The 57,671-nt window shown below is 68.7% G+C and carries 50 protein-coding genes (2 of these 50 running past the window's edge); 22 read left to right on the forward strand and 28 right to left on the reverse strand.

What is annotated here, in order from left to right:
• Together ABQ271_RS11110 and ABQ271_RS11115 are read left to right on the forward strand one after the other, a co-directional pair.
• Positions 1-1,352, forward strand: partial view of a CDP-glycerol glycerophosphotransferase family protein gene (locus ABQ271_RS11110; protein ID WP_349308820.1) — the 3' portion only. 1,033 nt of this gene lie to the left of the window's left edge; the window shows 1,352 of its 2,385 coding nt (coding positions 1,034-2,385); its start codon lies beyond the left edge, outside the window; its stop codon occupies positions 1,350-1,352.
• 54 nt (positions 1,353-1,406) lie between these two features.
• The gene (locus ABQ271_RS11115; RefSeq protein WP_349308821.1) at positions 1,407-2,801 is read left to right on the forward strand and encodes a bifunctional cytidylyltransferase/SDR family oxidoreductase; all 1,395 of its coding nucleotides are present in this window, start codon (positions 1,407-1,409) and stop codon (positions 2,799-2,801) included.
• 15 nt (positions 2,802-2,816) lie between these two features.
• Here ABQ271_RS11115 and ABQ271_RS11120 read toward each other — a convergent pair whose 3' ends face one another.
• Genes ABQ271_RS11120 through ABQ271_RS11135 form a run of 4 tightly spaced genes read right to left on the reverse strand, consistent with a single transcriptional unit; the run spans position 2,817 to position 8,436 of the window.
• Complete coding sequence (locus ABQ271_RS11120) at positions 2,817-3,530, reverse strand: IspD/TarI family cytidylyltransferase (protein ID WP_349308822.1); 714 nt, start codon at positions 3,528-3,530, stop codon at positions 2,817-2,819.
• Entirely contained in the window at positions 3,527-5,335 is a 1,809-nt protein-coding gene (locus tag ABQ271_RS11125; RefSeq protein WP_349308823.1) for a CDP-glycerol glycerophosphotransferase family protein, read from the reverse strand. Before ABQ271_RS11125 ends, ABQ271_RS11120 begins: the two co-directional genes overlap by 4 nt.
• Complete coding sequence (locus tag ABQ271_RS11130) at positions 5,332-6,453, reverse strand: NAD-dependent epimerase/dehydratase family protein (protein WP_349308824.1); 1,122 nt, start codon at positions 6,451-6,453, stop codon at positions 5,332-5,334. Before ABQ271_RS11130 ends, ABQ271_RS11125 begins: the two co-directional genes overlap by 4 nt.
• Positions 6,454-6,504: 51 nt before the next feature.
• The gene (locus ABQ271_RS11135) at positions 6,505-8,436 is read right to left on the reverse strand and encodes a glycosyltransferase family 2 protein (RefSeq protein WP_349308825.1); all 1,932 of its coding nucleotides are present in this window, start codon (positions 8,434-8,436) and stop codon (positions 6,505-6,507) included.
• Positions 8,437-8,517: 81 nt separating this feature from the next.
• Here ABQ271_RS11135 and rfbA point away from each other — a divergent pair, with 81 nt between their 5' ends.
• The 3 genes from rfbA to ABQ271_RS11150 are packed head-to-tail and all read left to right on the forward strand — an operon-like array spanning position 8,518 to position 11,787.
• Positions 8,518-9,387 carry a glucose-1-phosphate thymidylyltransferase RfbA gene (gene rfbA, locus ABQ271_RS11140; protein ID WP_349308826.1) on the forward strand — a complete coding sequence of 290 codons (870 nt, stop codon included), beginning with the start codon at positions 8,518-8,520 and terminating at the stop codon, positions 9,385-9,387.
• 1 nt (position 9,388) lies between these two features.
• Positions 9,389-10,387, forward strand: a complete 999-nt coding sequence (rfbB, locus tag ABQ271_RS11145; RefSeq protein WP_349308827.1) for a dTDP-glucose 4,6-dehydratase — start codon at positions 9,389-9,391, stop codon at positions 10,385-10,387.
• Positions 10,384-11,787 carry a bifunctional dTDP-4-dehydrorhamnose 3,5-epimerase family protein/NAD(P)-dependent oxidoreductase gene (locus ABQ271_RS11150; protein WP_349308828.1) on the forward strand — a complete coding sequence of 468 codons (1,404 nt, stop codon included), beginning with the start codon at positions 10,384-10,386 and terminating at the stop codon, positions 11,785-11,787. Before rfbB ends, ABQ271_RS11150 begins: the two co-directional genes overlap by 4 nt.
• 21 nt (positions 11,788-11,808) lie before the next feature.
• On the opposite strand, the gene ABQ271_RS11155 is transcribed toward ABQ271_RS11150, so the two are convergent.
• The 9 genes from ABQ271_RS11155 to ABQ271_RS11195 form a co-directional block, all read right to left on the reverse strand.
• A complete protein-coding gene (locus ABQ271_RS11155; RefSeq protein ID WP_349308829.1) occupies positions 11,809-12,558 on the reverse strand; it encodes an ABC transporter ATP-binding protein in 750 nt (249 codons plus the stop codon).
• Positions 12,558-13,448 carry an ABC transporter permease gene (locus ABQ271_RS11160; RefSeq protein ID WP_349308830.1) on the reverse strand — a complete coding sequence of 297 codons (891 nt, stop codon included), beginning with the start codon at positions 13,446-13,448 and terminating at the stop codon, positions 12,558-12,560. Before ABQ271_RS11160 ends, ABQ271_RS11155 begins: the two co-directional genes overlap by 1 nt.
• A gap of 106 nt (positions 13,449-13,554) precedes the next feature.
• Entirely contained in the window at positions 13,555-16,260 is a 2,706-nt protein-coding gene (locus ABQ271_RS11165) for an SH3 domain-containing protein (protein WP_349308831.1), read from the reverse strand.
• Between the two features lie 92 nt (positions 16,261-16,352).
• Complete coding sequence (locus ABQ271_RS11170) at positions 16,353-17,462, reverse strand: glycosyltransferase (protein ID WP_349308832.1); 1,110 nt, start codon at positions 17,460-17,462, stop codon at positions 16,353-16,355.
• Between the two features lie 19 nt (positions 17,463-17,481).
• Positions 17,482-18,936 carry an LCP family protein gene (locus ABQ271_RS11175; RefSeq protein ID WP_349308833.1) on the reverse strand — a complete coding sequence of 485 codons (1,455 nt, stop codon included), beginning with the start codon at positions 18,934-18,936 and terminating at the stop codon, positions 17,482-17,484.
• A 25-nt stretch (positions 18,937-18,961) separates the two neighbouring features.
• A complete protein-coding gene (gene purE / locus ABQ271_RS11180; protein WP_349310895.1) occupies positions 18,962-19,429 on the reverse strand; it encodes a 5-(carboxyamino)imidazole ribonucleotide mutase in 468 nt (155 codons plus the stop codon).
• A 96-nt stretch (positions 19,430-19,525) separates the two neighbouring features.
• Positions 19,526-20,653 (reverse strand): 5-(carboxyamino)imidazole ribonucleotide synthase, encoded by a 1,128-nt coding sequence (locus ABQ271_RS11185; protein ID WP_349308834.1) that lies wholly within the window; start codon positions 20,651-20,653, stop codon positions 19,526-19,528.
• Between the two features lie 57 nt (positions 20,654-20,710).
• Positions 20,711-21,265 (reverse strand): PH domain-containing protein, encoded by a 555-nt coding sequence (locus tag ABQ271_RS11190; protein ID WP_349308835.1) that lies wholly within the window; start codon positions 21,263-21,265, stop codon positions 20,711-20,713.
• 52 nt (positions 21,266-21,317) lie between these two features.
• Positions 21,318-22,100, reverse strand: coding sequence for a biotin--[acetyl-CoA-carboxylase] ligase (locus ABQ271_RS11195; protein WP_349308836.1), 783 nt, complete (start codon positions 22,098-22,100; stop codon positions 21,318-21,320).
• A gap of 130 nt (positions 22,101-22,230) precedes the next feature.
• On the opposite strand from ABQ271_RS11195, the gene ABQ271_RS11200 reads away from it, so the two are divergent.
• Both ABQ271_RS11200 and ABQ271_RS11205 read left to right on the forward strand, forming a co-directional pair.
• Positions 22,231-23,829: an acyl-CoA carboxylase subunit beta gene (locus ABQ271_RS11200; protein WP_349308837.1), complete on the forward strand. Its 1,599-nt coding sequence runs from the start codon at positions 22,231-22,233 to the stop codon at positions 23,827-23,829.
• A gap of 2 nt (positions 23,830-23,831) precedes the next feature.
• Entirely contained in the window at positions 23,832-24,056 is a 225-nt protein-coding gene (locus ABQ271_RS11205) for an acyl-CoA carboxylase subunit epsilon (protein ID WP_349310896.1), read from the forward strand.
• 229 nt (positions 24,057-24,285) lie between these two features.
• On the opposite strand, the gene ABQ271_RS11210 is transcribed toward ABQ271_RS11205, so the two are convergent.
• The 4 genes from ABQ271_RS11210 to ABQ271_RS11225 are packed head-to-tail and all read right to left on the reverse strand — an operon-like array spanning position 24,286 to position 28,516.
• Positions 24,286-25,362, reverse strand: coding sequence for a hypothetical protein (locus ABQ271_RS11210; RefSeq protein ID WP_349308838.1), 1,077 nt, complete (start codon positions 25,360-25,362; stop codon positions 24,286-24,288).
• Positions 25,359-26,573, reverse strand: coding sequence for an ATP-binding protein (locus tag ABQ271_RS11215; protein WP_349308839.1), 1,215 nt, complete (start codon positions 26,571-26,573; stop codon positions 25,359-25,361). Before ABQ271_RS11215 ends, ABQ271_RS11210 begins: the two co-directional genes overlap by 4 nt.
• The gene (locus ABQ271_RS11220; protein WP_349308840.1) at positions 26,563-27,219 is read right to left on the reverse strand and encodes a response regulator transcription factor; all 657 of its coding nucleotides are present in this window, start codon (positions 27,217-27,219) and stop codon (positions 26,563-26,565) included. The genes ABQ271_RS11215 and ABQ271_RS11220 overlap by 11 nt, the downstream gene beginning before the upstream one ends.
• 16 nt (positions 27,220-27,235) lie before the next feature.
• Positions 27,236-28,516: a TRAM domain-containing protein gene (locus tag ABQ271_RS11225; protein WP_349308841.1), complete on the reverse strand. Its 1,281-nt coding sequence runs from the start codon at positions 28,514-28,516 to the stop codon at positions 27,236-27,238.
• 70 nt (positions 28,517-28,586) lie between these two features.
• Here ABQ271_RS11225 and ABQ271_RS11230 point away from each other — a divergent pair, with 70 nt between their 5' ends.
• Positions 28,587-29,243 carry a Maf family protein gene (locus ABQ271_RS11230; protein WP_349308842.1) on the forward strand — a complete coding sequence of 219 codons (657 nt, stop codon included), beginning with the start codon at positions 28,587-28,589 and terminating at the stop codon, positions 29,241-29,243.
• Positions 29,244-29,324: 81 nt separating this feature from the next.
• The gene (locus tag ABQ271_RS11235; RefSeq protein WP_349308843.1) at positions 29,325-31,106 is read left to right on the forward strand and encodes a biotin carboxylase N-terminal domain-containing protein; all 1,782 of its coding nucleotides are present in this window, start codon (positions 29,325-29,327) and stop codon (positions 31,104-31,106) included.
• 34 nt (positions 31,107-31,140) lie between these two features.
• Here the strand turns inward: ABQ271_RS11235 and ABQ271_RS11240 are convergent, their stop codons facing one another.
• Positions 31,141-32,592: an NAD(P)H-quinone dehydrogenase gene (locus ABQ271_RS11240; protein WP_349308844.1), complete on the reverse strand. Its 1,452-nt coding sequence runs from the start codon at positions 32,590-32,592 to the stop codon at positions 31,141-31,143.
• Positions 32,593-32,685: 93 nt separating this feature from the next.
• Between ABQ271_RS11240 and ABQ271_RS11245 the strand changes: the two genes are divergently transcribed.
• From ABQ271_RS11245 to ABQ271_RS11255, 3 genes are read left to right on the forward strand one after another with little or no spacing between them, the layout of a single operon-like run.
• Positions 32,686-33,516 carry a purine-nucleoside phosphorylase gene (locus ABQ271_RS11245; RefSeq protein WP_349308845.1) on the forward strand — a complete coding sequence of 277 codons (831 nt, stop codon included), beginning with the start codon at positions 32,686-32,688 and terminating at the stop codon, positions 33,514-33,516.
• Positions 33,513-35,177, forward strand: a complete 1,665-nt coding sequence (locus tag ABQ271_RS11250; RefSeq protein WP_349308846.1) for a phospho-sugar mutase — start codon at positions 33,513-33,515, stop codon at positions 35,175-35,177. Before ABQ271_RS11245 ends, ABQ271_RS11250 begins: the two co-directional genes overlap by 4 nt.
• Complete coding sequence (locus ABQ271_RS11255) at positions 35,177-35,752, forward strand: GNAT family protein (protein WP_349308847.1); 576 nt, start codon at positions 35,177-35,179, stop codon at positions 35,750-35,752. Before ABQ271_RS11250 ends, ABQ271_RS11255 begins: the two co-directional genes overlap by 1 nt.
• On the opposite strand, the gene ABQ271_RS11260 is transcribed toward ABQ271_RS11255, so the two are convergent.
• Positions 35,753-37,672 (reverse strand): PTS sugar transporter subunit IIA, encoded by a 1,920-nt coding sequence (locus ABQ271_RS11260; protein WP_349308848.1) that lies wholly within the window; start codon positions 37,670-37,672, stop codon positions 35,753-35,755.
• A 113-nt stretch (positions 37,673-37,785) separates the two neighbouring features.
• On the opposite strand from ABQ271_RS11260, the gene ABQ271_RS11265 reads away from it, so the two are divergent.
• From ABQ271_RS11265 to ABQ271_RS11295, 7 genes are all read left to right on the forward strand, one after another.
• The gene (locus ABQ271_RS11265) at positions 37,786-38,115 is read left to right on the forward strand and encodes a PTS sugar transporter (RefSeq protein WP_349308849.1); all 330 of its coding nucleotides are present in this window, start codon (positions 37,786-37,788) and stop codon (positions 38,113-38,115) included.
• On the forward strand, positions 38,112-38,387 hold the full coding sequence (locus ABQ271_RS11270) for an HPr family phosphocarrier protein (protein WP_091356012.1): 276 nt from the start codon (positions 38,112-38,114) through the stop codon (positions 38,385-38,387). The genes ABQ271_RS11265 and ABQ271_RS11270 overlap by 4 nt, the downstream gene beginning before the upstream one ends.
• Before the next feature lie 7 nt (positions 38,388-38,394).
• Positions 38,395-40,065, forward strand: a complete 1,671-nt coding sequence (gene ptsP, locus ABQ271_RS11275; RefSeq protein ID WP_349308850.1) for a phosphoenolpyruvate--protein phosphotransferase — start codon at positions 38,395-38,397, stop codon at positions 40,063-40,065.
• 2 nt (positions 40,066-40,067) lie between these two features.
• Positions 40,068-41,639 (forward strand): PTS mannitol transporter subunit IICB, encoded by a 1,572-nt coding sequence (locus ABQ271_RS11280; RefSeq protein ID WP_349308851.1) that lies wholly within the window; start codon positions 40,068-40,070, stop codon positions 41,637-41,639.
• Positions 41,640-41,719: 80 nt separating this feature from the next.
• Entirely contained in the window at positions 41,720-42,160 is a 441-nt protein-coding gene (locus ABQ271_RS11285; RefSeq protein WP_349308852.1) for a PTS sugar transporter subunit IIA, read from the forward strand.
• Complete coding sequence (locus ABQ271_RS11290; RefSeq protein WP_349308853.1) at positions 42,157-43,320, forward strand: mannitol-1-phosphate 5-dehydrogenase; 1,164 nt, start codon at positions 42,157-42,159, stop codon at positions 43,318-43,320. Before ABQ271_RS11285 ends, ABQ271_RS11290 begins: the two co-directional genes overlap by 4 nt.
• Positions 43,317-44,075: an alpha/beta hydrolase gene (locus ABQ271_RS11295; RefSeq protein ID WP_349308854.1), complete on the forward strand. Its 759-nt coding sequence runs from the start codon at positions 43,317-43,319 to the stop codon at positions 44,073-44,075. The genes ABQ271_RS11290 and ABQ271_RS11295 overlap by 4 nt, the downstream gene beginning before the upstream one ends.
• Positions 44,076-44,144: 69 nt before the next feature.
• On the opposite strand, the gene ABQ271_RS11300 is transcribed toward ABQ271_RS11295, so the two are convergent.
• The 9 genes from ABQ271_RS11300 to ABQ271_RS11340 form a co-directional block, all read right to left on the reverse strand.
• On the reverse strand, positions 44,145-45,053 hold the full coding sequence (locus tag ABQ271_RS11300) for a DUF559 domain-containing protein (protein WP_349308855.1): 909 nt from the start codon (positions 45,051-45,053) through the stop codon (positions 44,145-44,147).
• Between the two features lie 157 nt (positions 45,054-45,210).
• Positions 45,211-46,326, reverse strand: coding sequence for an adenosine deaminase (locus ABQ271_RS11305; RefSeq protein ID WP_349308856.1), 1,116 nt, complete (start codon positions 46,324-46,326; stop codon positions 45,211-45,213).
• Positions 46,327-46,349: 23 nt separating this feature from the next.
• Complete coding sequence (locus tag ABQ271_RS11310; RefSeq protein ID WP_349308857.1) at positions 46,350-47,642, reverse strand: thymidine phosphorylase; 1,293 nt, start codon at positions 47,640-47,642, stop codon at positions 46,350-46,352.
• Positions 47,639-48,037: a cytidine deaminase gene (locus ABQ271_RS11315; RefSeq protein WP_018188778.1), complete on the reverse strand. Its 399-nt coding sequence runs from the start codon at positions 48,035-48,037 to the stop codon at positions 47,639-47,641. Before ABQ271_RS11315 ends, ABQ271_RS11310 begins: the two co-directional genes overlap by 4 nt.
• 49 nt (positions 48,038-48,086) lie before the next feature.
• Positions 48,087-49,373, reverse strand: coding sequence for an ABC transporter permease (locus ABQ271_RS11320; protein WP_349308858.1), 1,287 nt, complete (start codon positions 49,371-49,373; stop codon positions 48,087-48,089).
• Complete coding sequence (locus ABQ271_RS11325) at positions 49,370-50,680, reverse strand: ABC transporter permease (RefSeq protein ID WP_349308859.1); 1,311 nt, start codon at positions 50,678-50,680, stop codon at positions 49,370-49,372. The genes ABQ271_RS11320 and ABQ271_RS11325 overlap by 4 nt, the downstream gene beginning before the upstream one ends.
• Positions 50,677-52,191: an ABC transporter ATP-binding protein gene (locus ABQ271_RS11330; protein ID WP_349308860.1), complete on the reverse strand. Its 1,515-nt coding sequence runs from the start codon at positions 52,189-52,191 to the stop codon at positions 50,677-50,679. The genes ABQ271_RS11325 and ABQ271_RS11330 overlap by 4 nt, the downstream gene beginning before the upstream one ends.
• A gap of 113 nt (positions 52,192-52,304) precedes the next feature.
• Entirely contained in the window at positions 52,305-53,432 is a 1,128-nt protein-coding gene (locus tag ABQ271_RS11335) for a BMP family ABC transporter substrate-binding protein (RefSeq protein ID WP_349308861.1), read from the reverse strand.
• A gap of 163 nt (positions 53,433-53,595) precedes the next feature.
• On the reverse strand, positions 53,596-54,708 hold the full coding sequence (locus ABQ271_RS11340; protein ID WP_349308862.1) for a mannose-1-phosphate guanylyltransferase: 1,113 nt from the start codon (positions 54,706-54,708) through the stop codon (positions 53,596-53,598).
• 220 nt (positions 54,709-54,928) lie between these two features.
• On the opposite strand from ABQ271_RS11340, the gene sdhC reads away from it, so the two are divergent.
• The 3 genes in view from sdhC to sdhA are tightly spaced (at most 47 nt apart) and all read left to right on the forward strand, a layout consistent with a single transcriptional unit that may run on beyond the window.
• Complete coding sequence (gene sdhC / locus ABQ271_RS11345; RefSeq protein WP_349308863.1) at positions 54,929-55,363, forward strand: succinate dehydrogenase, cytochrome b556 subunit; 435 nt, start codon at positions 54,929-54,931, stop codon at positions 55,361-55,363.
• Positions 55,363-55,827 carry a succinate dehydrogenase, hydrophobic membrane anchor protein gene (gene sdhD / locus ABQ271_RS11350; RefSeq protein ID WP_349308864.1) on the forward strand — a complete coding sequence of 155 codons (465 nt, stop codon included), beginning with the start codon at positions 55,363-55,365 and terminating at the stop codon, positions 55,825-55,827. The genes sdhC and sdhD overlap by 1 nt, the downstream gene beginning before the upstream one ends.
• Before the next feature lie 47 nt (positions 55,828-55,874).
• Positions 55,875-57,671, forward strand: the 5' portion of a protein-coding gene (gene sdhA, locus ABQ271_RS11355) for a succinate dehydrogenase flavoprotein subunit (protein WP_036312819.1). The gene runs 30 nt beyond the window's last position; only the first 1,797 of its 1,827 coding nucleotides appear in the window; its start codon is at positions 55,875-55,877; the stop codon falls past the right edge of the window.

Genomic DNA, 57,671 nt, shown 5'->3' on the forward strand with positions numbered 1-57,671 from the left:
TGGCGGCCGCCATCCGCGACGCCCGCGCAGGCCAGGATCTCGCCGCATTCCGCGAGCGCTTCATGTCCGCCTGCGACGGCCGGTCGACGGAACGGATCGTGCGGGAGATGATCCTCACTCCGCGCGACGTCCACGAGCGGCCGCGCCTGCTCGATGACCCGCCCGTCCAGCCCACCCGCATCGATGGACCGGTCGGTCGCCATCTGGTGGCGGCCCGGGTCCTCCGGGCAGCGCTGCGCGCCTGCTACGCGCCTCTGAAGCTGCTGCCCACGCGCCGCAAAGTCGTGATGATCAGCCGGGAGCACCCGGTCGAGACCGACGACTTCGTCGACCTGCGGACATCGATCATCGCGATGGACCCTTCCGTCACGGTCGTCTCGCTCGTCCGGATGGTTCCACCGGGCCTCGTCCGGAAGATCGGCTACGCCGCGCACCTGCTGGTGCAGCTGTACCACGTGGCCACCGCGCGGGTGCTCATCGTCGACACGTACTCGATGGTCGCGAGCATGCTCCGCCACAAGGACGATCTCGTCGTCATCCAGATCTGGCACGCTCTCGGCGCCTTCAAGAAGTTCGGGCTGAGCATCCTCGGCACCGGTGAAGGCCGCGACGAGCGGCTCGCCGAGGCGATGCGGATGCACGAGGGGTACGACCTCGTGCTCGCCAGCGGCGAAGCATGCCGGGCGCCGTACGCCGAGGCCTTCGGGACCGACGCGAGCCGGATCGTCGTCGCGCCGCTCCCCCGCGTCGACCGCCTCCGCGACGACGCCCGGAACCGCGAGACGCGCGAACGCATCTACCGCCGGCACCCGCACCTGCGGGGACGGAAGGTCGCCGTATTCGCCCCCACGTTCCGGATCGAAGACACCGCGATGGCCGCTCCCGACGACGTCGTCACTGCACTGTCGGAGATCGGCGTGCACGTCGTCGTGAAGCTGCACCCGCTGATGACGCTCCGCGACGGCGGAGTCGACACCGCCGAGGGCTTCTCGACGCAGGAGATGCTGACCGTCGCAGACGTCTTCATCACGGACTACTCCTCGACCCTCTTCGAGGCGGCCGTGCGAGGGGTGCCGACGTACTTCCTCGCCCCCGATCTCGACGAGTACCTCGCAACCCGCGACTTCTACCTCGACTACCGTCGCGACCTTCCCGGCCCCGTCTGCACGACCGTCGCGGAATTGGTGTCAGCCATCGACTCCGGTGCGGCGAACGCAGCGGATGCCGCGGCATTCGCACGTCGATGGGTCGCCGAGACGGATGCCGCCACGGGACGCTCCTGCACGGACCGGATCGCGCGCCTGGTACTCGACCGAGTCGACGGACACAGCCACGCAGAGGCCCTCGCATAGGATGGTGCGGGCGTGCCAGAGCACGCGCGCACCGACTCACGAGGAGCTCTCGCCGTGACCACAGCCCGCACTGTCGCCGTCGTCCTGGCCGGTGGCATCGGAGTCCGGGTGGGCCTCGGCATCCCCAAGCAGCTCATCAAGATCGCCGGAAAGGCGATCGTGGAGCACACGCTCGAGGCGCTCGAGGGCAGCTCGCACATCGACGAGATCGTCATCATGATGAACGAGGCGGCGATCGGCGAGCTCGATCACCTGCTCGAGAGCGACCGGTTCGCGAAGCTGACGCGCATCCTCCCCGGCGGCGAGACGCGCAACGACACGACCCAGCTGGCCATCGCGGCGCTCGAGGGCGACGACACGAAGGTCCTGTTCCACGATGCCGTCCGCCCGTTCATCGACGACCGCATCATCGAGGACTGCGTCCGCGCGCTCGACACGTATGAGGCCGTCGACACCGCCATCCCCTCGGCCGACACGATCATCCAGGTGGATGCCGACCGCCTGATCACCGGCATCCCCGACCGTTCCCTACTGCGTCGCGGCCAGACCCCGCAGGCGTTCCGACTCGGCACGATCCGCAAGGCCTACGAGATCGCGGCGACCGACCCGTCGTTCCGCGCCACCGATGACTGCGGCGTCGTCTTCGCCTACCTTCCCGAGGTCCCCATCTACGTCGTGGACGGCACGGCGGAGAACATGAAGGTCACCGAGCCGATCGACGTGCACATCGCCGACAAGCTCTTCCAGCTGCAGTCGGCGAGCCTCTCGCTCGAGAGCCTGACGACCGTTCCCGACCTCTCCGAGAAGACCGTCGTCGTCTTCGGCGGAAGTTACGGGATCGGCGAGAGCATCGTCGCGCAGGCGAAGGATGCCGGGGCCACGGTTCACGAGTTCAGCCGGTCCTCCACCGGTACCGACATCCGCTCCGGCAAAGCCGTGCGGGCGGCTCTCGCGGATGCCTACGCGCAGAGCGGTCGGATCGACGTCGTGATCGTCACGGCCGGGGTTCTGCGGATCGCACCGCTCGTCGAGAGCCGCAAGCGCGACCTCAAGGACACGATCCAGGTCAACCTCGTCGCGCCGGCGATCGTGGCGCGCGAAGCCCATCCGTACCTCGTGGAGACGGGCGGGCAGGTCGTCCTGTTCACGTCGAGCTCGTACACCCGCGGCCGGGCGGGCTACAGCGCCTACTCGGCGACGAAAGCGGGGGTCGTGAACCTCACTCAGGCCCTCGCGGAGGAGTGGGAGCTGTCACGGGTGCGGATCAACTGCATCAACCCGCAGCGCACCCGCACACCGATGCGGACGCAGGCCTTCGGCGAGGAGCCGCTGGACAGTCTGCTCGACCCCGCCGACGTGGCACGAGTGACGTTGAACGTGGCGGCATCCGACCTGACGGGTCAGATCGTCACGGTGAACGTCGCCGCGATGCGGAACGCGGCGAGCTGAGGCCCACGCGGCCCGTCAACCGCCGATCTGGTTGCGCTCGAGGACATCGAAGAACGCGCGGCAGACGTAGTAGTCCTCCGCCGTGGTGATCTTGATGTTCGATCGCGGCCCGTCGACCCGGTACAGGGTGTGTCCGTAGCGTCGCAGCAGGCTGCACGTGTCGATCGAGTCGTTCTCGCCATCGGCGACGGCCTGGTCGTAGACGCCCAGAACCGTGTCGAGCCGGCCGCTCTGCGGCGCCTGCGCGACGAAGAGATGGTCGCGCGGGATGACCTCGTCGACCGCTCCGTCCGCCGAGGAGATGATCGTCTCGTTGAACTTCGTGCTGGTGATCGCAGGGCCCTTGGCACGGACCGTGTCGATGTTCGCCGAGATGACGTCGGCGTCGATCAGCGGGCGCACACCGTCGTGGAGGAGCACGACCGTGTCGGCGGGAGCCTCGTTCGCGACGGCGCGGAGCGCGCGGTGACGCGACTCCTGGCCAGTCGCTCCGCCGTCGACGATCCAGTTGACCTTCGTCAGCTCGTATCGTGCGACGAGGCGCGCGAAACGGTCTCGCCACTGCGGGAGGATCGAGACCGCGATGCGGTCGATCTCGGGGTGATCCTGGAAGTGCTGCAGCGTGTGGACGATGAGCGGGGTGCCGTGGATCTCGAGGAACTGCTTGGGCAGCGTCGCCGAGGTCATGCGGGAACCGATTCCGCCGGCGAAAATGATGGCGATGTTCACGCGATCTCCTCTTCTGGGACGTCCTTCTCACTGGACTCTGCGGTGTTGGCGGAACGCTCGGTCGGCACCGGGCTCTCCGTGATCTTCTCGGTGTCCGGGTTGCCGATGATCAGCCAGTCGATGACACGGTCGGCCGCGCCGGTGTCGACGCGGTCGAAGTTGAGGCGCCGGAACTCGGCGACCTTCTCCTGCTCGAACTCACCGGTGCGGAGCGCATCGAGGACGTCGTCGAAGGTGTTCGCGACGCGGCCGGGCGCCGTCTCGTCGTAGTCGCGGTGGAAGCCGCGCGTCGCCGCGTAGTTGACCTTGTCGGGTGCGAAGAACAGCATGGGGCGATCCAGCAGCGAGAACTCGTAGATGATCGACGAGTAGTCGGTGATGAGCACATCCGTCGCGTGGAGCAGGTTCAGCCCGTCGGGGTAATGCGTGAAGTCGAAGAACCGGTCGCGGTACTGCTCGGGGATCTCGATCGGGTTCTTGACGAAGTGATGCATCCGGAACAGGACGACGGTGTCGTCACCGCAGACCTCGTACAGCGCGTCGAAGTCGATCTGGCTGTAGTCGTAGAACGCCGTGTAGATGGACCGGCCGCGGAACGTCGGCGCGAACAGGACGACCTTCTTGCCCGCGATCTGCGGGTTCTCCGCGGCGAACTTCTCCAGGAACTCGTCGCGCGTCTTCGGATCGAGGAACCAGTCCACGCGCGGCAGGCCGGTCGGGATGACGGCGGCCTCCTCGATGCCGAACGCCTCCGCGTACACGTGTCGCAGGTGCTCGGACCCCGTGATCGCGAACGTGTACTGCCGGTGGGGATGCCACAGCTTGGGCGAACCCAGGTTGCCGAACCGGCTGTAGCCGACCGACTTGAAGCCGCTGCCGGCGTGCCAGAGCTGGATCACCTTGGTGCGCGGATCCATCCGGAGGCTCTTCAGGATGCCGAAGTAGTCGTCGAGGAGGACGATCTCGCTCGTCGCCAGGAGGTAGATGATCCGGAGAGTCGTGCCCCATCCGCCCGCGCGCGGCAGGCGGAACGAGTACTTCATGTCGAAGCGGTCCTGCAGACCGCGCTCGACGATCCGCTCCTGGACACGGCGGAGGTTGCCCTCGATGCGAACGCGCTGATCGGAGGCGAAGAGGATGCGTCCCGGCTTCACGCCCACCGTGCGGGTGATGATCTGATAGATCAGTCCGGCGTACTTCTGCTTGGAGGGATGCCCGACGAGAAGCGCTTTGAGCCGCTTGATCGGCCGGAACTTCTTCGGCTTGGGGCGCGACCGGAAGAGATGGTAGCTCCGCATGAGGAAGTCGAGGCGCTCGAGGTCGGCGGAGTTTTCCGCGATGCCGAACGACACCGTGGCGACGGCGCGGTTGCCGTCGTAGAGGAAGACGCGCGAGCCTTCGTCCAGTTCGAGCAGGGAGTTCCCGTCGAAACGGGCCGGTGCCACACGCTCCCCGTGGGCGAACATGACGATGCGCCACGTTCCGTTCGGGATCGCCTGCCGGTCGCGGAAGGTGGGGACGTCGACGTGAAGTTCGAACGTGCCCGGGCCGGTCGCGGTGAACGGCACCGGGATGCGACGCTTCCCGTCGATGAGTCGGAAGTCGACGGCAGGCGGCGGGACCTCGCCCCACTCCGGCTCGAGCGGGGTCCACGAGTCGGTCTGCTCGACGGTCAGTCGGATCGTCAGCTTCGAGCGCTCCCAGGAGAGCGAGTCGACGGTGACGTCGAACGGCGGCTGGGGACGGACCACCTGCTCCGATTCGACGGGCTGCGCGGATGCCGCGGGCACGATGGCGTCGGTCACGGTGTCGCCCCCTCTCCGCGTTCCTCATGCCAGGCGATCGTGCGGTCGAGACCGCGCCTGAGCCCCGCGTGCGGTGCCCAGCCGAGACTGCGAAGACGCGCGTCATCCAGTCCCTGACCCTTGACCGCGTTGTATCGGCTGTGGTCGACGCCTTCGGCGAAACGGACGGTGAGGTTCTTGTCGGGCCGCGCCTGCGTGAACGCTTCGGCGAGTTCGCGGATGCTGATGAAGCCGTCGCGATCGGAGATGTTGTACGCGGTGTCCTCACCGAGGAGGATCGCGGCGAACATGCCGGAAACGGCATCTGCCAGGTAGGTGTAGGTCCGCCGGGCGCTGCCATCGCTGTTGAGTGTGATGTCGCGTCCGTGCAGGACGTCCGCGGTGAAGTCGGCCTGCACGCGTCCATCGTCGAGCGCCATGCCGGGACCGTAGATGTGCCCGAAGCGTCCGATCGTGATGGGCACGCCGTACTGCGCGTGATAGCTCACGGCGATGGTCTCCGCGGCGCGCTTGCCCTCGGTGTACGACGCACGCGGGTTCAGGATGTCGACGGAGCCGTACTCGTCCTCGGCGACGAGCGAACCGTCGGCCACCCGCTGACCATAGACCTCGGCGGACGACATGAGGACGAACCGCGCTCCCCCGGACGCGACGCAGAGATCGAGGAGTCCGAATGCGCCCATCACGTTCGCGCGGATGGTGTCGACGGGGCTCGCAGCGTGCAGCGCCGGCCTCGCGGGCGATGCGCCGTGGATGACGAGATCGATGCGGCGATCGATCTCGATGGGGTGCCGGACATCTCCCTGCACGAGGACGAGGTCGGAACGGTCGGCGACGGGGCCGAACTGTCGACGGGCCTTCTCCGGGTCGCGCACGAGCGCGAGCACGGTGATGCCGGCATCCCGCACGTCATTCAGCCCGAGCAGTGTGTAGACGGCGTAGGCCGGGATCATTCCCGCCGCGCCCGTCACCAGGACGGTTGCGCCGTCGAGATCGTGCCAGGGCAACGACTGCCCGAGGATGTCGGCGATGTCACCGTCGACGGTGGCGCTCCCGGTCACGCGAGGGTCGGGGGCACTGGGGGTGGATCCGCCGCCACGGGCTGTGTGTTCAGGCATTTTGCCGATTCTACGGCACCGGGTCTGGAGACCCCTGAGCGACGGACCGTCTCACCGAAGCCCGAGCTTGCGGAGGACCCGCCCCACCTTGCGCCGCAGCGTCGGAGTCGGTGCGGGCTTCGGCACGGGCTTCGGCGCGGAGTCCGTCGACGGCCGAGTGCTGCGCTCGAGGACGCGGCGGGTCCCCTCGGAACGCACGATCCACGCTCCCGGCCCGCCAGGAGCACGGTCACCGACACGGACCTCGACGGTGGCGCGGTCGAGGCCCGGGACGATGAGGTGAGCGACACCGTCGACCACCTTCAGGCGAGCGGGTAGCTCGGCAGGCTTCGACTCCTGCGCGTTCCAGACCGACACGACGGTCGCGACGTCACCCGCGCCGTCGTGGCGACCGGCGAGGCCGAGGACCAGGTCGCCGTCGACGACGGCAGCACTTTCGGGCTCCAGTCGCCGCACGGCTTCGCGCTCACCTCCGGGGATGACGGTCGCGTTGCTGCTGTCGTTCGGATAGACGAGGTGCAGAATCCCGCCCGTGACCGTGACGGAAGCCGGAATCGTCGACTTCACCACCCGGTCGGTCGAGCTGTTGCCGAATCGCGCGTGCAGGTGGAGATCCCAGTGCGTCGCTCGCTCGAGCGGAGCACCCGATGCGGCCGCAGCCGGGTCGAGAGTGAACTCGGCCGTCGCGGAGACGCGGACCGATCCATCGGGGAGGTCTTCGACGCGAACGTCGCTCTCCAAGGGAAGCGCCCAGGCGATCCGTGATCGCCGAGACCGCACGAGACCCGTGAGGGTGATCCCGTCCACCTCGTCGGTCATGTCGGTCGCGTCGGCACTCACCAGAGCGCGGACGTCCGCGGGGAGCTCTTTCCGGATCCGATCGCCGTCGCGCACGAGCGCAGGGACCGTTCCCTTCGAGTCCGACCACGTCACGTCGGTCGCCACGTGGAGGACCCCGTCCCGCCACTCGACCGACGTCGCACGACTCCACCCCGGTACGGCGGCGTCGGAAACGCAGATCTCCTCCAGGAGATCCTGGCGATCCGCGCGCAGGAGCTCGGCCCGCACCCGCTTGGACGAATTCATGCGGTCCTCGAGGCGGGCGAAGTCGAAGTCCCGCTGCAGGGCTTGAGCCTGCTCGAACATGAAGCGCCGCTGCTTCGGCGTGCGGGTGACGTACTTCGAGTCGAAGACGCCGACGAGGCGGTTGCTGTACTGATGCAGCTCGAGCTGCTCGCGCTGGAGGCGGTTCTCCTCGCCCGGGAGCTCGTCGATGATCGCCTGGCAGACCTTCGGCAGCCATCGCCAGAAGTCCTCGCCGTGTTTGACGAAAGTGGTCGAGCCGCTCCCCTTGGTCGTCACCCAGTGGTAGTACGGCACGGAACTCAGGGTCGAGATCACCGCGGCGTGACGCGCGACGAGGACGTTGAAGAAGATGTCCTCCCACAGCACGCGGGCGCCCTCGACGAAGCGGATCCCGTTTTCATTGAGGAACGCGCGACGGTACATCTTGTGGGGATTCATCGGGATCAACGGGTGCCCGTCCGTCCGCCCCACGGACTGCGGCCGGTCCTGGTCGTACGTGCTCATGCCCCACGACGGCGACGTCGTGCGGGCTTCCTTGCCGTTGACGGCGTCGGCACGATGCGCGACGCCGAACTCGTAGGCCGCGCGGAGCGCGTCGGGGTACAGCTCGTCGTCGTGGTCCATGAAGGCGATGTACTCACCCCGCGCCAGCTCGATCCCGACGTTGCGGGGCTTGGACGGCCAGCCGGAGTTCTCGATCGCCTCGACGCGGACGTTGCTGTGGGCCGTCGCCAGCTTCCGCAGCCGCTGCAGCGTGTCGTCCGGTGAGCCGTCGTCGACGAAGATCACCTCGAACTCCGAAGCCGGCATCGTCTGTCGCTCCAGCGAGCCGATGAGTCGGGCGAGTCCTTCGGGGGGCGTCTTGTACGTGGGCACGACGACGGAGACCTTGATCACGCATCCACTTTACGGGCGGGGCCGCGGCGATCCCGGATTTCCCGTCCAGGTCGACAGCGTCCCTATGGGACGATGGGTCGCATGAAGGGCATCATTCTTGCGGGGGGCTCGGGGACGCGTCTGCACCCGATCACGTTGGGCGTTTCGAAGCAGTTGATCCCGGTGTACGACAAGCCGATGATCTACTACCCGTTGTCGACGCTGATGCTGGCGGGGATCCGGGACATCCTCATCATCACCACCCCGCACGACGCGGAGCATTTCGAGCGTCTCCTGGGTGATGGCTCGCAGTTCGGGGTGTCGTTGACCTTCGCGCGGCAGCCGTCGCCGGACGGGCTCGCGCAGGCGTTCACGATCGGCGCGGACCACATCGGCGACGACAAGGTCGCCCTCGTCCTCGGCGACAATCTGCTGTACGGCCCCGGGCTCGGATCGCAGTTGGCGCGCTTCGACGACGTCGACGGTGGCGCGGTGTTCGCCTACTACGTGGGCGAACCCGAGGCATACGGTGTCGTCGAGTTCGACTCCGAGGGTCGCGCGATCTCGCTGGAGGAGAAGCCGGCGCACCCGAAGTCGAACTACGCGGTGCCGGGTCTGTACTTCTACGACAACGACGTCGTGCAGATCGCTCGCGACCTGAAGCCGTCACCGCGGGGAGAGTACGAGATCACCGATATCAACAGCGCGTATCTTGCGGCGGGCAAGCTGCAGGTGCAGGTGCTCCCGCGGGGCACGGCATGGCTCGACACCGGCACGTTCGATCAGATGCTGGATGCCGGTGAGTACGTCCGCACGATGGAGCGGCGCACGGGGCTGAAGATCGGGGTGCCCGAGGAGGTCGCATGGCGGCAAGGGTTCCTCACTGACGATGAGCTGCGTACGCGTGCGGAGAAGCTCGTGAAATCCGGGTACGGCACGTACCTGCTCGACATCTTGAACAGGGGCGCATGACATGGCACACCTCCTCGTGACCGGCGGAGCCGGTTTCATCGGATCGAACTTCGTCCATCATGTGGTCGCCCACACCGATCACACCGTGACCGTCCTCGACAAGCTCACCTACGCCGGCAACGAGTCGTCGCTGGCCGGGCTTCCCGACGGCCGCGTGGACCTGGTCGTCGGTGACATCGCCGATGCGGAACTGGTCGACGGGTTGTTCGAGAAGGCGGATGCCGTCGTCCACTACGCGGCCGAGTCGCACAACGACAACTCCCTGCACGACCCCCGGCCGTTCCTCGACACCAACATCATCGGCACATACACGCTGCTCGAAGCCGCCCGCCGCCACGACACCCGGCTGCACCACATCTCCACCGACGAGGTGTACGGCGACCTGGAGCTCGACGACCCCGCCCGGTTCACCGAACAGACGCCGTACAACCCGTCATCCCCCTATTCGTCGACGAAAGCCGGCAGCGACCTTCTCGTGCGTGCATGGGTCCGCTCGTTCGGGGTCCGCGCGACGATCAGCAACTGCTCGAACAACTACGGGCCGTACCAGCACGTCGAGAAGTTCATTCCGCGTCAGATCACGAATGTGCTGCGCGGCATCCGTCCCAAGCTGTACGGCAAGGGCGAGAACGTGCGCGACTGGATCCACGCCGACGACCACTCCTCCGCCGTGCTCACCATCCTCGACAAGGGCGAGATCGGGGAGACCTACCTCATCGGCGCCGACGGCGAGAAGGACAACAAGACCGTCGTCGAGCTCATCCTCCAACTCATGGGGCACGCCCCTGACGCCTACGATCACGTCACCGATCGCGCCGGACACGACCTGCGCTACGCGATCGACTCCACCAAGCTCCGCACCGAACTCGGCTGGACGCCGTCGTACCGCGATTTCGAGGCGGGTCTCGCCGCCACGATCGAGTGGTACCGCGACAACGAGGCGTGGTGGGCTCCCGCCAAAGACGGCGTCGAGGCGTTCTACGCCAGCAAGGGACAGTGAGCGTGACCGAGTTTGCCAAAGCGCTCACGCCGACCGAGACCGGCATCCCGGGCCTCGTCATCTGGGACCTGCCCGTGCACGGCGACAGCCGCGGCTGGTTCAAAGAGAACTGGCAGCGGGCCAAGATGACCGCCGCCGGGCTCGATGACTTCGGCCCGGTGCAGAACAACATTTCGTTCAACGACGCCGTCGGGACGACTCGCGGCATCCACGCCGAGCCGTGGGACAAGTGGGTCTCGGTCGCCACCGGCCGGATCTTCGGCGCGTGGGTGGACCTTCGCGAAGGCCCCACGTTCGGCGCCGTCTTCACCGCCGAGCTCGACCCGTCGCGCGCCATCTTCGTTCCGCGCGGGGTCGGCAACTCGTACCAGACCCTCGAGCCCGACACCGCCTACACGTACCTGGTAAACGACCACTGGTCGTCGGACGCGTCGTACTCGTTCCTCAACCTCGCCGACGAGACCGCCGCGATCGACTGGCCGATCCCGCTCGCCGACGTCGAGATCTCCGCGAAGGATCTCGCGCACCCGCGTCTGGCCGACGTCGTCCCGATCCCGCCGAAGAAGACGCTCGTCGTCGGCGCGAACGGGCAGCTCGGCCTCGCACTGCGCGCGGCGTTCGACGGTGATCCGAGCGTCGAGTTCGCCGGCCGGGCGGAGCTCGACCTCACGAGCGATCTGTCCGACGCGCGTCGGTGGCGCGACTTCGGCACGATCATCAATGCCGCGGCCTACACGGCTGTCGACGCCGCTGAGACGGACCGCGCCGGGGCATGGGCCGGCAACGTCACCGCTGTCTCGCAGCTCGCCCGCATCGCGTCCGACAACGGCATCACCCTCGTCCACGTGTCGAGCGACTACGTCTTCGACGGTACGGCGGATGCCGCCTACCCAGAGGACGAGCCGGTCGCGCCCCTGGGCGTCTACGGGCAGACCAAGGCCGCCGCGGACGCGGTCGTCTCCGCAGTCCCCCGCCACTACATCGTCCGCACCTCGTGGGTGATCGGCGAGGGGAAGAACTTCGTGCGGACGATGGCGTCGCTCGCCGAGCGGGGTGTCGCCCCTTCGGTGGTCGACGACCAGATCGGACGCCTCACCTTCACCGACGAGATCGCCCGCGGCATCCGTCATCTTCTCGAGAGCGAGGCCGAGTTCGGCACGTACAACCTGACCGGGGCGGGCTCCCCCGCCTCGTGGGCGGAGATCGCGGGCGAGGTGTACGAACTCTCCGGCCACGACCGCGGCCAGGTCACGGGCGTATCCACGGATACGTACTTCGCATCCGCGACGGGTCCCGTGGCGCCGCGTCCGCGCTGGTCGGTCCTCGACCTCGCGAAGATCGAAGCCACCGGCTTCGCCCCGCGCGACTGGCGCGAGTCGCTCCGCGATCTCCTCGGCTGAGCCGGGAGCGAGCGGGGCGGCTCAGCCGCGCTCGAGCACCGCGAGGGCGTCGTCGATCGGACCGTCGAAGACGACATTGCCCTTGCGGATGACGACGCCGCGGGAGCACAGGCTCTTCACGATGCTCTTGCTGTGGCTGACGATCATCATCGTCACGCCCTTCTCGGCCAGCTCCCGGAGCTTCGCGTCGCACTTCGCGCGGAAGGGCGCGTCGCCGACGGAGAGGACTTCGTCGACCAGGAGCACGTCGAGCTCGACGTGGATCGCGACGCTGAAGGCGAGTCGCATGAACATGCCGGAGGAGTAGTGCTTGACCTCCTGCTCGATGAACTCACCGATGCCGCTGAACTCGACGATCTCGTCGTAGCGAGCCTTCGTCTCCTTCTCGGTCATCCCGAGGATCGCCGCATTGAGGAAGACGTTCTCACGCCCGGTGAGGTCGGGGTGAAAGCCGGCACCGACCTCGATGAGCCCGGCGACACGTCCACGCGTGAACACGCGGCCCTCATCGGGCTCGAGCACTCCGGAGACGAGCTTGAGGGTCGTCGACTTCCCCGAGCCGTTCAGACCCATGATCGCGACGGACTCACCCTCTGCGATCTGGAACGAGATGTCGTTGAGCGCCTGGAACTGGCGGGAGCGCAGCGGCTGACGCTTGAGGACGCTGATGAAGGCGTCCTTGAGCGATCGGGCGGAACGCTTGTTGAACCACTTCGAGACGTTCTCGACGACGATCCGGGGCTGGGCTTCAGTGGCGTTGCGTGTCGACATCACAGATCCTGGGCGAATGTGCGCTCGGCACGACGGAACACGAGCTGGCCGACGACCAAGCTGATGAGGATGACCACGAAAGCTGAGGCGATGTGCCAACCGAACTCCGGCGGCCACCCCAGGTTGGCCGGGGCCGGGGAGGCCGCGTTGACCACCGGCAGCTCTCCCCAGAAGGCGTGGTGGAAGATCTCCACCGCGACGGCCAGCGGGTTCGACATCCAGAGGTTGAACAGCCACGGAATGTGCTGCGTCCGCTCGTAGACCATCGCCCACGTATAGAGGACCGGGACGGACCAGGTCGCGATCGTCCGGATGATGTCCACCGTGTTGCTGGCATCGCGGAAGCGCACGTTGATCGCCGCGAAGAACAGGCCGAGCCCCGTGACGAAGAGGAGGACCAGCACCATCCCGAGCAGGACCATCCCCGCCGCCGCAAAGCTCGGCAGCCACCCGAAGAGCAGACTCACGATGATCAGGACCGCCAGCTGCGGGAGGAAGTGCGTCAGCGCACCGATGATCGCAGCGAGGGGGAACAGCTCCCGCGGAAGATAGATCTTCCGCACCAGCGCGCGATTCGCCACGATCGACTGCGTCGCGGCACCGAGCGTCTCATTGAAGAGGTTGACGAGCACCAGCCCGCTGAACAGATAGAGCGGGAAGGCCGGAACGTTCTTGTGCAGCCCGAGGATCTGCCCGATGACGATGTAGTAGACGAGGAACTGCACCGTCGGACGCACATACGACCAGAACCAGCCGAGGACAGAGTTGCGGTAGCGCAGCGCTGTGCTCTTGCCGATCAGCAGCCGCAGGAGGTAGCGGTACTCGAAGACGTCGAGGATGCCGCGACCACGTCCGGGCGTGTCGAAGGCGCTGTAGTCGATCTGTGTCACGGGGTTCCTTGCGAAGGCGGGTACCGCGGGAGCGGCGGATGCCGTCCAGGCCGTCGATAATCCTATCGGACGGTTCCTGAGCGACCTCCCGCCACCACCGTGTCGATCAGCGGAGGAACTCGCCGCTCACCCAACCGGTCTTTCCTTTGTAGGTGATCTTCCGCCACGATCCCGAGGATCCCGTCACGGTGACCTTGGTCCCCTTCGGGATGAGGCTGATCTTCTTTCCCGAGGTTGACGGGGTGGCGCGGAAGTTGAGGGCCGCGGTCGTGACTTTCGTGCCCGTCACGGGTGCGGCGGCGACCGCCTTCAGCTCGGAGTCCCGCATCCAGCCCTTGGTCGACCCGGCCGTCACGGCGCGCCACTTTCCGAACGTGTCGTAGACCGTGACTTTCGTGCCGGCCTTCAGCGTCGAGAGAACCTTGCCCGAAGCGGATGCGGTCGCCCGCAGCGGCGTCGAGGCGATGCTCTGCCGGTTCTGGCCCGAGACCGCACCGGGGTTCTTCGCCGACAGCTTCGACGAGAACACCCAACCCGTCTTCCCGTCGACCGAGATCTGCGTGCGATCCTTCGACACCGACAGCGCCTTGACCGTCGTCCCCTTGCGCAACGTCGCCTGAATGACCGCGGACGACACCGACGGCGTCATGTTGGTCGTCGTCCCCAGGTACATCGTCTTGACGACCGGGGTCACCGCGCGGAGTTCGGAGTCCCGCATCCAGCCCTTGGTCGACCCGGCCGTCACTGCACGCCACTTTCCGAACGTGTCGTGCACCGTGACCTTCGTGCCGGCCTTCAGCGTCGAGAGAACCTTGCCCGAAGCGGATGCGGTCGCCCGCAGCGGCGTCGACGCGATGCTCTGCCGGTTCTGACCCGAGACCGCACCGGGGTTCTTCGCCGACAGCTTCGACGAGAACACCCAACCCGTCTTCCCGTCGACCGACACCTGAGTGCGATCCTTCGACACCGACAGCACTTTGACCGTCGTCCCCTTGCGCAACGTCGCCTGAATGACGGCGGACGACACAGACGGCATCATGTTCGTCGTCGTCCCCAGGTACATCGTCTTGGCGACCGGGGGAACGGCCACTGCGCCGAGCTCGGAGTCCCGCATCCAGCCCTTGGTCGACCCGGCCGTGACTGCGCGCCACTTTCCGTACGCGTCGTAGACGGTGACCTTCGTACCCGCCTTCAGCGTGGTCAGCACCTTGCCCGAAGCGGATGCGGTCGCCCGCAGCGGCGTCGACGCGATGCTCTGCCGGTTCTGACCCGAGACCGCACCGGGCTTCTTCGCCGACAGCTTCGACGAGTACACCCACCCCGTCATGCCGTCGACCGAAACCTTGGTCCGTTCCCCCGACACCGACGACGCCTTCACCGCAGTGCCCTTGCGCAATGTCGCCTGGATCACCGTCGACGTCGCAGACGACGCCATGTTGTCCGGCTCCGTGAGGTACTTCGTCGTGACGGCCGGGGCGACATCCTTCACGGTCATGTAGTCGCTGTGGGACCAGTACGTCGATCCGGCCACCTGGATGCGCCACCAGACACCGTAGACACCGGTTCGCTGGTAGGTCTGCCCGCGGGTGATCGACCGCGCTCCGGTGGAGCACTGCGTCGAAGGCGCCTTGCGCGCATTGAGGCTGTCCGAGATGACCGTGATCGTCCCGGTCGCCTTGGTGATGCTGGAATCGGCGGGAACCGCGCACGCGCCGCCGGCGGGAGCCGGCATGGACAGTGCGGACTTCGCCACCCAGAGCGACTTCGAGCCACTCGTGACTCGGGCCCACGACCCGTACGTGCCCGTGACCGTGACCTTCGCCGACCTGGCCAGCGAAGTGGCGCCGGTGCCGCACTTTACGGCAGGCGCCGTGCGGGCCGTGGTCGCGGTCGTCACCGTCGCCGCGGCGGACGAGGGCACGATGTCGGCGGCTGCGGGGACCGTGCACGCCTTGACCAACGCGGCCGCGCCACCCGGGTTCTGCGAGACCTGCGGCGCGAACCACTGCACGTAGTAGTTGTAGAAGTTGCGGTTGCCGTAGCTCGAGCACGAGTCGCCCTGCGCGTAGCCGGCGGCGAGCGCAGCGATGTTCGGGCGGTACGGGGTGTAGATGTACAGGTTCGCCGTCGCCTGGTTCTTGATGAGGACCTTGGAGGTGCCGCAGGCGCTGTTCGGGTGCCACTTGACCGTGGTCACCTGACCGGCCCGGTACCCGTAGTTCTGGGGGTTCTTCTTGTAGACCTGCTGCTGGCGTGCGCCGAGGTAGACCTGATTCACGAAACCCGCGGATGCGGCGCTGCAGGGGGCAGTGTCGGGACAGTTCATGCCCATCGAGGCGCGGTACGCCCACTCGGTGGGCTTGGTCGCGGTGATCAGGCCCTGCTCCTTCTGGAGCATGACCAGGATCACCTTCGGGCTGATCCCGCAGGCCTTGCCGACGGTGACGATGATCTCCGACGCCCGGATCTTCTTCTTCGCAGCGATCGCGTTGCAGTAGTTGTCCTTGGCCTTCGCCGGGAGGTCGGCGGTGAAGTTCCGGAGACACGTCGGCCCCGTTGTCGCCTTGCACGAGGGAACGCGCGCCTCGAGGAATTTCTGCGCCTGAGCGGCCGTCATCGCTGCGCCGTTGAAGAACTCTGCATCACTGATGATGTTCCCGCCGTCGGTGATCGACTTCGGGAGAGGCGGCTCAGCCGCGCGGGCGACCGAGGTCGGCACGACGGCCATCAACACACTGAGCGTGAGCACGGTTGCGAGCAGCATCGCCATGCGCCGAAGGATGTGTCGGGGCACGGCAGATGTGAGGCGCATGTGAACAGTGTTACTGAAGTTGCGCTCCGTTACCAGTCGAGTCTGAAGACGCCCTGCACGACACGCGGTTTATGTGCCGTTCACAGAAGAGATCACAGTTCCGCGTGGAGCTGCCATACGCGTTCGGCGGCACCTGCCCAGCTGAACGCACGGCCGCGGTCCGTGGCCAGTACGGCGAGCCGTTCCACCGTCGAGGTGGACGACAGCGTCGCCGCGAGTTCATCGCCCAGCGAGCCCGAATCGCCCGCTGCGAAAGCGGCACCGTCGAGGAGGAGCTCGCGATGGGTGGCACTCTCTGCGGCGACGATAGGGACACCCAGGCGCACAGCGTCGAGCGTCCGCCAGGGGAACGCGCTCCCATCCGCCGGCGCCACGTATGCGACAGCGCCGGCCATCACGGCGGCGCGATCGGGCGCGTCGAGATGACCCCGAACGTGCAGGCGTCGCTCGGGGAGACCTGCCGCGGCGGCCAGCTCGGCCACCGCAGGCTCCTCACCTTCGGGAGCGTCGATGACGACGACGGCAGTGTCCCGCCCCGACTTCACGACGGCTTCGAACCCCGTCCGGAGTCGCGCCGACGCGGCGGTCGAACCTGAGAGGAGGACATACCCGTCGGGGACGTCCAGCTCGCGCCGTCGTCCCACCTCGTCGCTCGGCACGCGGAGGTCCCCCGAGGGCGCTCCCGCAATGACTCGGAGGCGATCGCCGAGCGGCTCGAGCTCGGCGACACGTCGCGCCAGTTCATGCGTGGGGACGACGAGCGCGTCTGCGTGACGCACGGCGCGGCGGAGCATGGCGCGGGCCCATGCGGCATCCGCCCGCGGAACCTCGTCGGGGTTCTCCCACGGCCGGATGTCCCACAGGGTCACGACGGTCTGATCGTGATCGTGCACGCGGTCGTGCCGGACGAGCGGCGCAGCCAGTGTCGGGGAGTGGATCAGGCCATCACCCGCACCCGCGCGAAGGCCACGGCGCCACAGGGCGGATGCCGCGGCGGACCCGACGGGCAGGCGATCGGCGGCCGCGACCCCCTGCTCGAGCAAGGTGTCCGCGCCGGCATCGCTCGGCACGATGGCACGGACTTCGCATCCGTTGGGGGCGGTGGCCACCAATCCGGCGGCGAGTTCGCGGGACGCCACGGCGAGGTCCGGCCCGGTCCCCGGCGCGGACGGGTCGAACACGACACGCAGCGTCGTCGTCATCGGTGATCCCCCTGCGCCATCACGGCGCGGTCGTCGGTGTCGGTGTCGGGGGATGGAGCATCGTGTCGACCATTCCCCGGATCTTCTCCCAGTCCGCCGCCGTGGGGTTGTCCGGATCGATGTTCACGCCCTTCGGCGTCAGTTCGAGGTTCTGGACCTTCTGACCCTTCGCTTTGACGCCGAGATCGACCAGGTACGGCAGCAAAGAGTCCGGGATGTCGGTCTGCACGAGGTTCTTTCCCGCCGACACGATCCCGCTGAAGCGAGTGAGAACCGTCGACGGCGTCGCCTGAGCGAGGATCGCGGTCTGCAGCTCGCGCTGGCGACGCATCCGGTCCCAGTCACTGGTCGTGTAGCGGGACCGCGCGTACCACTGCGCCGTCTCGCCGTCCATGTGCTGCTTCCCCTTCTCGATCCAGCCGGTCGCCCAGTCCTCGGCGGGCTGATCGGGGTAACGAGGACCAGGGCCCTCGGGCAGGCGGTCCTTCACGGTGATCGTCACCCCGCCGAGCGCGTCGACCAGGTCGGCGAACCCGTTCATATCGATGAACACGTGGTACGGGATCTTGATGCCGAGGATGGCCTCGGCGGCGTCCTTCGTCGCTTCGACCGCGGGCGTCGAGTTCTGCTTGTCGGCATCCGGGTACAGGCTCGCGCCACGATCGTCGCGGCACGTCTCGACGGCGTTCATCAGCTGGTTGATGCCCGATGACCACCCGCAACTCTGGCCCGCGTGCCCCTCGAAACCATCGGGATACAGGTCGCGCATGGGCCCGTCCGAGAACGGCACGTGGCGGAGGTCGCGGGGGATGCCGAAGATCGCGACGGCACCCGACTCCGCGTTCACCGAGACGACCGAGATGCTGTCGAATCTCATGGAGTCCCGGCCCTTGCCGCTGTCGGCGCCCAACAGCAGGAAGTTGTAATACCCGTCCGACGGCGGAACGCTCGGCCCCGAGGCGAAGATCGACAGGCCCGAGCGGAGGGGGGCGACGACCGACTGCGCGGTGTATGCCGCCGCGGAGGCGGGCACGAGCGCGAGCACGAGAGCGACGACCGTCACCGCGGCGCGAGTGCGACCCCCCACGCGCGGAAGGCGAACGAGACGGAGCGTGTCGACCGTCAGCAGCACCCACAGCGCGGCGTACACCCAGAGCAGGACCTGCACACCCGTGAGGGTCCACCAGGACGCGACGATGGTGGTCAGGGCGGATCGCCACATGAGTCCGAGCAGCACCGACGCCGCCAGCAGCACCCACATGACGAGAGTCGAGACCAGGCCGGCGCGTCCGAGGCGGCGATTTCCGGCGAGGATCTGGGCGGAACCGGGAAGGAGGAAGTTGGATGCCACGAGCCACCACGCGCGCCGCGACATCACACCTGGAGTCGACGTGTCGGGATGCCGCAGCGGGCGCTCCTCGACGATCGAGCGACCGCGCGTCGGCACCGAACGGGGTGGGCTGAGGACGCTCATCGCGCCTCCCCCGCCGCGCACCGGATCACAGGGAATCCTTGAGGCGCCGGTTTTTCTCTTCGACCTGCGTCTCGAGATCCGCGGCGTACGCGGCGACACGGTCGGCGATCTCTGCGTCGGCTGAGCCGAGCAGACGGACGGCGAGGAGGCCTGCGTTCTTCGCCCCGTTGATCGAGACGGTGGCCACCGGGATCCCGGCCGGCATCTGCACGATGCTGAGCAGCGAATCGAGGCCGTCGAGGGTCGCGAGCTGCACGGGGACGCCGATCACCGGCAGTGTCGTGACCGAGGCGAGCATGCCCGGCAGGTGCGCGGCCCCGCCGGCGCCGGCGATGATCGCGCGCATGCCCCTCCCCCTGGCCTCACGCCCGTAGCGGAGCAGCTTGTCCGGGGTGCGATGCGCGGAGACGACCTCCACCTCGTGTGCGATTCCGAAGTCGGTCAGCACCTGCGAGGCGTCGGACATCACGCGCCAGTCCGAGTCGGAACCCATCACGACGCCGATCAGGGGGGCGGAGGACGAGTGGAGGGGGCGGTTCACTCGACCAGGCTAGGTCCGCCAGCTTGGAGAAGCCCGGAACGGCACGGGTCAATCGAGGAAGTACGCCGCCGCTGCTCGCGCCTCGTAGACCACGGAGTCGAGGTCCTCACCCACGACGTTGACGTGACCCACCTTGCGTCCGGGCCGCGGGTCCTTGCCGTACGTGTGGATCTTCGCCGCGGGGTGCGCCGCCAGGGCGGCCGGAAGCCGGTCGCCGAGCGACCCCTCCGCGGGACCGCCGAGGATGTTCACCATGACGGCGTGCGGGGCGCGCAGCGCCGTGTCGCCGAGAGGCAGATCGAGGACCGCGCGCAGGTGCTGCTCGAACTGACTGGTGATCGAGCCGTCCTGCGTCCAATGCCCGCTGTTGTGCGGGCGCATCGCCAGCTCGTTGACCAACAGGCGTTCGTCGCCGGTCTGGAAGAGTTCGACGGCGAGCATCCCCGTCACGCCGAGGCCGGTCGCGATCGCCTCGCCGATCTCGGCGGCGACGTCCGCCAGGCGACCGGCGGAGTGGGGCGCGGGAGCGATCGCCTCGGCACACACCCCGCCCTGCTGGACGGTCTCCACCACCGGATACACGATGAGGTCGCCCGAGGGGCGTCGCGCGACCTGCTGGGCGAGTTCGCGACTGAACGCCACGAGCTCTTCCGCAAGCAGGGCGGCGCCCTCCTCGAGAGCATCGAGCCAGTCGGCGGCTTCCGCGGCGCTCGACACGACGCGGACGCCCTTGCCGTCGTACCCGCCGCGCGGAGTCTTCACGACGGCGCGACCGCCGTTGCCGGCGATGAACGCGTCGAGGGCGGCGGCATCCGTCACCGCGGCCCACTCCGGCTGGGGCAGACCGAGCTCGGCGAGCTTGGTGCGCATGTCGATCTTGTCCTGCGCGAAAGCGAGCGCATCGGGGCCGGGGTGGACGGCGACGCCGGCATCGACGAGGCCGCGGAGGACGTCCTGCGGCACGTGTTCGTGGTCGAAGGTGATGACGTCCACGTCCTTCGCGAAGGCGAGGACCGTATCGAGGTCGCGGTAGTCCCCCACAGCCGAGGCGGCGAGGCCGGCCGACATCCCGGACTGCTCCGCCAGGACCCGGATACCGATGCCCATCTCCACGGCGGGCGCGATCATCATCCGCGCGAGCTGTCCGCCTCCGACGATTCCGACCTGCAGTGCCATGCTGCTCCTCCCGTCGAGTCCATCCTGGCGCATCCCGCGGCCCGCATCCGACGACGCTCAGTCGTCGGAGCCGACGATCGGGATGCTGTGTGAATCGCGGTGCGCGAGGATCTGGCTGACCTCGACCTGATCCGCCAGCGTCTCGTGCACGAGCCGGACCGAGGGGATGTCGAGGAGTCGGAGCGGTTCATCGACGCCGTTGGCGAGGATCAGTGTGCCGCTCCCCCACATCCGCTGAACCGGACCGCGGCGCTCGGAGATCGTGTAGCCGCGGGCGTGCGGGATGTCGGTGCGGCGACGGTTCACCAGACCCGCCCGTTCAATGACCCGCCTCGTCGTCACGGTGTACGTGTGAGAAAGCCAGCGGAGGTAGGGGACGACGACGAGGAGGAGGATTACGAGTGCGGCGGCGACCCACAGCATCCAGTCCTCTAAGGGGCCGGGCAGGTTGCCGCTGAAGTACCCGGTCGCGCCCGATGCAGCGATCAGCGCGAGGGCCGGCCAGATGAGGCGGCGGGCGTGGCGCCGCAGTCGCGCGATCACGAGCTCGGGCGCGGTGGCACCCGGCGCGGGCGTCCGGGGACGGCCCGGGTACGCGGTCGACTGGCTCACGGCACCATCATGGCGCGCCCGGCCGTCCGTCCCACGCCGACGCGCCCGGGTGTCACCGGACGTGCACGACGTCGCCGGCGGACACGACGTGAGTGACGCCGGCGGCGTCGACGATCAGCCGGCCTTCGTCGTCGATCCCCTGCGCGGACCCGATGAGGGACACGCCGTCGGGGAGGGAGACCGAGACGTCGGCGCCGATGGTGCTGCATGCGGTCCAGACCGCCTGCTTCGCGGCATCCGCCGTCGTCCCGCCGACCGCAAGGGCGGCAATGGCGTCGCGAAGGCCGGTGAGGTAGTCGGCGAGGAGGCGGTCCTCATCGGCGGTGCGCGCGAGCGCAGCGAACGACGTCGCCGTGGGAACGGGCAGCTCCGCAGCGGTCATCCGCGTGTTGACGCCCGCGCCCACGACGACGCTGTGCGGGTCGCCGGGCATGACCTCGGCGAGGATGCCGCAGATCTTCAGGCCTCCCACGAGCACGTCGTTCGGCCACTTCAGTCCGACCTCACGGTCGTTCAGCTGCGCCTGGACGGCGGCCGTCATGGCCGCGCCCGCCACGAGCGGGATCCAGCCGCGGGTCGCGACGGGGAGGGCTTCGACGCGCAATAGGACGGAGACGGCGAGTGCCGAGTCCGGCGGAGTGACCCACGTCCGGTCGAGACGCCCGCGTCCGGCGCGCTGGTCGCGGGTGACGACGACGGAGAGGTGGGGATGCCCATCGGGATCGTCGAACGCGTCCGTCAACAGCTTCTTGTTGGTCGAGTCGACGCTCGGGGCGATGTGGAGTCGGGGGCTGATCGCGGCAGCTCGGGGGTATCCGTTCTCGGGGATCGACATGCCGCCACCTTAAAGCTCCTCTCCCCATCTCCTCCCGCGGGTTGACAGCCGCGGACGTGAGGGATGCCACAGCGGATCCGCCCCGCCGTTGTCGCCGGTATCCAACGACGCCGCGGATGCGCTCGCTAGGGTGGAACGCGTGACCGATCAGCCCGACCTGTTCACGACCGCCGGCAAGATCGCCGACCTGCGTGCACGCTATGAAGAAGCCGTCGTCTCCGCTGAGGAGACCGCCCGCACCAAGCAGGGCGCGAAGGGGAAGCTCACCGCGCGTCAGCGGATCGAGCTGCTCGTCGACCCCGGCTCGTTCGTCGAGCTCGACGAGTACGTCCGGCACCGGACCACGGCGTTCGGGATGGACCGATCCCGTCCCTACGGCGATTCCGTCGTCACCGGCACCGGCACGATCCACGGACGCACGGTCGCGGTGTACTCGCAGGACTTCACGACCTTCGGCGGATCGCTCGGCGAGGTCGCGGGCGAGAAGATCATCAAGGTCATGGAGCTCGCCCTCCGCAGCGGCATTCCGATCATCGGCATCCTCGACTCGGGCGGCGCCCGCATCCAGGAGGGTGTGGTCGCACTCGGCAAGTACGGCGAGATCTTCCGTCTGAACACCGCGGCTTCGGGCGTCATCCCGCAGATCTCGCTCATCATGGGCCCCGCTGCCGGTGGCGCTGTCTACTCTCCCGCGTTGACCGACTTCGTGATCATGGTCGACAAGACCAGCCAGATGTTCGTCACGGGCCCGGACGTGATCAAGACCGTCACCGGCGAGGACGTCGGCATGGAGGAACTCGGCGGCGCGCACACGCACAACACGCGTTCGGGCGTCGCCCACTACCTCGCCGAAGACGAGGACGACGCGATCGACTACGCGCGCACCCTCATCGGCTTCCTGCCCGACAACAACATGTCGGATGCCCCCGGTTATGAGTCCGTCTTCGAGTTCGAGACGACTGACTCCGACCGTGTCCTGAACACGGTCATCCCGGATTCCGCGAACCAGCCGTACGACATCCACGAGGTCATCTCGCACATCGTCGACGCCGGCGACTTCCTCGAGGTCCAGCCGCTGTTCGCGCCGAACATCGTGATCGGCTTCGGTCGCATCGAAGGCCGCACGGTCGGCATCATCGCGAACCAGCCCTCCCAGATGGCCGGCACCCTGAACATCGACGCAGGCGAGAAGGCCAGCCGATTCGTGCGCTTCTGCGACGCGTTCTCGATCCCGATCCTCACCCTCGTCGACGTCCCGGGATACCTGCCGGGAACCGATCAGGAGTGGACCGGCGTCATCCGCCGCGGCGCGAAGCTCCTCTACGCGTATGCCGAGGCCACCGTTCCGCTCGTCACGGTGATCCTCCGGAAGGCCTACGGCGGCGCCTACATCGTCATGGGCTCCAAGCAGCTCGGTGCCGACATCAACCTCGCCTGGCCGACCGCCGAGATCGCCGTCATGGGTGGCCAGGGCGCGGTCAACATCCTCTACCGAGGAGAGATCAAGCGCGCCGAAGAGGCCGGCGAGGACGTCGCCGCCGTGCGCACCCGGCTCGCCAACGAGTACACGTACAACGTGGCGTCGCCATTCCTGGCCGCTGAGCGCGGCGAGCTCGACGGCATCATCGAGCCGGCGCAGACCCGCGTCGCCGTCGCAAAGGCGCTCCGCGCACTCCGCGGCAAGCGCGCGAGCCAGCCGGCCAAGAAGCACGGGAACATCCCGCTGTGAGCATGCCCGACGACGCAGCTGCCGACGCCGCACCTCTCCGGGTGCGTCGTGGCGACGCGAGCCCAGAGGAGCTCGCCGCGGTCATCGCCGTGGTCAGCGAGTCGGCCGCCCGCGAGCAGCAGACCGCCGTCGCCCACGAACCGGCCGTCTCGGCGTGGCGGATCTCCGCCCGCGGTGTTCACAGCGGGCTGGACCGCGACGCCCCCTGGGGACGCTGGACCGGCTGAGCACTGCCGATCCACGAAATTTGTCCCCCAAAGTACCTACAGACACGCTTTTCGCGATCAGTCAGACTAATACCGCTGGAACGCTTCTGCGTTCTGCCGATTCGCATCCCTCAGAGCGCGGATCGGCATGTGCGAGCTGGTTTTCGGGTAACCACTCGCATGGCGAGGGGCGGGCGGCTTCGCCGCCCCTCGCCTCTTCTTCTCTCGGCGCCGGGGCGTGAGGTTCGGGTCAGCGTTCGACGTTCGCGCGCGGGTGGGCGATCTCGTGCCACAGGTCGACGACCTCGTCCCCCTGCGGATCATCGCGACGACGCGACCGACCGACGACGGTGACAGCCACGCGCGGATGCGGCGACGTGCGGATGTAGATCCGCTCCGATGAGGCACCCTTCAACGCTTCGGCCAGATCGGCGCGGATGCGGTCGAGGGCGGCAGGGCCGACGGCATCCAACCCTCCCTCGTCGAGGACGGTCACGGTACTGCCGCGCAGGCGGGCTTCTTGCAGGCGGCCTCGCACGGCCTCGTCCAGGAGCCGGGGCCCGCGCAGCTCGTCGCGGAGGGACCCCTCCGCGAGACGGGCGCGCTCGCGCTCCTCGATCTCGAGGTCCCCGTCTGATTCGATCGTGCGGATGAGAAGCGGGCCGGCGACGGCGAGCGCCTGCTGCACCCTCACCCGGCGCTCACGTCGACGGCCTTCCTGACTCGCGAGCCATTCGAACGAGCGCCGTTGGATGCCGGTGAGCTCAGCGGTGTCGACGGCCGCCCGGTCGACGAGCGCTGTCAGCAGTTGCGCGGTGATCACCCACACGGCGGCGCCGACGAGACCCAGGGCGAGCGAATCGAGGATTCCGATCCAGATCGATGAGGCGACGCCGAGCAACACCACGCCGATCCAGGCGAAGAGAGGGCGGCGCCGGACGGCGACGATGGTCAGAAGCGCCCCGATGCCGCCGAGGCTCCACGTCGCGAACGACTGGAGCTTGGCTTCCTCGCCGACAGCGGACCACGTTCCGAGGGGAACCAGGACCGTGGTCGCCAGGACGAGCACGCAGAGCCACAGCGGCAGCGAACCGTCGCGCGCAGGTGCCTCGCTGGGCGCCGGCTCCGTCTTACGGTCTTCGCCGCCCGGCCGCGGGGCGAAGTCCCAGAACACGCAGAGCCACGTGGTGACGAGGTAGAGCGAGAGAGCGGCGATGAAGAGCGCAGGCTGCGGAACCGGAGCCGTCCACACGAGCCCGCCGACGGCGAGGTACGCGGTGAAGACGACCGCGACGATCGACAGCCCGGTCTGGACGCGTACGTTCATCGCGGGTACTCCCATCGCAGGTCGACGACCGTGCCCCGACGCGAGCTGCGGACGCGGGCCTGTCCGCCGACCGCGGCGACACGGGCGACGATCGATCCGCTGATGCCGAGGCGATCCTCGGGCACCGCCTGCACGTCGAACCCTTCGCCGGCATCGAGGATCCTCACGACCACGCGACGGTCGTCGGCGGTCACCTCCGCGTGCAACCCGGCGGCGTCGGCGTGCTCGATCGCGTTCACGACCGCCTGTGCCGCGGCGAGCACGAGGGCGCGTGCGACACGACCCGGGAGCAACTGTGCACGGGGGTCGAGCGCGATCCGCACGTCGAGGTCGAGGTCGTGCTCAGCGGCGGCCGCTCGGATTCCGTCCACGAGGAACATCGGCTCGACGGGTTCGTCCGGACCCTCCTCCGCGTCGCGGTCGGCGTTGGCCAGCCGCGTGAGAGCGTCGCGCGCCATACCCACGGCGAGATCTCGCTCGCGCGGGGTGGACGCGCGCTCGGCGGCGATGAGGGCCGCCAGCACGCTGTCGTGCATCAGCGCGGCGACCGAGATCCGCTCCTGCTCGACGGCATCCGCGGCGGCCGCTGCCGCGTACGAACGTACTGCGTCCTCACGCGTGCGGTCGAGGCGTTCGGCGAGGAGGCGCAGCATCCACCCGATCATGATCATGACGACGGCGAGGATGATCGCGTAGACGACCTGACGCGACACCAGGATGACGGTTTCGACGTCGGCTCCGACCTGGATGAGACGAACGAAGCCGTACAGAATCGGCACCAGCGCACACCACGCGTACTGGAGCACCAGCGGGAAGGCCAGGGCCGTGGCGACGGTCGCGACGTTCAGCAGGTACCAGATCCACGGCTCGCCGGAACCGGACGCGTCCCGCCCCGCCGTCGCGAAAGGCCAGGCGAGGAGCACCAGGGGGAAGACGATCGCAAAGACGACCGCGAGCGGACGGTAGAAGCGGCCGACGATGCCGGCCACGATCATGAGGAGGAGAGGGCCGAAGGTGACACCGGCGAGGATGAGATTCCACGTCGGCTCCTCCTGCGTCGAGCCGACGGCATGGAAGAGCGACTGAAGACCGAGAACCGCGGACCCCACGGCGATGACGAACGCGAGGATGCGCTCGACGCGCTCGCGGGAGAAGAAGGTCGAGTCGGGCGGGATCGTCAGCATGCCCGCTGTCGCGACCTCAGGCGCCACCGGACTCCTCTTCGACCAGGCCGTCCTCCATGGCACGCCGGAGCAGGTCGACCTTCGTCGGAGCAGGTCGCCCCACGTCCACGTACTTCACACGCACGCGCGTGATGTTCTCCTTGGCCGTCGAGTAGGCGACCCCGAGTCGTTCCGCGACGGACTTGAGCGGCAGCCCGGCCGCGTACAGCCGGAGCACGTCCCGCTCCCGCGACGACAGCTGCGCGTCGGCGAACGCGCGGTCACCGTCGATCGCCGAAGCCCATTCGACGTTGTCGAGCGACTCGCCGCGCGCCACGGTGTCGACGGCCGAGATGACCTCGTCGATGCGCGAGGCCTTGCTCACGACGCCGGCCGCGCCGGCGACGAGAGCCTCGCGAACGGCGGCGGGACGATCGGCGACGCTGTGGATGATGACGGGCGACCCGTCGTGCACGAGTCGCGTCACGTTCTCGGTCACCGTGGCACCGTCGCCGAGCATCAGATCGAGGACGACGACGTCAGCGGGCTGTTCGTGCGTGAGCGCCCGCCAGTCGAGGTAGGCGGCGACGCTCTCCCCCGAGAAGACCACACGCATCTGCTCGGTGCGGCTGCAGGCGGCCTCGAGCCCTAGACGCACGGATTCGTGGTCGTCGATCAAGGCGACGCGGATCATGCGCTCACCTTATCTGTCAGCGTGTCAGGACGGCGATCGCCTCGACGTGATGCGAGTGCGGGAACAGGTCGAACGCGCGCACCGACGGCGTCGTGTACCCGTGAGCGGCGAACGTCCCGAGGTCGCGAGCCAGGGCGACCGGGTCGCAGGCGACGTAGACGATCCGCTCGGGCGACAGTGCGACGAGTCGTTCGACGACGTCTCTGCCGGCGCCCGCGCGGGGCGGGTCGAGGACCACGGTGCCGCGGGCGAGCCGTGCGAGCTGTGCAGGTGTCGCGGTCTCGACGAGGTTCGCGAGCCAGCGATCGACGCGAGCCGTCTCGGCACGCGCACCGATCCACGCAGCCAGGTTCTCCCCCGCATGCTCGGTCGCGCGCGCGTCGGATTCGACCGAGGTGATCCGCGTGGTCGGGCCGCCCACGCCCGCGACGGATGCCGCCAGGAGGCCGACCCCGCCGTAGAGATCGAGGTGCCACCCTTCGGGGTCCACGGCGTCGGCGACGGCGTCCGCGACCGCATCGTGGAGAGTGCCGGCGGCCAGGCGATGGACCTGCCAGAAACCACCGGCATCCACCTGGAACTGCCGCTCGCCGACCGTCTCCACCACCACTTCGCGCGCGGCAGGATCGACGGGAGTCGGACGCCGGGTGCGGGTGTGCTCGGGCCGTGAGATGACGCGCACACGTCCATCGGCAGGCTGCACGAGGTCCAGCCGCCCGGCGGAACCGCCGCTGCGCCGGGCCATCGCGCGATTCAGCCCCTGCGTGGCCAGCGGCAGCTCGTCCACGGGGATGACGCGGTGACTGCGTGCCGCGAAAGGGCCGATGCGTCCCTCATCGTCGACGTGGAGGCTCACGCGGGTGCGCCAGCCGGTCCCGTCGGCGGACTCCTCGACCAGGCGGTCCCCCTTCGTCTGCGGCAGCGGCGGCTCGATCGTGACCGGAGCGTCCGACCCGGCGAAACGCGCGAGCGCGTCGCGGAGGACCTCGGCCTTGAGCTCCCGCTGGTGCGCCAGGTCGATGTGCCCGAAATCCGCTCCCCCCGGTCGATCCTCGGGCGACACGCTCACATCGGCGGGTGCCCAGACGTGCGGACGGCGGTGCGGTGAGGCATCCAGCACCTCGACGGTGTCGCCACGCCAGAACGAGGCCTTCTTCGTGTCGGTGAGGGCGACGCGCACGCGTTCGCCGGGGATCGCGTCGGTGACGAAGACGACCCGGTTCTCGTGGCGGGCGACGAAGACGCCGCCGTGTGCGACGGCCGTGATGTCGAGGTCGAGGAGGTCTCCGGGTTGCATCCTCCGATGCTGTCACACCGGACCTCCCGGCCCGTCATTGCGCGGTCGCCGCCCGACTACCGTGGTCCGTATGCGCGTGTGCCTCGCCTCCACCTCCCCCGCTCGCCTCATGCTGCTTCGCCAGGTCGGCATCGAACCGTCCACCCGGGCGCCCCAGGTAGACGAGGAAGCCGTCATCGCCGCGACCGAGGCAGCAGAGGGGCGGACCCTCCCGCCCGACGAGCACGTCCTGCTGCTCGCACGACGCAAGGCAGCCGACGTCGCCGCCTCGCTCGACGCGGAAGGGTTCGAGGGGATCGTGATCGGAGGCGACTCCATGTTCGAGCTCGACGGCGAGATCCTCGGCAAGCCCTACACGCCCGACGCGGCGCGCGCGCGGTGGCAATCGATGCGCGGGCGCACCGGCATCCTGCACTCCGGCCACAGCGTCTTCCTCGTCCGCCGCGGCGCAGCGCCGGTCGAGGCACATGCGGTGGCCGCGGCATCCGTGTCCTTCGCCGCCGACGTGACGGATGCCGAGATCGACGCGTACGTGGCGACGGGCGAGCCGCTCCTGGTGGCCGGCGCCTTCACGGTCGACAGCCTCGGCGGCGCGTTCATCGAGCGGGTCGAAGGCGACCCGTCCACGGTGGTCGGGATGTCGCTGTCGACACTCCGGCGGCTGGTGCGGGAACTCGGCGTGGAATGGACATCGCTGTGGAACATTCCGGGGGCCACGACGCCTTAGTGGACTCCGCCACACGAATCCGGCGTGATCTTGTGCGAGTGATCCAAAGAGTCGGGCATCCACGTGGGTAGGCTCGAAGCCATGCCTGAGAGCGTGAACACTGGAATCTCGAAAGTGCTGATCGCCAATCGTGGCGAGATCGCGGTGCGCATCATCCGTGCCGCGCGTGACTCGGGGAAAGCGTCGGTGGCGGTCTACGCCGACCAGGACCGCGACGCGATGCACGCACGCCTCGCAGATGAGGCGTACGCGCTCGGCGGCGCGACGAGCGCGGAGACGTACCTCTCGATCGAGAAGATCCTCTCGGTCGCCCGCCGCTCCGGCGCCGACGCCGTGCACCCCGGCTACGGCTTCCTCGCCGAGAACGCCGACTTCGCCCGCGCCGTGATCGGCGCCGGTCTCATCTGGATCGGGCCGACGCCCGAGGCGATCGAGGCACTGGGCGACAAGGTCACAGCCCGGCACGTCGCCGAGAAGGTGGGCGCCCCCCTCGCCCCCGGCACGCCCGGACCCGTCGCCGGAGCCGACGAGGTCATCGCGTTCGCGCGCGAGTTCGGTCTCCCGATCGCGATCAAGGCTGCCTACGGCGGCGGTGGTCGCGGCCTCAAGGTCGCTCGCGAGTTCGACGAGGTCGAGGAGCTGTTCGAGTCCGCGACGCGCGAGGCGATCACCGCATTCGGTCGCGGCGAATGCTTCGTCGAGAAGTACCTCGACAAGCCGCGCCACGTCGAGACGCAGTGCCTGGCGGATGCCGAGGGCAACGTCGTCGTGGTCTCGACCCGCGACTGCTCGCTGCAGCGCCGCCACCAGAAGCTCGTGGAGGAGGCGCCCGCGCCGTTCCTGACCCCCGAGCAGAACGAGATCCTCTACTCCGCGTCGAAGGCCATCCTCAAGGAGGTCGGCTACGTCGGCGCAGGCACGTGCGAGTTCCTGATCGGCGCCGACGGGACGATTTCGTTCCTCGAAGTGAACACGCGCCTGCAGGTGGAGCACCCCGTCTCCGAAGAGGTCACCGGGATCGACCTCGTCCGCGAGCAGTTCCGCATCGCCGAAGGCGGCACGCTCGACTACGGCGACCCGGAGCCGGTCGGACACTCGATCGAGTTCCGCATCAACGGTGAGGACCCGGGTCGCGGCTTCCTGCCCGCGCCCGGCGACATCCACGTGTTCAAGACCTTCGGCGGCCCGGGCGTGCGTCTCGACTCCGGGGTGACCGCGGGCGACAGCGTCTCCGGCGCGTTCGACTCGCTGCTCGGCAAGCTGATCGTCACGGGCCGCACCCGCGAGGAGGCGCTCGAGCGTTCTCGCCGCGCCCTCGACGAGTTCGAGGTCGCCGGGATGCCGACGGTGCTGCCGTTCCACCGCAAGGTCGTGCGCGACCCCGCATTCACGGCGGAAAGCGGCGAGTTCGGCGTCTTCACTCGCTGGATCGAGACGGAGTTCGACAACGACATCCCCGCGTGGGACGGCGAAGCCGGTCCGGCCGCCGAACCCGAGGGCCGTCACACGGTCGTCGTCGAGGTGTCGGGCAAACGCCTCGAAGTGAGCCTGCCGGATCGTCTCGCCCACTCACCGGCCGCGGTCGGGCGTCCCGTGGCGGTTCCGCCGTCGCGTCGGTCGCACGCGCCGAACGCCGTCTCGGGCGCCAGCGGCGATGCGGTGGCGTCGCCGATGCAGGCCACCGTCGTGAAGATCGCCGTCGAGGAGGGGCAGCAGGTCGTCAAGGGCGACCTGGTCGTCGTCCTCGAAGCGATGAAGATGGAGCAGCCGATCCAGGCGCACAAGGACGGCGTCGTGGGCGCCATCAACGCTCAGGCGGGCACGACCGTGTCGGCCGGGCACCAGCTCCTCACCATCTCGTGACGGTGGGGCGCTGCGGCGCCCCACCGTCAGAGGGTCAGCTGTACGTGTCCTCGTCGCGCGCGACCTGGTGCATCGCACGCGTCGCGTCGGTGATGCTCCCCGACAGCGACGGGAACACGGCGAAGACGCGGGAGATCTGGTCGACGGTCAGTCGCCGTTCGACCGCGATCGCGATCGGGTAGATCAGTTCGGAGGCGCGGGGAGCCACGATGACGCCGCCGATGACGGTGCCGGATCCCTCGCGGGCGATGATCTTCACGAAGCCGTCTTTGACGCCCATCATCTTCGCGCGCGCGTTGGCGGCGAGCGGGAGCTTGTGGACCGTGCCGTTGACCGCGCCGGATTCGATGTCGCGTTCCTGACGACCGACGGTCGCGATCTCGGGGGCGGTGAAGATGTTCGCCGTGACGCGCTGGCGCTCGAGCGGGATGACGGTGTCTCCGAGCGCGTGGAAGACGGCCATCCGTCCCTGCATCGCCGCGACCGAGGCGAGCGGCAGGAAGGTGGTGCAGTCGCCGGCGGCGTAGATGTTGGGGACCGAGGTGCGCGCGACGCGGTTGACCTGGATGTGACCGGAGCCGGTGAGCTGGATGCCGGCATCCTCGAGGCCCATGCCTGCGGTGTTCGGGATGGATCCGACCGCCATGAGGCAGTGGCTGCCCTCGACGGTGCGGCCGTCGGACAGGGTCGCGATGACGCCGTCCTTCGTGCGCTCCACCTTCTCGGCGCGGGACTTGGACAGGACCTCCATGCCACCTCGGGTGAAGACCTTCTCGATCACGGCGGCCGCGTCGGAGTCCTCGCCCGGGAGCACCTGGTCGCGGCTCGAGATGAGCGTGACCTTCGACCCGAGGTTCATGTAGGCGCCGGCGAACTCGGCGCCGGTGACGCCCGACCCGACGACGATCAGGTGCTCGGGCAGGCTCGACATGTTGTAGAGCTGCGTCCACGTGAGGATGCGCTCCCCGTCGGGCTTCGCACTGTCGAGCTCGCGCGGCGATGCGCCGACCGAGACGACGAGGGTGTCGGCCTCGACCCGATCGAAGTCGGTGCCGTTGGGGCCTGTCGACACGACGACGGCGTGCGTGCCGTCGAGACGGCCGTGTCCGGAGATGATGCGGACCCCGGCATCCACCAGCTGCGCGCGCTGATCGTCGGACTGCTGCCGGGCGAGCGAGAGGAGGCGCTTGTTGACCGCCGCCATGTTGATCGCGATCTCGGGCTTGAGCGGCTTGCCGGTGTCTCCGCGGGCGAAGAGCTGTACACCCAGGTCGGAGGCCCCACGGATCGCGACAGCCGCATCGGCCGTGGCGATGAGGGTCTTCGACGGGACGACGTCGGTCATGACGGCGGAACCGCCGATGCCCGCGCGTTCGACGAGCGTGACCTCCGCGCCCAACTGGGCAGCTGCGAGCGCCGCCTCGTATCCGCCGGGGCCGCCGCCGATGATGGCGACACTCTGGGTGGTCTCGAAGCTCACAGACATGTGGATCATTCTTTCAGCCCGGAGAGGCTTTCTGCGCCGCGCCGCGATGCCCGTCGTGTGGCCGAGCGGTCTGCGGCTTCCTAGAGTGGGACCATGCACGAGGAGACCCACCCGCTCGACGATCCCGCCACCGACCCGTTCGAGGTCGCGCAGACCGCGGCGGCAGACATCGCCCGCCTCACCGGCGTGGCTCAGCACGACATCGCCCTGACGCTGGGAAGCGGATGGGGCAAGGCGGCCGAGCTCATCGGTGAGACCACCGCGACGCTCGACGCGACGGAGGTCACCGGCTTCAGCAAGCCCGCCCTCGCCGGGCACGTCGGCTCGATCCGCAGCATCCTGGCGCCCGACGGCAAGCGTGTCCTCGTCATCGGCGCGCGAACCCACTACTACGAGAACCACGGTGTCCGCCGCGTCGTCCACAGTGTTCGCACGGCTGCCGCGACGGGCGCGAAGATCATGGTCCTGACGAACGGCGCCGGCGGCATCAAGACGTCCTGGACGCCGGGACAGCCCGTCCTCATCAGCGACCACATCAACCTCACCGCCGACTCCCCGCTCGAGGGCGCGACCTTCATCGACCTCACCGACCTCTACTCGTCGCGCTTGCGCGACCTCGCCCGCACGGTCGACCCGGGCCTCGACGAGGGCGTGTACTGCCAGTTCCGCGGTCCTCACTACGAGACTCCCGCTGAGGTGCAGATGGCCAAAGCCATCGGCGGGCACATCGTCGGCATGTCGACGGCGCTCGAAGCCATCGCCGCGCGCCAGGCGGGCATGGAGATCCTCGGCTTCTCGCTCATCACGAACCTCGCCGCCGGCATCCAGACCACCCCGCTCAGCCACCAGGAGGTCCTCGAGGCGGGCCGCGAAGCCGAGCCCGTCATCTCCGACCTGCTCGCCCGTGTGATCGGCGTCCTGTGAGCGGGAGCGTGCTCGAGACCGCTCGTGACTGGCTCGCGCAGGATCCCGACGAGACGACGCGAGCGGAGCTCGCCGATCTGATCGCACGTGCCGAGACCGGCGACGACGCGGCGATCGCGGACCTCCACGACCGCTTCGACAGCCGGCTCGCCTTCGGCACGGCGGGCCTCCGGGGCGCGCTCGGGGCGGGCTCGAACCGGATGAACCGGGTCCTCGTCGGGCAGGCAGCGGCGGGATTCGCCGCGTACCTCCGCGAGCGCGCGGGCGACGAGACCCCGTCGGTCGTCGTCGGCTACGACGGCCGACGGAACTCGGACGTGTTCGCGCGCGACAGCGCCGAGATCTTCGCCGGGGCCGGGCTCCGCGCGATCCTCCTCCCCCGCCTGCTCCCGACGCCCGTGCTCGCGTTCGCCGTCCGCCACCTCGGCGCGTCGGCGGGCGTCATGGTCACCGCATCCCACAACCCGCCCGACGACAACGGCTACAAGGTCTACCTCGGTGGCGACGACGACGGCGCCCAGATCGTCTCCCCGGCGGATGCCGAGATCGCGGCCCACATCGATCGGGTCGCCGCTCGCGCGGACCTCGGCGCGATCCCTCGCTCCGACGGCTACGAGATCGCAGACGAGTCCGTCGTGGCGGCGTATGTCCGCGCGACGGCCCTGGTCGCGCCGGCTCCGGCGGGCGCCCCGGGCCTGAACTGGGTCTACACGGCGATGCACGGCGTCGGCTACGAGACGCTCGGGCAGGTCCTCGAGACCGCGGGCTACCCGGCGCCGACTGTCGTCGCGGCGCAGATCGAGCCCGACGGACGCTTCCCCACCGTCGCCTTCCCGAACCCCGAAGAGCCCGGCGCGATGGACCTCGCCTTCGACACCGCCCGCGCGGCGGGCGCGGAGCTGATCGTCGCGAACGATCCCGACGCCGATCGGCTCGCCGTTGCGATCCCGGATGCCGCGGCTGACGGCGGCTGGCGGCGACTCACCGGCAACGAGGTCGGGCTGCTGCTCGGCTGGCGTGCTGCGCGCACCGCGGGGTCGGGCACACTCGCCTGCTCGCTCGTCTCCTCGCCCGGCCTGCAGACGATCGCCGAGCACTACGGTCTCGACTTCGCCGCGACCCTCACCGGCTTCAAGTGGATCTCGCGCGCACCGGGTCTCGTCTACGGATTCGAGGAGGCCCTCGGTTACCTCGTGAACCCGGGCACGGTCCGCGACAAGGACGGCATCTCCGCGGCGATCGCCGTCCTCGGTCTCGTTTCCGAGGCGCGTGAAGAGGGCAAGACCCTCGGTGATCTGCTCGACGAGTCCGCCGCGATGTTCGGACACTTCGCGAGCGGCCAGGTCTCGATCCGCGTGGACGACGTCTCGTTGATCGGCAAGATCATGGCCGCACTGCGCGCGGCGCCCCCGGCATCCGTCGGGTCGGTCGACGTCGACCGGATCGAAGACCTGCTCACGGCACGTGGGGGCTCACCGAGCGGCGACATCCTGCGTGTGTGGCTCGAGGACGGTTCGCGCGTCATCGTGCGCCCGAGCGGCACCGAGCCGAAGCTCAAGGCGTACCTCGACGTGCGCGGCGAGACGTCCGAGGACGCCGCGGCCCGCCTGGCCGCGGTCGACGCGGGCGTGAGGCAGATCCTCGCGGCGGCGGAGGCGTGATGGCGACGCCGCTCATCGAACCGGTCACGCTCAGCCTCGGCAGGGTGCAGCTCGTGCCCCTCGACCACGCGCATGCGGACGCATTGGCGCTCGCCCGCGACGGTCTCGAATACGCCTGGTACACCTCGATCCCGGCATCCGTCCCCGACGAGATCTCGTGGCGGCTCGGCGAGCGCGACGCGGGGACGATGAACCCGTTCGCGGTGATGGTCGACGGGAAGCCCGCGGGGATGACGACCTTCTGCAACATCGACGCCGAGAACCGGCACGTCGAGATCGGCTACACGTGGCTGTCGCGGGAGGTCCAGCGCACCGAGGTGAACACGACGGCGAAGCGGCTGCTCCTCGGACACGCGTTCGAGGCGTGCGAGGCGATCGCCGTCGAGTTCCGGACCTCCTGGCACAACCGGCAGTCGCGCGCCGCGATCGAGCGACTCGGCGCCCGCCAGGACGGCGTGCTCCGCAACCACCGCATCGGTCCGGGCGGATCGATGCGCGACACGGTCGTGTATTCGATCCTCCCCCACGAGTGGCCGGGCGTCCGGATGGGACTGGACGCGCGCCTCGCGGGCTGATCAGCCGTCGACGACGGCGACGAGCTCGTCGAGGAATCCCGCGAAACTCGTGCCGCGGCGGAGGATACGCTGCACGCTGTCGCGCTCGCTGAAGACCTCAACGAGCTGCTCGAACACGGTCTGGAACGCTTCGCGGTCGGATTCGGAGAAGGCGACCATCGCGACGACCTGAACGCGGCCGTCGCCCCATCGGATCGAGGGATCGGCGAGGCCGACGGCGATCGACGTCCGTGTCGCGGTCATGCCGATGGCGTGCGGCACCGCGAGGGCGTCGGTGAACGCCGTCGACGAGATCCGCTCGCGCTCGAGCGTCCGCGTCACGTAGTCCTCGGTGATGACGCCCTGCGCGGCCAGCTGACCACCGAGACCGCGGATGACGGTCTCCTCGTCCGCGTCCGCGGGAAGCCGCGACACGAACGCCTCCGGCGAGAAGTAGCGCTCCAGCTCCGCACGGAGACCGGCAAGGCGTCGCACGCGGCGGGCGCGCGCCGCAGCCCCCTGCACGCGTTCCACGTCGGGCTCGGTGAGGAACGGCTGGATCCGAACGAGGCGATCGGATGGCTCGGGCGGGTCGATCGTCGTGAGGACGAGGTCGGTGTCGAGGCCCGTCCAATCGGGGTCGACGCGGGTTTCGACGGCCACGACCTCGATCTCACGGCCGAGGGCGCGGTCGATGCTGGTGCGCAGCAGCTCGTGCATCTCGTAGTAGCCGGGGCAGACGAGAGTCGCCGTCAGAAGCCGTGCGGACTGACGGGATCGCTCGAGTCGGCCCCCGACGTGCATCGCGATGTAGGCGATCTCGTCCTCGTGGAGCGGCGCCCCGACCACGACGCGCAGCTGCTCGGCCATGAACACGGCGACGTCGAAGATCATCGGATACGTGGACTTCAGCGACCGCGTGAGTGCATTCCGCGACCATGCTCTGTCCTGCGCCCGCTGCCGCAGGTTCTGCACGTGAAGGGCGAGGCGGAGGATGAAGTCCTCGTGGTCGATGTCGACGAGGAACTCGGATGCCGCACGCGCGACGACCGCTCGCACGGCCGCCTCGACATCGGCATCCAGGCGGTCCCGTATGACGGCGTCGGGCTCGGCGGCGCCGGGCGCGACGACGCGGGTCTGCACGAGGGCGGCGAGGTGGTCGCGGTCGCCGTCCCCGAGACGCACACCGAGGTGCGTCACGGCGAGGCGGTCGAGCAGGTCGGCGATCTCGGCGCGAGCGGCGGAATCGCCGACGGGCGCGCCGTCGAGTCCCCGACCGCGTCCGACCCGGTCGGCGGCGATCGCGATGTGCATCATGACGTCGCCGATGCCGAACTCGTTCACGAGGTAGCCGAGGTCGCCGAGGCCGGCGACCAGCTCGTCCTTGAACGCGCCGAGGGCGGAGGTCTCGGCGGTGCTCTCCCCCAGAGCACGCCGCAGCGCGCGAAGGTCGAACGCGCCCTGATCCATCTCGTCGTGCGCGAGCCGGCTGAGGAGGCGTCGCTGCGCCATCTCGGTGCCCGACAGTCGTACCCGCTCTGCGGAGCGCTCGAGGGTCAGCTGCGTCCCGCTGAGGAGGGCGCGAACGCGCCCGAGGTCGGACTCGAGAGTCGCCTCACTCACGTGGAAGTGCTGCGCCGCGGCGTAGACGTCCACGCCGTCGGGCGCATCGAGCAGGTCACGCACGAGCCGGTGCAACCGGTCCCGCGGGGTTTCCTCGGTGACCGTGCGTAGAGCTCCCGCGGCTCCCGTGCCGGCTCGATAACCGGAGGGACCGGACTCGATCGCATCCCCCGTGAGCACGCGGGCGTTGAGGGCGGCGACGTACGAGCGGATGCTGCGCGGCGTCACACCGACGATGTCGGCGAGCTCGCCGGCCGTCCGCCAGGCGGCATCCCGGATCAGGAGCGCCATGACCTGGTCCTGTCTCGCCCGGCTCACCCGACCAGTCAACCACCTGCGCGACCGGGGGGTTTCCTCCCCCGCGGAAGAAGGGCTGGTTGTCGCTTCCTGTGAGTCGGATGAGAATGGCGGAGAGACAAGGAGGCGGATCAGTGAAGATCCTCGTCGTCTGTGGCGCCGGTGCGTCGAGCACGTTCGTCGCCCAGCGTCTGCGGCAGGCCGCACAACGCGAAGGCACGGAGCTGCTCGTCCGTGCGGGTGCCCCCGGGATGGTCGCCATGGAGGCGGACGCCGGCGACGTGGTGCTCGTGGGTCCGCACCTCGCCTCCGCGCTCTCCGACATCGAACGGGATGCCGCCACCCGACAGGCGCGTGCCGTGCTGCTGCCGGAGGACGTGTTCGGCGATCGTGATGGAACCCGCACGTTCGCCCTGGTGAAGGCCGCGGCAGCCGCCGACCGTATCGAAAGGACCCCGCGATGAGTGCACCGGCCAGCCGGACCGTGAGGATCGGCTCCTCCAACGGCCTCCACGCCCGCCCCGCGAAGATGTTCGCGCAGGCCGCGAAGGATGCCGGCATCCCCGTCACCATCTCGAAGGGCTCCGGCGGCGCCGTCAATGCCGCCAGCATCCTCAGCGTCATCTCGCTGGGTGCGGAGAACGGCGACTACGTGACGCTGACCGCCGACGGCGCGAACGCCGAAGAGGTGCTCGACGCCCTCACCGAACTTCTGACCACCGACCACGACGCCTGAGGGACACATGACTGAGCTTCGAGGAGTAGGAATCGGCCTGGGCGTGAGCCACGGCCCCGTCGCACGGATGGCGGAGCCGCTGCCCGCGCCGAAAGACGAGAAGAGCACGCTGAGCGGCGACGAGGAGACCGCGCGCGTCCGCGCCGCGATCGAAGCCGTCGCACGCGAGCTCGAACAGCGCGGCGAGACCGCCGGCGGAGCCGCGCAGGAGGTGCTCGAGGCCCAGGCGATGATGGCCGAGGACCCGGCCCTCGACGAGGAGGTCACGAACCGCATCGCGGCCGGCAAGACGGCCGAGTTCGCCGTGTTCGACGCGTTCGCCTCGTTCCGCGACACCCTCGCGGCGATGGGCGGCTACCTCGGCGAGCGCGCCGCGGACCTCGACGACGTCGCTCAGCGCGTGATCGCACACCTCCGGGGCGTCGCGGCTCCGGGTGTCCCCGACCCGGGGCATCCGTTCGTCCTCGTGGCCAAGGACCTCGCTCCCGCCGACACCGCGCTGCTCGACCTCGACAAGGTCCTCGCCCTCATCACCACCGAGGGCGGACCGACCTCGCACACCGCGATCCTCGCGCGCGAGAAGTCGATCGTCGCCGTCGTGGGCGTCCGCGGCGCCGCTGATCTCGCCGAGGGCGAGACGGTGATCGTGGATGCCGCCGGCGGAGTCGTCACGACACAGCCGAGCGACGACGACATCGCGCAGGTCGAACGCCGCGAGGCCGACCGCGCCGCCGCAGCCGATGCTCCCGTCACCCCGGGCGCTCTCGCCGACGGCACCGCCGTTCCGCTGCTGGCCAACCTCGGCAAGCCGCAGGATGCCGCGAAGGCCGTCGAGCTCGGTGCGGAAGGCGTGGGCCTGTTCCGCACCGAGTTCCTGTTCCTCAGCTCGGCGCAGGCGCCGACCGTCGACGAGCAGACGAAGGCGTACACCGAACTGCTGCAGGCGTTCCCCGGCAAGAAGGTCGTCGTCCGCGCGCTGGATGCCGGTGCCGACAAGCCGCTCGCCTTCCTCAACGACGCCCACGAGGAGAACCCCGCCCTCGGACTCCGCGGACTCCGCGCGCTCCGCGCCAGCGAGGACATCCTGCGCGAGCAGCTCACCGCCCTCGCCAACGCGGATGCCGCGACCGACGCCGATCTCTGGGTCATGGCGCCGATGGTGTCGACCGTCGAGGAGACGGAGTACTTCGTCACCCTGGCGAAGGAATACGGCATCAAGACCGCAGGAGTCATGGTCGAGGTCCCCTCTTCCGCGCTCCTGGCCGATAAGGTCCTCGCCCACGCGGACTTCGCGTCGATCGGGACGAACGACCTCACGCAGTACACCCTCGCGGCCGACCGCCTGCTCGGTTCGGTCTCGTCGTTCCAGGACCCGTGGCATCCCGCGGTCCTACAGCTCGTCAAGGCGACGGGCGACGGCGGACGACTCAACGGCAAGCCGATCGGCATCTGCGGCGAGGCCGCAGCCGATCCGCTGCTCGCGGTCGTCCTCGTCGGCCTCGGCGCGACGACTCTCTCCATGGCACCGACGGCGCTCGCAGACGTGCGCGCCACCCTCTTGCACCACAGCCTCGACGACGCGAAGCGCATCGCCGAAGCAGCCCTCGCCGCATCCGATGCGGCATCCGCCCGAGCCGCGGCCCAGGAAGCCGCAGCACAGCACAAGGAGAACCAGTAACCATGACAACGACGTCACCGGCACAGACCCAGGGAGGAGCCCGCGTCGCCGTTCAGCGATTCGGCACGTTCCTTTCGGGCATGATCATGCCGCTCATCCCCGCACTCATCGCGTGGGGCATCTTCACCGCCTTCTTCATCGAGAAGGGCTGGACGCCGAACGCTGACCTGGCGAACATCGTGGGTCCGTTCATCCACTACCTGCTGCCGATCCTCATCGCCTACCTCGGTGGCCACCTGGTCTACAGCGTGCGTGGCGGCGTCGTCGGCGCGATCGCGACCTTCGGTGTCATCGCCGGTTCCGATCTCCTGATCGATAACTTCAACGCCGCCCTGGCCATCTCCGACCCTGAGGCCGATCCCCTCAGCAAGGTGAACATGTTCATCGGCGCGATGATCATGGCTCCGCTGGCCGCGTGGACCATGAAGATGCTCGACCGCCTGTGGGAGGGCAAGGTCCGCGCCGGCTTCGAGATGCTCGTGAACATGTTCTCGGCGGGCATCTGGGGCTTCGTCATGGCCATCGTCGGGTTCTACCCGCTGGCGTGGCTGATCAACGGCCTCATGAACGTTCTCAGCACCGCGGTCAACTGGCTCGTCGAGACGAACCTCCTGCCACTGACGAGCATCATCATCGAGCCCGCCAAGGTGTTCTTCCTCAACAACGCGCTCAACCATGGCGTCCTCACCCCGCTCGGCCTCGACCAGGCAGCGGCCAGCGACGCCGGCGGATCGATCCTGTTCCTCCTCGAAGCGAACCCCGGCCCGGGCCTCGGTCTGCTGCTCGCATTCACCTTCTTCGGCATCGGCGCCGCACGTGCGTCTGCTCCCGGAGCTGCGATCATCCAGTTCTTCGGTGGCATCCACGAGGTGTACTTCCCGTACGCGCTCATGAAGCCGATCCTGATCGTGGCCCTGATCGCCGGTGGCATGACCGGTGTCACCACAAACATGCTGCTCGGCGGCATGTTGCGCGCTCCGGCCGCCCCGGGCAGCATCCTGGCGGTCATGGCTCAGGTAGCCAACAACAGCTACGTAGCCGTGGCTCTCTCGGTAGTCCTGTCGGCTGCGGTGACGTTCATCGTCGCGTCGATCATCCTGCGAGCTTCCCGCAAGCGCGACCTCGCTGCCGCCGAACTCGGCACGGACTCCTTCTCCGCCGCGGTCTCGCAGACCGAAGCGAACAAGGGTAAGAAGTCGGACGCCATGGACAACCTGCGCCGCTCTGGCGCAAAGTCGGCCACGGCATCCGCCCCGGCCGAGACCGCGGTCGCCGAGCGCGAGATCACGAACGTCGTGTTCGCGTGCGACGCCGGCATGGGCTCGTCCGCGATGGGCGCCAGCGTCCTCCGCAACAAGTTCAAGAAGGCGGGCGTCGAGGGCGTCACGGTCACCAACAAGGCGATCGCCAACCTCGACCCGTCGGCCGACCTGGTCATCACCCAGCAGCAGCTGACCGACCGGGCGCGCGGGGTCACCCCCGACTCCCTGCACGTCTCGGTCGACAACTTCATGAACTCGCCGAAGTACGACGAGGTCGTCGAGATGGTGCGCCGCCAGCACGGCGACGCCTGATGCACTCTGCTGCGGGGTCGGGAACAATGGTCCCGACCCCGCAGCATCCTCTTTTTCACCCCCCTCAGAAGGAGAACGTCATGGCTCGCGAAGTCCTCACCCTCGGCCAGATCCGCATCCGCACCGGCTCCGTCAGCCAGGAGCAGGCGATGAAGGAAGCCGCCGACATCCTCGAGGCCGCCGGCGCGGTAACGAGCGCATACTTCGATGCGATGCAGCAGCGCGAGATCGCCGTTTCGACCTACATGGGCAACGAGCTCGCGATCCCCCACGGCACGAACGAGACGAAAGAGGCGATCCTCGACTCCGCGCTCTCCTTCGTCCGATACGACGGCGGCGTCGACTGGGCCGGCGAGCAGGTCTCGTTCGTCGTCGGCATCGCCGGCAATGGCGACGAGCACCTCGAGATCCTCTCGCAGATCGCACTCCTCTTCTCCGAGGACGATGAGGTCGCCAAGCTCAAGGCCGCACAGACCCCCGAGGAGCTCTACCAGCTCCTCGCCACGGTGAACAACGCATGAAAGCCGTCCACTTCGGCGCCGGCAACATCGGGCGCGGATTCGTCGGCCTCCTCCTCCACGAGGGCGGGTACGACCTCGTCTTCTCCGACGTCGCACCCACCCTCGTCGAGACGATCAACGCGGCATCCGAATACACCGTTCACGAGGTCGGGCCCGGAGGCGGCGACAAGACCGTCACCGGCTTCCGAGCTCTCGACAGCCGGGCAGATCCGGATGCCGTCGCGGACGAGGTCGCTACGGCCGAGGTCGTGACGACCGCCGTGGGACCGAACATCCTGCCGTTCGTCGCCCCCCACATCCTCGAGGGGCTCGCGCGGCGCGATGCCGATGCGAAGCCGCTGCAGGTGATGGCCTGCGAGAACGCGATCGGGGCGACCGACACTCTGCGCGCGGAGATCGAGAAGCTGGCCGGCGACTCCTGGGGCGATCTTTCGACGCGTGCCGTGTTCGCCAATACCGCCGTCGACCGGATCGTCCCGGGCCAGCCCGAGGGCTCGGGCGTCGACGTGACCGTCGAGCCGTTCTTCGAGTGGGCCATCGAGCGGGGCCCCTTCGGCGGTGATCTGCCGCAGATCCCCGGCGCTCACTTCGTCGACGACCTCGCCCCGTACATCGAGCGGAAGCTGTTCACGGTGAACACCGGCCACGCCGCCACCGCGTACTTCGGTGCCGCGGCCGGGATCAACCGGATTTCGGACGCCCTGGCGGACCCCGGCATCCGTGCCAAGGTCGAGCAGGCGCTCGAGGAGACCTCGGCCTTCCTCGCTGCGGCTCACGGGTTGGACCCGGCGGAGCTCGCTGACTACCGCGCGACGATCCTCGAGCGGTTCTCGAACGAAGCCCTCCCCGACACCGTGCAGCGGGTCGGCCGGCAGCCGCTCCGCAAGCTGTCTCGCCACGAGCGCTTCGTCGGCCCCGCCGCGGCTGCCGCTGAGCGCGGTCTCGCCGTCGACGGGCTCATGGCCGCGATCGCCGCAGCACTCCGATTCGAAGACGCCGCGGACGCGCAGGCGGTGGAGCTGCAGGAGCGGATCCGATCTGAGGATGCCGCGGCTTTCACCGCATCCGTCACCGGCCTCGACGCATCCCACCCGTTGTTCCCCCGCGTGCAGGAGGAAGTCGCCCACCGGCAGACCGAGCTCGGCGTCTACGGCGCGTGAGCGCGTCGAAGCGGCCCCGATCCCGGGCACGGCGCATCGTCTCGATCGTGCTGCTGTCCCTAGCGGGGCTGCTCGTCGCCGGGATCGTCGGCATCGTGATCTGGAGCCAGGTCGGTGTCATGGGTGCCGAGGCCGGCCCGCTCGACGCGGTACGCGAGGACAGCCGGATCGCTGTGTCCGACACGGACGGCAACGTCGTGATGTCTCCGGTTTCCGGGGAGAGCACCGTCGGGCTGGTCTTCATCCCCGGCGCGAAGGTCGACGCCGAGGCGTACGAGGCGAAACTCGCCGGCCTCGTCGCGGAGGACGGGATGACGGTCGTCATCACGCGTCCGTGGCTGAACCTCGCCTTCTTCGATCCCCGACCGCTGTCGACGTTCACCGATGCCGCGCCCGACGTCGACACCTGGCTCGTCGGAGGCCACTCCCTCGGCGGGGTGCGCGCGTGCCAGCTCGCGCCGGATGCCGACGGCCTCGTCCTCTTCGCGTCGTACTGCGCGAGTGACCTGTCCGATTCCGGCCTGCCGGCGCTGAGCATCTCGGGCTCGGAGGACGGCTTGTCGACCCCCGAGAAGATCCAGGACGCCCGCGGGATGCTGCCGGCCGACGCCGAGTTCGTCGAGGTCCCCGGCGCCTCGCACGCATCCTTCGGCGACTACGGCCCGCAAGCCGGCGACGGTACGCCCACGATCGACGACCCCGCTATGACGGCCGACATCACGGCATCCGTCGCGGACCTGCTCGCCCGTCTCTGAAGCCCGCCCCAGGTCCCACTTCGGCCGGGTAAACGCCCACCATTCCCGGCCCGATCGGGACCTCACGCGTCACGGCGTCCACCCTGCCTGCCGGAGCGCGCCCGCGACCATGCGGACGGCCTGTCCGCCGTCACCCTGCAGGTGATGGCGAAGGATGCGGACGAGCACCCACCCTTGCTCACGGATGGCGTGCCACCGGTCGGCATCACGCTCGAACTGCGCCCGGTCCTCGGCGTGCTGACGCCCGTCGTACTCGACCGCGACCCGCCAGCGCGCGTACGCGAGGTCCAGCCGGGCGACGAACCGGCCGTCCGGTGCGCAGAGGGCAACGTTGAGCGCGGGCTCCGGGAGTCCTGCGGCGCAGATGACGAGCCGCAGCCGGGTTTCTGCCGGCGACTCCGCGCCGACCCGCACGTCGGAGAGCGCTGCTTCCAGAGCGGCCTGTACCCGTCCCGGCCCCTTCGCGACTTCCGCCGCCAGGTCGTCGAGAGCGAGCAGACCTCGCGTGCCCACGAGGAAGTCCCCCGCGGCGACCAGGTCCTCGTGACTCCACCAGGACGCCACGTGGCGCCACGCCATCGCCGGTGCCTCAGCCCGCAGCCCCTCCACCTCTCGCACGTCAGCGACGCCCGGTCCGAGCCGGTGCCCGACGACACCCGCGACCCGCGGTTCGCGATCCGGACGGTGCGCCGCCACGTGCAGTCGCTGCGAGGCTCGATCGGACGGGATCGGCGCGCCGTAAAGAGCCAACGCGGTGCTGTGGCTGAAGAACTGCCAGGGCCGCATCCGCTCGGCGAACTGGCGTGCCCGGGCGGCAAGCGACTCGAGGTCGTGACCCACGGGAACCCGGACTCCCGGATAGGGGATCGCCAGATCACTGGCATCCAACCGGCCGGCGGTGACCCCGGCCCGGCAGGCGTCATCGACGTGGAACGCTCGGTCGCGCAGGTTCTCGGGAAGGGGACGCGGTCGCCGCATCCCTGCAGGCTGCCGCGTATCCGCAAGCGGTCAGCCCTCGAGCACGCAGCCGGCGGAGAGGCCGTGGACGGGGCGAGCTGGGGAGAAAGGCCGAGGTCCCGATCGGGCCGGGTATGAGCACGCCATACCCGGCCCGATCGGGACCTCGCAACAGGGCTCAGGCCGAGAAGCCCTCGCCGATGAGCTCGATGAGCTCCTCTCGCTCCTCGATCGTCAGGAACGCGGCGGCCGCAGCGTTGAGCTGGAAGGCCTCGAGATCGTCCAGCGTGTACTCGAACGCGTCGGCGAGCAGCGACAGCTCGCGCGTCAGCGACGTGCGGCTCATCGTGCGGTTGTCGACGTTCACGGTGACGGCGAAGCCGAGCTGATAGAGCAGGTCGAACGGGTGGTCCTCGAGCTGCGTTCCCCACGCGGCGACCGCGCCGGTCTGCAGGTTCGACGACGGCGACAGTTCGAGGGGGATCTCCCGGTCGCGCACCCAGCGGGCCAGGTCGCCGAAGCGAACCTGCACCTCTTCGCCCTTCTGCTCGACGACGTCGAGGTCCTCGGCGATGCGCACACCGTGGCCGAGGCGGAGCGCCCGTCCGTCGATCAGCGCGGAGCGGATCGAGTCGAGCCCCGCAGCCTCGCCGGCGTGCACCGTGACGGGGAAGAAGGCGGATGCCAGGTGCTCGAACGCCGCCCGGTGGTTCGACGGCGGGAACCCCGCCTCCGGTCCGGCGATGTCGAACCCGACAGCTCCGCGCCCGCGGTGACGCACAGCGAGCTCGGCGATCTCGAGCGACCGGTCGGTGTGCCGCATCGCGGTGATGAGCTGGCCGACCCGGATGTCGCGGCCGCCGGAATCGACGGCATCCTCGCCCTCTTCGATGCCCTCCTGCACGGCTTCCACGACCTCGTCGAGGCTCAGGCCGCCGCCGAGGTGTTGCTCGGGTGCCCAGCGCACCTCGCCGTAGATGACGCCGTCGGCTGCGAGGTCCTCGACGAACTCCTTCGCGACGCGGCGCAGTCCCTCGCGGGTCTGCATGACCGCGACGGTCAGGTCGAACGTCTTCAGGTACTCGACGAGCGAGCCCGAGTCCGACTGGTCCTCGAACCAGTCGGCGAGGTCGTCGGCGGCGGATTCGGGGAGCTCTACGCCCGCCTCATCGGCGAGCTCGATGATCGTCTGCGGACGCAGCGCGCCGTCGAGGTGGTCGTGCAGCGACACCTTGGGGAGCGAGCGGATCGAGACGCCCTCGAGCTGTGCGTCGCCGTGCTGGTCGATGGCCATAGTCGGATCCTGTCGTGAGGGGGTCAAGCGGTGATGCGCTCGAGGACGAGCGGAGTGGATGCCGGGGCTTCCGCACCGATCTCCCAGGCGCCCTCGAGCGCCTCGGTGGCCCGCGCGAAGCGCTTCTCATCGTCGGCGAGGAGGGTGAACAGCGGCTGACCGGCGGTCACGGTGTCGCCCGGCTTCACGTGCAGGTCGATACCGGCGGCGTGGATGACGGGGTCCTGCGCGCGGGCACGTCCGGCGCCGAGACGCCAGGCGGCGATCCCGAACGGCAGGGCTTCGAGCCGCGTGACGACGCCGGACTCGGTCGCCGTCACGGTGTGGGTCTCGCGCGGGGCGGGCAGGGCGGCATCCGGGTCGCCGTCCTGAGCGGCGATCATGCGACGCCAGGAGTCCATGGCGCGGCCGTCCTTCAGGGCGGCTTCGACGTCGGCGTCGGGCTGACCGGCGAGGGCGAGCATCTCGCGGGCGAGGGCGACGGTGAGTTCGACGATGTCGGCGGGGCCGCCGCCGGCGAGCACCTCGACCGATTCGCGGACCTCGTTCGCGTTGCCGATCGCAAGACCGAGCGGCGTGTTCATGTCGGTGAGGAGCGCGGTGGTCGCGACGCCCGAGTCGGTGCCGAGGGCCACCATCGTGCGGGCGAGCTCGCGCGCCTTGTCGACGTCTCGCATGAACGCACCGGAGCCGAACTTGACATCGAGGACGAGCGAATCGGTGCCCTCGGCGATCTTCTTCGACATGATGCTCGACGCGATGAGCGGGATCGCTTCGACGGTGCCGGTGACGTCGCGAAGCGCGTACAGCCGCTTGTCCGCGGGGGCGAGACCGGAGCCGGCCGCGCAGATCACGGCGCCGACGTCACGCATCTGCGCGATCATCTCGTCGTTGCTGAGGGCGGCCCGCCAGCCGGGGATGGCCTCGAGCTTGTCGAGCGTCCCGCCGGTGTGCCCGAGGCCGCGGCCCGAGAGCTGCGGCACGGCGACGCCGAAGGCAGCGACGAGCGGAGCCAACGGAAGCGTGATCTTGTCGCCCACGCCGCCGGTGGAGTGCTTGTCGACGGTCGGCTTGCCGAGACCGGCGAAGCTCATCCGCTCCCCCGACGCGATCATCGCGTCGGTCATGACGCGGATCTCGTCGCGGTTCATCCCGTTGAGGAGCACCGCCATCGCGAAGGCGGCCATCTGGGAGTCGGCGACGTATTCGCGGGTGTAGGCGTCGATCATCCAGCGGAGTGCGTCTTCGGGAACCGCGCCGCCGTCCCGCTTGGTGCGGATGACGTCGACGGCATCGAACGCCTCGACCGCGCTCATCGGGCGGCCTCCAGGTCGCGGGGACCGAACGCGTCGGGCAGGACCTCGTCGATGGTGCGGATGCCCGACACGGTCTCCAGCAGCATCCCGGGGATCGCGAACTCGTTGAGCAGCTGACGGCAACGGCCGCACGGCATGATCGTCTCACCGTCGTTGTTGACGCAGACGAACGCGACGAGTTCGCCGCCACCCGTCATGTGGAGGTTGCCGACGAGGCCGCACTCCGCGCAGAGCCCGACGCCGTACGACGCATTCTCGACGTTGCAGCCGGTCACGATCCGCCCGTCGCTCACGAGCGCCGCGGCGCCCACCCGGTAACGGGAGTACGGCGCGTACGCCTTCTCCATGGCCTCGACGGCTGCGGAGCGCAGCTCGTCCCAATCGATGTCGGTCACGACTTCTTCCTTGTAGATCGACGGATGCCGCGGGTCGCGGCATCCCGTGTCAGCCCTTGATGTAGGGCTTGCCGGATGCGGCGGGTCCGCGGATCTGACCGGCGAAGCCGGCGACCGCGAGGATCGTCACGACGTACGGCAGCATCAGCATGAACTCGCTGGGGATGGGGGTGTCGAGCACGGTCAGCTGGTTCTGCAGGTTCGTCGCGAACCCGAACAGGAGCGCAGCGAGCGTCGCGCGGATGGGATCCCAGCGGCCGAAGATGACGGCCGCGAGCGCGATGAAGCCGAGACCCGCCGTCATCTCCTTGCCGAACTGCGGTACGGAGACGAGCGTGAAGTAGGCGCCACCGATGCCGGCGATCGCACCCGCGAGCGAGACGTTCCAGAACCGGGTCGCGTTGACCTTGATGCCGACGGTGTCCGCCGCCTGAGGGTGCTCGCCGACCGCGCGGAGCCGAAGGCCCCATCGGGTGCGGTACAGGCCCCACGACACCACCGCGACGGTGATGTACATCAGGTAGACGATGAAGGTCTGGTTGAACAGGACCGGCCCGATGACGGGGATCTCGCTCAGGAGCGGGATCTCGATGCGGCCGAACCGCTCGGGACGGTTGAGCGTCTCCTCGTTGGGAACGAGGAGAGCGCCGTAGAGGAACCCGGTGAGACCGGTCACGAGGACGTTCAGGACGACACCCACGATCACCTGGTCGACCAGGTACTTGATCGCGAAGGCCGCGAGGACGAACGACACGAGGACACCGCCGATCATGGCGCCGACGAGGCCGACGATCGGGCTGCCGGTGATGCTCGAGAGGAGCGCCGCCGAGAACGCGCCGAACAGCAGCTGGCCCTCGATGGCGACGTTGACGACGCCGACGCGTTCGCCGATGACACCGCCGAGCGCACCGAACACGAGCGGGACCGACAGCGACACGGCACCGAACAGCAGGCTCGTCACGGGGAAGATTCCGCCGGCGGCCGCCCACACGATAAAGGCGACGACCGCGAGGATCGCGAACACGGTCGTCAGCCACAGCGGCGTCTTGCGGTAGTTCCACGCGTTCCATGCGGCGAGAGCCGCAAGGACGACGAGGACGGCGACCATCAGCCAGCTGGTCAGCCCCGTGGGCACGTCGACGTTGGGAACGGCGATCGACGACGTCGCATCGCCGAGGCGGAACGTGGTGGTCTCCCCTCGCGGGACGAGGAGGAACAGCAGCGCCATCAAGACGACGACGACACCGAAGACGATGGGCACTTTGATGTGCCGGGTCTTGACGACGGTCAGTTGGATGGTGCCGTCGGATTCGACCGCGGGAGCCGGAGCGCTCATGCCGCCACCGCCTTCTTGGCGGCCTTGGCTCGCGCCTTGTCCGCCTTCTCGATCTCGGTCTTGGGGAGGAAGAACACGGCGCGCAGCAGCGGCGGGGCGGCGATGAACAGCACGACGAGCGACTGCACGACGAGCACGATGTCGACCGGGATCCCCTGCGCCTGCATCGAGAACGAGCCCGCCTTGAGGGCGCCGAACAGGATGCCGGCAGCGAACGTCCCCCACGCACGGCTGCGGCCGAGCAGGGCGACGGTGATCGCGTCGAAGCCGATCCCGGCGTCGATGGTCGCGGCGAAGCCGGTGGTGACGTTGCCCTGGATCTGGTTCATCGCGGCGAGCCCGGCGAGGCCGCCGGCGAACACCATGGCGTAGATGTAGATGCGCTCGACGTTGATACCGCCCGCGCGGGCGGCGTGCGGGTTCTCACCCACGGCCCGCATCCGGAGTCCGAGGCTGGAGCGCTCGATGAGCCACCAGACGAACAGGGTCGCGATCACGACGATGACGAATCCCCAGTCGAGCTGGGGGAACGACGGTCCGAACAGGTCGGGGAACTGAGCCGTCGCGGGCGTCGGCTGCGACTGCGGCTGGTTCGTGCCTTCCGCCTGCAGGAGGCCGGGGGTGCGCAGCATCCACAGCAGCAGGTAATAGGCGACGTAGTTGAGCATGATCGTGAGGATCACCTCGTGGGCGCCCGTCCGCGCCTTCAGCAGGCCGACGAGTCCGCCCCAGATCGCTCCGCCGAGGATGCCGGCGAGCAGGGTGAGGGGCAGGTGCACGAGCAGCGGCAGATCGAGGTTGAACGCGAAGAAGCCGGCGAACAGTGCGCCGACGAGCATCTGACCGCGTGCGCCGATGTTGAACAGGCCCACGCGGAACGCGAGGGCGACGCCGAGGCCCGCCGCGATCAGCGGAGCAGCGAAACCGAGCGAGTTCGTCAGGGGCCGGATCTGCGCGGCGAAGTCGTTCACGCGCGGATTGAACACCGCGCCGCGGAACAGCGCCTCGTAGCCGTTGTAGATCGCGTTCCATGCGGCGATGAGGGTGTCGGTCGGCCGGGCGAAGAAGTAGCCGCTCGTGCGCTGCACGTCGTCGTTCGTCACGGCGATGAGCACACCGCCCACGACCATCGCCAGCACGACCGCGAGCACCGTGGTCATGGCGCTGCCGCGGACGAGTTCTCGGAAGAAGACGTCGGTCCGAGAGGGCTCCGAGGGCAGGCCTTCGCCCGTCAGCGGCCCGCTGGCCGTCGGAAGCTGTTCGGCGGGACGCGCCGCATCGGCGGCGCCGGGCGTCGTGCCGCTCATGCAGCCACCTCCGGGTCTGTTGCGCCGGCCATCATGAGGCCGAGGATGTCGCGCGGCGTGTCGCCGGGGACGATGCCGACGATGCGACCGCGGTACATGACGGCGATGCGATCGGCGAGGGCGGTGACCTCGTCGAGCTCGGTCGACACGACGATCACGGGGATGCCGGCATCGCGCGTCTCAACGATGCGCTTGTGGATGAATTCGATGGAACCGACATCGACGCCGCGGGTGGGCTGCGCGGCGACGAAGAGCTTCAGCTCGCGGCTCATCTCGCGGGCGATCACGACCTTCTGCTGGTTGCCGCCCGACAGCGTGCCGGCGGGGGTCTCCGGACCGCGCGTACGGATGTCGTATTCCTCGATGCGAGCACGCGCGAACGCGTCGAGCTCGGCACGGCGGATCGTGCCGCCGCGCGAGAAGGCGGGGTCCGTCGACCGGTCGAGGATGAGGTTCTCCGCGACGGAGAAGCCGCCGACGAGGCCGTCCTCCTTGCGGTCTTCGGGAACGAAGCCGACACCGGCATCGAGGATGCTGCGGACGCTCTTGCCGACCAGCTCTGCACCCTCGAGGCGGATGGAGCCTTCGGTGCGCGCGGCGAGGCCGACGATCGCTTCGACGAGTTCGGTCTGACCGTTCCCCTGTACACCCGCGACGGCGAGGATCTCGCCGGGTCGGACGTCGAAGGACACATCATCGACGAGGATGGCCCCGCCGGAGGTCAGGACGCGGAGGTCGCGGACCTCGAGTCCGCCTTCGCGGACACGGGCCGCATCCTTCTGCACGGTGAGTTCCACCGCGCGGCCGACCATGAGCGAAGCGAGCTCCGCGTTGGTCGCCGTCGGGGACGCCGTACCGACGATCTTGCCGAGGCGGACGACGGTGATGCGGTCCGCGACTTCGCGGACCTCACGGAGCTTGTGGGTGATGAAGACGATGGAGGTGCCCTCATCGCGGAGCTGCCGCATGATCCCCATCAACTCATCCGTCTCCTGCGGGGTGAGGACAGCGGTCGGCTCGTCGAAGACCAGCACCTTCGCGTCACGGGAGAGCGCCTTGATGATCTCGACCCGCTGCTGGACGCCGACGGGGAGGTCGCCGACGAGGGCGTCGGGGTCGATCTGGAAACCGAAGCGGTCCGCGACGGCGCGGACGTGGTCGCGGGCCTGCGCCAGGTCGAGCCGGCCGAGCCCCTTGGTCTTCTCGTGCCCGAGCATGACGTTCTCGGCGACGGTGAAGACCGGGATGAGCATGAAGTGCTGATGCACCATGCCGATGCCCGCGGCCATCGCGTCGCCGGGACCCCGGAAGTTCTGGACGGCGTCGTCCAGCAGGATCTGACCTTCATCGGCACGGTACAGCCCGTACAGGACGTTCATGAGGGTGGACTTGCCGGCGCCGTTCTCACCGAGGAGAGCGTGGATCTCCCCTGGCTCGACCACGAGGTCGATGTGATCGTTGGCGACGAGGCTGCCGAATCTCTTGGTGATTCCGCGGAGCTCGAGCTTCATACGAGAACCCTATCCGGCGGGTGTCGGGAAGGACCCGCCATAGAAACGTGGAGCGAACGGCACTCGGGGCGGACAGCTTCACGCTGCCCGCCCCGAGTGGATGTCGTTTCAGATCACGGCGAGTTCTTGGACTCGACCTTGATGTCGCCCGAGACGATCGACTTCTGCAGCGCCGCGAGCTCGTCGGTCAGACCGGCGGGCAGCTTCGACTCGAAGTCGTGGAAGCTCGAGAGCTTGACGCCCTCGTTCTCGAGGGTGCCGACGTACGGGGTGGCGTCGAACTCGCCGGTGGACGCCGCGACCGTGGTGTCGTAGACGGCGACGTCGATCGCCTTCATGATCGAGACGAGGGTGACGTCGGTGACCGAGGTGTCGGCGACGGCCAGGTCGCTGTCGACACCGAGGATGAGGGTGTCATCACCGCTGTCCTTGATCGCCGCTGCGGCGCTCGTGTAGATGGGGCCACCGACGGGGAGGATGACGTCGACGCCCTGGTCGAGCACGGACTGCGCCGTCTGCTTGGCGGTGTCGTTGGCGTCGAAGCCGCCCGTGAAGGCGCCCTTCTGAGCCGCGACATCCCAGCCGAAGAGCTTGACGTCGGCCTTCTTGTCCTCGTTGTACTTCTCGACACCGAGCGCGTAACCGTCCATGAAGACGGCGACGGAGGGGATCTGCGCCCCGCCGAAGGTGCCGACCTTGTTCACGCCGGCCTCAGCCGACCACGCCGCGGCGGCGTAGCCACCGAGGTAGGCCGCCTCGGCCGTGTTGAAGACGAGGGGCTTGATGTTCGGGGCGTCGGTCTTGCCGTCCTGGTCGACGTCGGCGAAGTCGTCGATGATCGCGAACTGCAGGTTGGGGTTGGCCTTGGCGGCCTCGACCGTGGCGGCCGCGAGCTTGTAGCCGACGGAGACGATGAGCGTGCAGCCCTCGGAGATGGCCGTGGTCATGTTCGGCGCATAGTCGTTGTCGTTCGTCGACTCGAACTCGAGGGGCTTGATGCCGAGCTCGCCGGCAGCCTTGTCCATGCCGTTCTTGGCGGACTCGTTGAACGACTTGTCGTTCCAGCCACCGGCGTCGGAGATGAGGCAGGGCATGAAGCCGTCGACGACGTTGCCAGCACCGGCGCCGGCGGAGGACGACGGGGAGGTGGCCTCGGGGGCGGTGCCGCAGCCAGCCAGCGCGGCGATGAGAAGCGCGGCACCGGCGATGCCGGCGAGCTTCTTCGGGTTCGAGATGGTCAAGTGTGCCTCCACGGAAGAGAACCCGCGGACTTCGCGGGTGTGCGCAACCGAAGTTACCTACTGTGACGACGACCGGGCACCCTGATGAGGCCGTTCCTCGGAATGGTTACAAAGCCGCAATGAACCCGTCACGGGAGCGGCATCCTGCCCAACGGCGTCGGGGTCAGAGGACGTCGCCGCGGCCCGTGACCTTGAGTGCGTCGACGACGCTCTTCACGCGCTGCGCGTGCTCGGCCGTCGTCACGAGCAGGGCGTCGTCTGTGTCGACGACGACGATGTCCTTCACGCCGATGATGCTGATGACACGGCTGGTCTGCGAGACCACGATGCCGCTCGCCGCATCCGACAGCACCCGGGCGTTCTTTCCGAGGATCGCGAGGTCGGTGCGCCCGCCGGAGTTGAGCTTCGCGAGGCTGGCGAAGTCCCCCACGTCATCCCAGTCGAAGTGGCCGGGGACGACGGCGAGCTTCCCCTTCTCCGCAGCGGGCTCCGCGACGACGTAGTCGATCGCGATCTTCTGCAGCGTCGGCCAGATGCGGTCGACGGCGGGGCCGCGGCGCTCGCGGTCATCCCACGCCTCGGCGAGTTCGAGCAGGCCCGCGTGCAGCGTGGGGTTGTTGGCCTCGATCTCGGCGAGGAGGACATCGGCCCGCGAGATGAACATGCCCGCGTTCCAGAGATAGGAGCGGTCCGCTACGTAGGCCTTCGCGGTCTCCAGGTCGGGCTTCTCGACGAACCGCTCGACCAGGGAGGCATCCCGCGCACCGTCGACGATCAGCTCGCCGCCCCGCTTGATGTACCCGAAACCGACTGCGGGCTCCGTCGGGGTGATGCCGATCGTGCAGATGTACCCCTCGCGCGCGACCTCGACGGCGTCGCGCACCGCGAACTCGAAGACGCGAGAACCGCGGATGACGTGGTCGGCCGCGAAGGAACCGATGACGGCATCCGGATGCCGCCGGTGCAGGATCGCGGCAGCGAGACCGATGGCGGCAGCGGAGTCGCGCGGCTCGGACTCGAGGATGACGTTCTTGTCCGGGATACCGGGCAGCTGCGCCTCGACGGCCGCGCGGTGCGCGCGGCCCGTGACGACCGCGATCCGATTCGGACCGGTCAGCGGTTCGAGCCGGTTCCAGGTGTCGCGGAGGAGGGAATGACCCGAACCCGTCAGGTCATGGAGGAACTTCGGTGCGTCGGCCCGCGACAGCGGCCACAGGCGTGATCCGACACCGCCGGCGGGGATGACGGCGTAGAAGTTCTCGATGTGTTCGACCATGGTCCGAACCCTACCGGCCGACCGTGTCGCCCCCATTCCGAACCCATGACGACGACAGACCTCGGATGACCGCCGTTCCTAAGGTTGCCCTTCCTCGCCCACCCCCTTCAGGGCCGCTTAGGATGGTCGGTGCGCCCGCTTGCGACGATGGGCGACATTCCCTGGGATGCCGTGATCTCGCCGCACAAGCGCCACCCATCTCACCCAAGGGAGGACGACCGTGTCTGCACCAGCACGCGTCACGCCGTCGGTAGCTGAGACCACGTCCAAGACCCCGCGCGGCACGCTGTACCGCGGCAACGAGGGCATGTGGTCGTGGGTTCTGCACCGCATCACCGGTATCGCCATCTTCTTCTTCCTGCTCGTGCACGTCCTCGACACCGCGCTCATCCGGGTCTCCCCCGAGGCGTACGACGCGGTCATCGGCACGTACAAGAACCCGGTCATGGGCCTCGGCGAAGTCGCCCTGGTCGCCGCGATCGTCTACCACGCGTTCAACGGGCTCCGCATCATCGCGGTCGACCTGTGGCCGTGGGCCACGCGGCACCAGCGTCAGCTGTGGTGGGGTGTGCTGGCCGTCTGGGCCGTCACCCTCGTCGGTTTCGCCGCCCGCCACCTTCCGAATGTCTTCTCGCACATGGGAGGCGAGCACTGATGACCGCCGACACCCTCGTTCCCCCGCGCACACCGCAGGGCAAGGCCTCCGTCCGCCGGAAGGGCCCGAACCTCGAGCAGTGGGGTTGGGTCTTCATGCGCGTCTCCGGCGTGCTCCTGATCGTCCTCATCTTCGGCCACCTGTTCGTCAACCTGATGATCGGCCAGGGCATCTCGGCGTTGGACTTCTCGTTCGTCGCCGGCAAGTTCGCGAGCCCGTTCTGGCAGGTCTGGGACGTCCTCATGCTGTGGCTGGCGTTCATCCACGGCACCAACGGCATGCGGACCATCGTCAACGACTACGTCACCAACGCGAAGGTGCGTCGGGTCCTCGTCACGAGCCTGTGGGTGGTCGCCGGATTCATGATCATCCTCGGCACCCTCGTCGTCTTCACCTTCGACCCCTGCATCCCGAACCTCAGCGACGGCAGCGTCGTCGCCGAGGTCTGCAAGGCACAGGGCTGAGCCGGCTCGACCGGCACGCAAACGCAGAGAGCAGAGGCAACCGTCACGTGAGCACCCAGACCGCGGACTCCGTCGTCAAGGACGGCGTCCACTACCACCAGTTCGATGTCGTGATCGTGGGCGCCGGCGGGGCCGGCATGCGCGCGGCCATCGAGGCCGGGCCCGGCGCGAAGACCGCCGTCATCACGAAGCTCTACCCGACCCGCAGCCACACCGGCGCGGCGCAGGGCGGCATGGCGGCAGCGCTCGCCAACGTCGAAGAGGACTCCTGGGAGTGGCACACCTTCGACACCGTCAAGGGCGGCGACTACCTCGTCGACCAGGACGCCGCCGAGATCCTCGCGAAGGAAGCCATCGACGCGGTCATCGACCTCGAGAACATGGGCCTGCCCTTCAACCGCACGCCCGACGGCAAGATCGATCAGCGTCGTTTCGGCGGTCACACCGCCGAGCACGGCAAGAACCCGGTCCGTCGCGCCTGCTACGCAGCTGACCGCACCGGCCACATGATCCTGCAGACGCTGTTCCAGAACTGCGTGAAGCTCGGCATCAACTTCTTCAACGAGTACTACGCGCTCGACCTGATCACGGTGAAGGATGCCCTGGGTCGCACCGGCATCGCCGGTGTCGTCGCGTACGAGCTCGCCACCGGCGACCTCCATGTCTTCCACGCCAAGGCCGTCATCTTCGCGACCGGTGGCTTCGGCAAGATCTTCAAGACCACCTCGAACGCGCACACCCTCACCGGTGACGGCGTCGGGATCGTCTGGCGCAAGGGTCTCCCCCTCGAGGACATCGAGTTCTTCCAGTTCCACCCGACAGGCCTCGCGGGCCTCGGCATCCTCCTCACCGAGGGTGCCCGTGGTGAGGGCGCGATCCTCCGCAACGCTTCGGGCGAGCGCTTCATGGAGCGCTACGCCCCGACGATCAAGGACCTCGCGCCTCGCGACATCGTTGCGCGATGCATGGTCAAGGAGGTCCTCGAGGGCCGCGGCGCCGGTCCGAACAAGGACTACGTCTACCTCGACTGCACGCACCTCGGTGCGGAGGTCCTCGAGACCAAGCTCCCCGACATCACCGAGTTCGCGCGCACCTACCTGGGTGTCGACCCGGTCGTCGAGCCGGTGCCCGTCATGCCGACCGCGCACTACGCGATGGGCGGCATCCCGACCAACATCAAGGGCGAGGTGCTCGCCGACAACGACACCGTCGTCCCGGGCCTCTACGCCGCGGGCGAGTGCGCGTGCGTCTCGGTACACGGGGCCAACCGTCTCGGCACCAACTCGCTGCTCGACATCAACGTGTTCGGCAAGCGCTCGGGCCAGAACGCCGTCGAGTACGTGCAGACGGCGGAGTTCATGCCCCTTCCGGAGGACCCCGCGAAGGAGGTCCGCGAGATGATCGAGGGCCTGCGGAGCAACGCGGGCACCGAGCGCATCTCGACGCTTCGCAAGAAGCTGCAGGAGGAGATGGACGCGAACGCCCAGGTCTTCCGCACCGAAGAGACGCTCACGAACGTCATGGGCACGATCAACGATCTGCGCGAGCGGTACAAGAACGTGCACGTCGATGACAAGGGCAAGCGGTACAACACCGACCTGCTCGAGGCCGTCGAGCTCGGGTTCCTCCTCGACATCGCCGAGATCGTCGCCTACGCCGCCCGCAACCGGCGCGAGAGCCGCGGCGGCCACATGCGCGAGGACTACCCCGACCGCAACGACGACAAGTACATGCAGCACACGATGGCCTACCTCACGGGTGACCCGCACTCCGCGAACCCCGAGGACCACATCCGTCTGGATTGGAAGCCGGTCGTGTTCACCAAGAACGAGCAGGGCGAGTAC

This window comes from Microbacterium sp. MM2322 (assembly GCF_964186585.1).
In the GTDB taxonomy this organism is placed as follows: Bacteria; Actinomycetota; Actinomycetes; order Actinomycetales; family Microbacteriaceae; genus Microbacterium.

Bases quoted from the DNA above. Each gene is read 5' to 3' on its own strand.
- ABQ271_RS11130 (WP_349308824.1), bottom strand. From the start codon at position 6,453: ATGCCTGAACACACAGCCCGTGGCGGCGGATCCACCCCCAGTGCCCCC.
- rfbA (WP_349308826.1), top strand. From the start codon at position 8,518: ATGAAGGGCATCATTCTTGCGGGGGGCTCGGGGACGCGTCTGCACCCG.
- rfbB (WP_349308827.1), top strand. From the start codon at position 9,389: ATGGCACACCTCCTCGTGACCGGCGGAGCCGGTTTCATCGGATCGAAC.
- ABQ271_RS11155 (WP_349308829.1), bottom strand. From the start codon at position 12,558: ATGTCGACACGCAACGCCACTGAAGCCCAGCCCCGGATCGTCGTCGAG.
- ABQ271_RS11165 (WP_349308831.1), bottom strand. From the start codon at position 16,260: ATGCGCCTCACATCTGCCGTGCCCCGACACATCCTTCGGCGCATGGCG.
- ABQ271_RS11170 (WP_349308832.1), bottom strand. From the start codon at position 17,462: ATGACGACGACGCTGCGTGTCGTGTTCGACCCGTCCGCGCCGGGGACC.
- ABQ271_RS11175 (WP_349308833.1), bottom strand. From the start codon at position 18,936: ATGAGCGTCCTCAGCCCACCCCGTTCGGTGCCGACGCGCGGTCGCTCG.
- purE (WP_349310895.1), bottom strand. From the start codon at position 19,429: ATGGGTTCCGACTCGGACTGGCGCGTGATGTCCGACGCCTCGCAGGTG.
- ABQ271_RS11185 (WP_349308834.1), bottom strand. From the start codon at position 20,653: ATGGCACTGCAGGTCGGAATCGTCGGAGGCGGACAGCTCGCGCGGATG.
- ABQ271_RS11195 (WP_349308836.1), bottom strand. From the start codon at position 22,100: ATGTCGATCCCCGAGAACGGATACCCCCGAGCTGCCGCGATCAGCCCC.
- ABQ271_RS11205 (WP_349310896.1), top strand. From the start codon at position 23,832: ATGCCCGACGACGCAGCTGCCGACGCCGCACCTCTCCGGGTGCGTCGT.
- ABQ271_RS11210 (WP_349308838.1), bottom strand. From the start codon at position 25,362: ATGAACGTACGCGTCCAGACCGGGCTGTCGATCGTCGCGGTCGTCTTC.
- ABQ271_RS11220 (WP_349308840.1), bottom strand. From the start codon at position 27,219: ATGATCCGCGTCGCCTTGATCGACGACCACGAATCCGTGCGTCTAGGG.
- ABQ271_RS11225 (WP_349308841.1), bottom strand. From the start codon at position 28,516: ATGCAACCCGGAGACCTCCTCGACCTCGACATCACGGCCGTCGCACAC.
- ABQ271_RS11230 (WP_349308842.1), top strand. From the start codon at position 28,587: ATGCGCGTGTGCCTCGCCTCCACCTCCCCCGCTCGCCTCATGCTGCTT.
- ABQ271_RS11235 (WP_349308843.1), top strand. From the start codon at position 29,325: ATGCCTGAGAGCGTGAACACTGGAATCTCGAAAGTGCTGATCGCCAAT.
- ABQ271_RS11240 (WP_349308844.1), bottom strand. From the start codon at position 32,592: ATGTCTGTGAGCTTCGAGACCACCCAGAGTGTCGCCATCATCGGCGGC.
- ABQ271_RS11245 (WP_349308845.1), top strand. From the start codon at position 32,686: ATGCACGAGGAGACCCACCCGCTCGACGATCCCGCCACCGACCCGTTC.
- ABQ271_RS11255 (WP_349308847.1), top strand. From the start codon at position 35,177: ATGGCGACGCCGCTCATCGAACCGGTCACGCTCAGCCTCGGCAGGGTG.
- ABQ271_RS11270 (WP_091356012.1), top strand. From the start codon at position 38,112: ATGAGTGCACCGGCCAGCCGGACCGTGAGGATCGGCTCCTCCAACGGC.
- ptsP (WP_349308850.1), top strand. From the start codon at position 38,395: ATGACTGAGCTTCGAGGAGTAGGAATCGGCCTGGGCGTGAGCCACGGC.
- ABQ271_RS11280 (WP_349308851.1), top strand. From the start codon at position 40,068: ATGACAACGACGTCACCGGCACAGACCCAGGGAGGAGCCCGCGTCGCC.
- ABQ271_RS11285 (WP_349308852.1), top strand. From the start codon at position 41,720: ATGGCTCGCGAAGTCCTCACCCTCGGCCAGATCCGCATCCGCACCGGC.
- ABQ271_RS11290 (WP_349308853.1), top strand. From the start codon at position 42,157: ATGAAAGCCGTCCACTTCGGCGCCGGCAACATCGGGCGCGGATTCGTC.
- ABQ271_RS11300 (WP_349308855.1), bottom strand. From the start codon at position 45,053: ATGCGGCGACCGCGTCCCCTTCCCGAGAACCTGCGCGACCGAGCGTTC.
- ABQ271_RS11305 (WP_349308856.1), bottom strand. From the start codon at position 46,326: ATGGCCATCGACCAGCACGGCGACGCACAGCTCGAGGGCGTCTCGATC.
- ABQ271_RS11310 (WP_349308857.1), bottom strand. From the start codon at position 47,642: ATGAGCGCGGTCGAGGCGTTCGATGCCGTCGACGTCATCCGCACCAAG.
- ABQ271_RS11320 (WP_349308858.1), bottom strand. From the start codon at position 49,373: ATGAGCGCTCCGGCTCCCGCGGTCGAATCCGACGGCACCATCCAACTG.
- ABQ271_RS11325 (WP_349308859.1), bottom strand. From the start codon at position 50,680: ATGAGCGGCACGACGCCCGGCGCCGCCGATGCGGCGCGTCCCGCCGAA.
- ABQ271_RS11330 (WP_349308860.1), bottom strand. From the start codon at position 52,191: ATGAAGCTCGAGCTCCGCGGAATCACCAAGAGATTCGGCAGCCTCGTC.
- ABQ271_RS11340 (WP_349308862.1), bottom strand. From the start codon at position 54,708: ATGGTCGAACACATCGAGAACTTCTACGCCGTCATCCCCGCCGGCGGT.
- sdhD (WP_349308864.1), top strand. From the start codon at position 55,363: ATGACCGCCGACACCCTCGTTCCCCCGCGCACACCGCAGGGCAAGGCC.